Below are 57,671 nucleotides of genomic sequence, written 5' to 3' on the forward strand. Positions count from 1 at the left end.
GTACCAGCCACCTGTACACTAAAGATTACAACGTTCTCTGTTTATCTTTAAGTTGGGTTTTCTTCAATCAATGGCACACAATTGTGTGCCATTGGTTTTTAGCAGAACCGTCTCACGGGGATACCAGTGTTTTGAGTGCCTGCTCGATATCGGCCTGCAAATCCTCCAGCGCTTCAAACCCTAGTGAAAATCTGACCAGAGTACCCTGCCATGCCGGTTTTGCACGCATCTCTTTTAAATCGTATGGCACCACCAGGCTGACAGGGCCACCCCAACTGTAGCCGATTTTGAATAGCTTTAAAGCATCTACAAAACGGTCGACCTGCTGCGCACTGTAACGCGCATCCACAAGCACGCTGAACAGCCCCGCCCCAGTGCCGTTGCATAATCTCTTCCAGTGCACATGCCCAGGGCTTTTTTCAAGTGTCGGGTAAAGTACAGCAGAAAATTCTGCCCGGTTTTCGCACCACTGCGCCAGCGCCAATGCCTGCTCAAACTGGGTCTGGTACCGCACAGTCATACTGGGAAGGGAGCGCAACAGCAATTCGGCGTCATTCGCAGCAACGCCTATGCCAGTGTACATATGCACACGCTGAATCTGCGCATGCAAATCGGCATCGCGCGTCACAATGCTGCCCATCAGCACATCACCGCCCCCGCTGGGGTACTTGGTCAGTGCCTGCATCACCACATCAACACCCAAGGCGTTGCCATGGCCATCATCACCCAGATCAAATCCGCACAATGCCAGCCCTGCGGCCCAGGTGTTATCAAGTGCAGTAACCACCCCAGCCTCTTTGGCAATCATGACCAGTTCATCCAAAGGAGGAAACTCCATCGTGACCGAGCCCGGGGCCTCCAGCCAGACCAGCCGTGTTTTATCCGTCAAAGCGGCACGCAACGAAGCCGGCTGCATAGGGTCATACGTCGAATAGCTGACACCCAAATCACGCAATAAACCTTTTGCAGTCACCAGACTCGGCCCATACACATTATCCGGCAGCAGCAAATGATCTCCGGCTTTTAAAAAAGCCAGGTCCACCATGACAATTGCCGCCAAACCGCTGGGTGCCAAAGTACAGTATGTACCCCCTTCCAGGTTGGAAATACGCTCTTCCAACGTAAATGTGGTCGGTGTGCCATGCAGCCCATAGGTATAGCCGCTTTTATCCATCCAATTGCGCTCGCGCATGGCCTGCGTGTTAGGAAAAAATACCGTGGAAGCCTTATACACGCCAGGTTGCGGAGCATCAAACCCGGCTGGCGGGGTATACGGATCATGAAGAATACGGGTAGCACGTTTCATACAATACTTTCTCATATTTCTATCTGGTGCGGTCGGCTGTCAACATCACACAAGCCATCTACATGCACTACCCAAAGGAGCACAGGCTGCAAAATAGCATGATAGAAACCGACCCAAGCAAAACCCATTATAGAAAGTAAGCTAATCACTTACCCAAGTACCGACTGTTTGATGCGCTTCTCTATGTGTCTCTCTGCGAACAACCGCTGAAAGCATCCCGCTACTGCACAAGCACTCTGAGATTTTCCGGTAAAGTCGCCCGCCACCAGACCACGGTACCACCCTGCTCGCGCAAATCGGTCAACCCAATCAGCACCCGCCGGTTGGCACTCAGCAGCCTGACCTGTATGGAGGTACTGCTCATCTCTTTTGCCACACCATGATTCCGCAGCCACTCGTCCAGCCAACCAAGCCCTTCTGTGGCAGTCCAGATCCAGGATCGTCCATTTCCCGTTTTAACGTCTGCCGTCGTTCCTACCACCAGGTTACCGTCATCACTGATACCGAGTACATCTGCGCCATGCTCAAAACCACCCAGGCTCAGCATCTGTCCCTGCCTATCCCAGCGGAAAATACCCTGCCCCACATCGCCCGCAAGCCACTGCGCATTGCGGCTGACGATATTCGGCCCCGGATCGGTCTGAATAAAATCAGTCTCTCTGGAAGGCAGCTCAGCCTGTACACGCTGCTGGTTCTGCCCTGGCGCCCACCATGTCAACCAGGCCTGGTCACAATGCGCGTCTTTCAGACACGTTTCCACTGTACTCAGCACCAGCGTACCATTGTCCGAAAACCAGAAACGCTCTTTGGCATGGCCCGCAGTATCCAACTGCAAAAAATCGGCAGCAGGCCATTGCTCAGCCTGAGCGCCGTCAATTGAACGCAAAACAAAGTTACTGCCGGATTCAATCCCTATCAACTGGTGATCATCGCGCACAGCATAAGTCCAAAATTGGCGGCCAAGATCCGTTAGTTGTTGATGTCCTGCCTGCCACACCCAGCGACGGCCAAAAACAACATCGGCAGCGGCATTCACCCCGGCAGGCGTGCTGCTGGCTTCGCCCGCGACAACCCCCAGCCACTGCCAATGGTTCTGGGTCAGATCCCAGCGAAAAGCTTCAAGGCGTTTTGAGGATTGCCCCGACTCACCATCAACAGCACGTTCAGCCTCACCAACCACCACCTGTCCGTCTGCACTGACGGCTTTGATATTCAGCGTGGCAGCATCTGCCTGAACACCTGCAGAAATTTGCAGGTATGCCATATCCACATCCTGCCACGGCAAACGTGTGGAAGCTGTATCCTGCGATACCTCCATCGAATGATCCACAGCATGCCCCGTACACCCTGCCAACAGCACTGTGCCCAGCAGCAAAAGTATCCAACGTTTCAACCCGTTCATCTCACTTTATCGTTGAAAAAACTATTTTATTCACGATGGCCTTCACCTGATGGCCGCCGCACTCCAATTCACATCAAACACCGCCACCCAGTGCCTGATATAACATCACCTGGTTTTGCAGGCGGGACAACTGATTGGCCGCCAGAGAAATCTCTGCACTGCGGCGGCTCTCCTGCGCATCCAGCCAGTCTTTCAGCGGAACCTCACCGGCACGGTAGCGTTCTTCATAAATGGATTCTGTTTTGCGTGCGTCTGTCAGCGACTGCTGCAACAACGCATACTGTATGTTCAGTTGCGCGCGGGCAGACAAGGTATTCTCCACATCCACCAGCGCCTGGTACAGCGTCTGGCGGAAATTGACAACCGCCTCTTCATAGCGCGCCTTTGCCAGCTCGTTGTTAAACCGCATCTCGTTGAACTGTAAAAATGGCAATAAAAGCCCGGCACCCAGCGTTGCCACCGGGTTATTCAGCAAATTGCCCAGTGAACTGCTGGAGGTCCCCAGCGCGCCGGTCAGCGTCAACTGTGGATAGTAGCTGGCCCTGGTCGCGTCCACATTTGCCAGGCTTTCCCGCAAACGCATTTCCGCTGCACGCAGGTCAGGACGCCTGGCCAGAACATCGGCCGGCACCCCCTCTTGAACCGGTGGCAGTTCTTCATACCCCAGGAACGCAGGCTCATCGGGCAATATCGCTTTCAACCCCTCTTCGGTTGGCGGCATGTCAAAAATAATGGCCAGTGCGTTGCGCGTTTCCACCCGCTGCTGCACCAGTTGAGACAGGTTGGACTGCTGTGTCAATAAACTTTGCCGGGCCTGTGTCGGCTCCAAAATAGAAACAGCACCCGCCGCATGCTGGGCCAGCACCAGTTCAAGGGTTTTCTGCGTATAGGCAATACTTTGCTGTGTGCTGGCAATGCGCTGGTTCAGGTAAATCAACTGCCAGTACAAGTCAGCCACCGTTCCGGCCAATGACAGCGCTGTGGCTTCCCGGTCTGCTTCGGTCGCCATAGCCTCCCAGTCAGCGGCATTTTTCAGGCTTGACAAGCTCCCCCATAAATCGGCTTCATAACTGACCGACAGGCTGGTACCACTGCCTTTAGACCACGCCTCTGAAATATCAATGCCGCGCTCACCACTGGCATTCAGGCGTCCGGTAACCGTAGGCAGCAAATCACTGCCGGCCAGTTTGGCCTGCAACTGCGCCTGCCGCACTTTCAGTGCCGCCGCAGCCAGATCGTTGTTACGCTCAAACGCCAGTTCAACCAAAGCATTCAACTGCTCATCGTTAAACAACTGCCACCAGCGGTCATTGCTTTGCAGCATAGATGGTGCCTGCACCCTGTACTGCCACTGTTCCGGCGTTTGGACTGCCGGCGTTTCATAAGGGGTGTGCATCAAAGAGCACCCGGTCATGCTGGCGGCAACAGCCAGTGAAACCAGCTTGACGGCCCAGCCTGCAAACCCGCGTTGGTTATTATTTTTAGCGTACATGCTGTTTTACCCCCTTAATCGCTGGACAGTGCATCAACCGGGTTCAACCTGGCTGCGCTGCGTGCTGGCAGATAACCGAAAATGATGCCAATCATGGTAGAGCAGACAAACGCAACCACCATGGATGTTGCAGAAAATGCAGTGGAAAACCCTGTCTGCGCAAAACTGAACAGCCAGCCAAACAGCAATGCCAGCGAAATCCCCAACGCGCCGCCCAGAATACAGACCAGCACCGCCTCAATCAGAAACTGCTGCTGAATATCGGACTGCCGGGCACCTACAGCCATGCGCACACCAATTTCACGCGTGCGCTCGGTCACGCTCACCAGCATGATGTTCATCACACCAATGCCGCCCACCACCAGCGAGATCACGGCAATGGCCGAAATCAGCAACGTCATGGTCTGGGTGGTGCTTTCCACCGTCTGCCGGATACTGTCCGTGTTGATGATGAAAAAATCCTCCCGGCCATGGCGCAACGTCAGCAGATGGGTAATGCCCTGCTCAGCGGCTGCCATCGGTGCACCGTCATCCACACGCACGGTGATGTTACGCAGGTAAGACTGGCCCAAAATACGCTTCATCACGGTGGTATAGGGAACAAAAACATTCAATGCATCGCTGTTGGTGAACGCGCTGTCTTTTTTCTCCGTTACGCCAATCACCCGCGCCGGGATCGACCCGAGCAGAATGACCTTCCCGATCGGGTCTTCTCCGGCTACAAACAGCTTGTCGCGGGTGTTCTGATCAATCACCACCACCTGTGCCAGTTCCTGCTCGGCCGCCTTGTCAAACGCAATGCCATCTTGAATGGCAATATCTTTCACCCTGAAATACTGGCTGCCCACGCCCTGTATCGTGGCTGAAGCCTCCACATTGCGGTAGCGCAAGGTACTGGATGAAGTGACATTCGGTGTCACACTGTCCACATAGCCCTGGGTCGACAAAGCCTCGGCATCCGCGGGGATCAGGGTACGGATTCGCCCGGAGCGCGTATCCCCGAACCCCTGCCCCGAATAAATCTCAATGGTATTGGTTCCAATGGCACTGATGTTGCTCAGAATATCACGGCGAGACCCCTCCCCCAGCGCCACAACCGACACCACAGAGGCAATCCCGATGATGATCCCGAGCATGGTCAGGAATGTGCGCAATTTGTGAGAGCGCATCGCCAGTGCGGCCATGCGAAACGCTTCGCTCAAGCGGTCCCACAGCGCCAGCAAAGGCCTTTTATTATCTTTCAGGACATGATCGGCACTGCTTGCAGGGCTGATCGTTTCATCACCATTTTTGCGATCCGCCACAATCTCGCCATCGCTGATCTCGATGATCCGCTGCGCGTATTCGGCGTTGTGCATGTCGTGCGTCACAATGATGATGGTATGCCCGGCTTCATGCAGCTCGGTCAGAATCTTCATCACTTCCTTGCCGCTGTGGCTGTCCAGCGCACCGGTAGGTTCATCGGCCAGAATAATGCTGCCGCCATTCATCAATGCTCGGGCAATGGATACCCGCTGCTGCTGACCACCAGAGAGTTGTCCGGGTTTATGGTCCACCCGGTCTTCCAGCCCCAGCCTTTTGAGCAGCTCCAATGACCGCTCATGGCGTTCCTGTGTCGAACGGCCAGCGTAAATGGCGGGCACCTCCACATTGCCCTGTGCCGTCAGGTCTGACAGCAGATGATAACGTTGGAAAATAAATCCAAACCGCTCCCGGCGCAAGGCTGCCAGTTCATCAGGGCCAAGGTCCTTAACCTCTTTACCCCCTAAGCGGTAACTGCCCGAGGTGGCCTGGTCCAGACAACCGATGATATTCATCAGCGTTGACTTGCCCGAACCGGATGCCCCCACAATGGCCACCATTTCACCGGCCTGAATGCTCAGGTCCACATCTTTCAGTACGGCGACGGTCTGCTCGCCAGACTGGAATTCTCGGCGCAGTTTTTGGATTTCAATCAACGGGGTTGTCATCTACATCCCCTTAGAACCGCATCGGACCGCGCATGTTGCTGGATCTTCCGGTGTTCATTGAACTGTCGCCAATCACCAGCTTGTCGCCTTCCTGCACGCCTTCCAGAATCTGTGCCGTCACACGGTTATTGATGCCGACCCGGACCGGGCGGTTTTCTATCTGGTTGTTCGCTCCCAGCACTCGCACATAATAACCGCCGCGATCCTTGTCATTCTGCAACGCAGAGGAAGGCACAATCAATGCGGACTGGGCTTCATCACGCACAATATTCACTTCTGCCGTCATGTCAATGCGGAATTTGCCATCCGGGTTGGCAATATCAAACAGCCCGTTATAGTAAATCGCCGTGCTGCTCGAAGAACTGCTGGAAGAACTGCTGCTCGATGTTTCAGAGGTAATCGATTCCGGCGCTGGTTCAATCTGCCTGAGCGTCGCTTCAAACTGTGTATCAGGCTCACCCAATATGGTGAAATAAACCCGCTGGCCCGGCAGCACCCGGGTTACATCCGCTTCAGAGATTTCAGCCTTTACCGTCATGGTATCCAGATTGGCCACCTTGATGATGGTCGGCGTGGTCTGGTTGGCGTTCACCGTCTGCCCTTCTTTGGTCACAATTGCCACCACGGTACCAGCCATCGGGCTGGTAATGCGCGTATAACCCAGGTTCACTTTGGCGGTATCCACGTCAATTTTGGCCTGCACAATCTGTGCCTGCAATGACTTGATATTGGCCTGAATGGTTTTATAGTTTGCCTGCGCCTGCTCGTAGTCGGCCTGTGCACTGGCATCAGACTGGCGCAGACGCTGCTGGCGTTCAAAAGCCAGTTTGGCCTGCGCCAAGTTGGCCTGCTCAGCCTCCAGCTTGGCCTGAGATACCGCCAAAGCGGCTTCGGCATTTTTTAACGCATTCTGTTGTGTCAGCGAGTCAATTTCGGCCACCAGTTGGTCCATTTCAACCCGGTCACCCAACTCAACATGCAACACCTTGACTTGCCCTGAAGCCTGCGCACCCACACTGACCTGCTGAATGGCCTCAAACGTTCCTGTGGCCAGTACCGTATCTTCAATATGGCCGAGTGTCACCGGTACAGTGATCAATTGGGGGCCATCCTGCTTGCCAAAGAAAAAAACCTTGATCAGCAGCGCCGCCACAATCACAGCACCAGCCAGAAACACCCAGCGAAAATTTGATTTTTTAGACCTTGCCATAGTTTTCCTGTCTAAATAAGCCGTTCGGATCAACCATCGGGCCATTTTGATTATTCTTGTCTGATACCAAGTCTGTCATGCCTCTGTTGCCGGTTTACGTCGCAATTGTTAAGCAATTGTGAAGTTTTCAAATAATCAGCACATGCAAAACCTGAACACCCCTTTCAGGATGAGCTATTCTATGCCCCGCCTTGAGCGCGGGCACAATAGACTTTCAATTTACCCGAAAAAATCTCCCCGGCAGGCCACTGCGCAGCATCCAGCAACTGAACGGACGATAACCCGGTCTGGGAAACCAGTTCACGGTATTGTGCATCGGTGTAGCCCTTCATGGAGCTTTGATATGTACACACACCGGCATGATCAGCTTCAATGATCCAGAAGCATGTTGTAGCAGTGGCCGTTTCAGAATTCCAGAAATGCTCCTGCAGGCAGATATGCGGCGTGCTCAGGAACAATCCCGTTTCATAGGACTGCCACGAAGGTGGTTGCTGCCCCTGGCGCTGAACCTCTTCCAGTGTGTGCGTCTCCAGCAGCAAAATGCCGCCAGGCTTCAATAGTTTGGCAGCGTTATGCAGAATCTGCTCTGCATCTGTTTGCGCAAAAACATTCAACTCGCCAAAAGTCATCATGATCAGGTCAAACTGTCCTGACACCTCTATGTTACGGACATCTGACAGCAGATACTCAATGGCAAGCTGTGCCTGCTGCGCCTGCTGTTTGGCATAAGCAATAGAGGCTGGCGAAAAATCCACCCCAACGCACTGATGCCCCAGTTGCGCCAGCCGGTAGGTATAAAACCCGGGGCCACAGCCCAGGTCAAGTATGCGGGCAGACGCGGGCAACTGGCTGGCAAGCCACTGCACCTGCCGGTCAATCACATCAAAACGGCGGCTGGCCCAGTCATGCTCCTGAGACAGATGGTTTTCCAGCATGCGCTGGCTGAATGCAGGATCATCCCATGGAATTTTCCCGCCATGGTTCCAGGGTTGAGGTGGAATCTGACGCGAAATCATGTCGTATAGCTTCATCGTGTTTATTTTCTTTAATATATCTAAAAATGCGACACAGACTTTATCAGCCTGCGCGCAAAGTCAACCGCTGGGCAATAGCCAGACAGTTGCTAATCTGTCGTATGTATGGAGCTACCCGATATTCACATGCGTCATTCCTCAAAGCCTTTGTGCAGAAAACGTATCACAGGCCTGCACGTTGCCATCTTCCCAGCCGCGCCGGAACCAGCGTACCCGCTGCGCACTGGTTCCATGGGTAAATTTTTCAGGTACCACCTGTCCCTGAGAACGCGTCTGCAGCGCATCATCTCCAATCTGGCTGGCAGCATTCAATGCCGCTTCAATATCACCGTCTTCAATCATCGGCGTCTGCTGATTGGCTGTATGCGCCCAGACACCGGCAAAGCAGTCTGCCTGCAACTCCACCCGCACGCTCAAAGCGTTGTATTGGGTTTCACTCAAGCGCCGGCGCTGCGCATCCACCTGGTCCGTAATGCCCAGCAGTTTCTGCACATGGTGCCCGACCTCATGCGCAATCACATAAGCCTGGGCAAACTCGCCTGGCGCACCCAACTGGTTTTGCAGCGTATCATAAAAACTCAGGTCAATATACACCTTCTGGTCCCCGGGGCAGTAAAACGGCCCCATCGCAGCCTGCCCCATTCCGCACGCAGAAGGGTAGGCGCCCCGGAACAGCACCAGCTTTGGCGGCACATACTGCTGCCCTGCCTGTTTGAAGATCGGGGTCCACACATCCTCAGTGGAAGCCAGCACCGTCGCCACAAACCTGCTCTGTTCGTCATCAGCAGGCGGCGCCTGTGTCGGCCCCTCCTGTACTGTCGCAGGCAAACCACTGTCGCCACCGCTTAACAGCCCCAATACAGTCAGCGGGTTAATGCCAAATATCCAACCGATTCCCAACGCCAGTACCACAGTGCCCAGACTGATACCGCCAACCCGTGCACCCCGGCTGCTGCGTCTGTCTTCTACATTATCGCTTTCACGCTGCCCTTGCCATCGCATGTTGTTACCTTTAGTGCTACTAAAATTAGTGTAATTATGCTATCGTGATGGCATTGAGGTTATTCATCTGCTTTTTGGCCGATCAATGCATCATGAAACCATTGCTTCGCTGTATTTCTGTCCTTGCGTTATCCACCTGTTTTGCATTGCTGGCAGGGTGTACAACAACGTCTGTTTTCAAAGCCCGGGTGACCACGTTTCAGGACTGGCCGGAAAACGCCGATCAGACCGCCATGACCTACACCTTTTACCACCTGCCAGGACAGGATATCTCGCTGGAGCAGGAAACCTATGAAAACCTTGTCCGGCACCCCCTGGACAATGCAGGTTTCATTGAAGCAGCACCCGACAGCCAGCCGCGCTACCTTGTTTACCTTTTTGTATGGTCTGGTGAAAAAGAACGCCAGGTCTCTGTTCCCGTCTACGACAATGCCCCGCCCCCTGTGCTGGTACCCGGTTATCGCAACCCCTATTCCGGCATATGGTACGGATCGCACTGGGTCTACCCTTACGGCATGGGGCCGCGCTACATGGGAGAGCGACTGGTGACCCAGAACTACCTGCATGCACGCCTGACGCTGATCATCCGCGATACCCATGAACCCAGCGAACAAGGCATGCCGCATTCCGTGTATGAAACCACGGCCATCACCAAAAGCGCATCCAGAACACTGCTGCAGCTTATTCCTTTGATGGCACAGGCCGCATTGAGCGACTTCCCTGCGGCCAACGGCAGCGAACGGATCGTGCAGATCGAACTGGAAAAAGGCCGCTGACACCTTATACGCTGAGACGGGCGTATCTGCAAAAATCCGTCTTCAGGCCCTGGGCAGCGTCACGCCGCTTTGGCCCTGGTATTTCCCGCCACGGTCTTTATAGCTGGTCTGGCAGACTTCATCACTTTCAAAAAACAGCACCTGCGCACAGCCCTCACCTGCATAAATCTTCGCAGGCAGTGGCGTGGTGTTAGAAAACTCCAGCGTCACATACCCTTCCCACTCAGGTTCAAACGGTGTCACGTTCACAATGATGCCGCAGCGCGCATAAGTGCTTTTGCCCAGGCAGATCGTCAGCACATTGCGTGGAATACGGAAATACTCCAGCGTACGCGCCAGTGCAAAGCTGTTGGGCGGAATCACACAGACATCGGCGTTGATATCGACAAAACTTTTTTCATCAAAGTTTTTGGGGTCCACCACGGTGCTGTAAATATTGGTAAACACCTTGAATTCAGGCGCGCAGCGGATATCGTAACCATAACTGCTGGTACCGTAACTGATGATTTTCTGCCCGTCTTCCGAACGGCGTACCTGCCCTGGCTCAAACGGCTCAATCATGCCATGTTCTTCGGCCATGCGGCAAATCCATTTATCGCTTTTGATACTCATGATCTTGTTTTATCCAACCGCTGTTGATATCTTAAAAAAACTGTCATTTTGACATGTGCAGGCCCGTTTGACCATGCTTTTGGCACATATCCCGCAAACCGCCCATCGGTTTTTAGTGGAGCAAATTCACCATTCCCGCTATTTGGGCTGCTAGTTGGGCTGATAGGCCAGCCGCACATAAATCGGCGCATAAGCCTGCGCCTGGGTAACCTCAACCAGCATCTCACGCGCCAGTTCCAGCAGCGCAATGAACGTTACCACAACCACCCCGACACCACGCGCAGTATCAAACAGCTCTTCAAATGCCACAAAGCGCCGCCCCTGCAAGGTTCTGAGCACCATGCTCATATGCTCACGCACAGACAATTCTTCGCGCGTAATGGTATGCTTTTGAACCAGCTTGGCCCGTTTAAGCACATCGGCCCAGGCCTGGCGCAGCTCATCCACGCTCACGTCAGGAAAGCGCACTTCCATGCTCTGCTCAACATAGACATGCGCTTTGAGAAAATCACGCCCAAGCTGCGGCAGTTCATCCAGCCGGGCAGCGGCCAGCTTGATCCGCTCATACTCCAGCAGGCGGCGCACCAGTTCCGCCCGGGGATCTTCAGCCTCCTGCCCGTCATCGCTTTGTTTGACCGGCAGCAGCATACGCGACTTGATCTCGATGAGCATTGCCGCCATCAACAAGTATTCAGCAGCGAGCTCCAGATTGGTGTTGCGGATCTGTTCAACATACAGCAGATACTGATTCGTCACATCCGCCATCGGGATATCCAGAATATTGAAATTCTGTTTGCGAATCAGATACAGCAGCAAATCCAGCGGACCTTCAAAAGCCTCCAGAAAAACTTCCAGCGCTTCAGGTGGAATATACAGATCCTGCGGCAGCTTGAACAGCGGTTCGCCGTACAGCCGTGCAACCGCCACAGTGTCTATCACTTCGGGGTGTGACGTAGCTAGCATGGCTTCGTCATTTCGCAATGCCTCATTTTCCAGTTCGGACATGCAGATTCACTGTGGTTTGAATATTAAAGACAACAGAAAACAAACTCCGCCGCCCCGCAAGCGGCAGTGATGCCGTTTTCACGCTAAGGGAAGAAATTTACTCGCCCTTGACCTGATAGACGTAAGCCGTCTGAGGGACATTGGCCTTATCAAACTCGGCTTCTTCCTGATGGTCAATCGGATGATCCCACAAACGCAGACGACCTTCCTGCTGGCGCTGTTCCAGCGTCGGATCCTTTTTTCTGAGCTCGTCAATAAACTCTGTGATATCTGAGGTAATGGGTTTTTGATGAAGGTCGAATTCCATCTTGTGCTTCTCCGTAATTGCAAGCTGTTCGCCTGCCGTCTATTTTAACGTGTATTTTATGCCATCTGGGCATAACAGGCAGCTTACCCGCATTGACCCTGACGAACACACCTTTATCAAACCAGGGTATTACATGTAATTAATTGGTGTATTGTACGGCTTTCCCCTGGCGGCATAACCCGAAAAGGCGCATCCCGGTATGGCCGGCAAGCTGCACGGCCAGCACTGTAGGTGCAGAAATCGCAGCCAGCACCGGAACATTGCGATACGCGCATTTGCGGATCAGCTCGTAACTGGCCCGGCTGGTCATCACCACAAAACCTTCAGCCGCCTCTTTTTCAGGCAACATGGCCCGCCAGCCCAGCAACTTATCCAGTGCATTGTGCCGGCCTACATCCTCCATCACCTGAACCAGCTCTCCATCGGGCAACACCCAGCCGGCCGCATGCATGGAACCTGTCTGCTGGTTCAGTACCTGACGGGCAGGCAGTTGTTCAAACGCGTGCGCCAGCGGTGTCACATTTAATGCATCGCTCCATGATGGCCTGGCAACCCGGGGTGCATCCAGTTCAAAAGAAGCCAGGCTTTCCACACCACACACGCCACACCCGGTACGGCCGGACAGAAAACGGCGACGCTCCTTTAGGGTCGCAAAACGGCGCGAAGCAATTTCCAGCCGCACTTCAAAAGCCGCTGTCAGGCCGTTGGTTGCAGTCTGCGCATCCATCGCAACCACTTCAATGCCATAACACTCATCGGCTGCGCCTAAAATCCCCTCGCTGAGCGAAAAACCAAGTGCCAATGCCGGCAGGTCCTGCGGTGTGGCCATCATCACCGCATGGGAAATGCCATTAAACACCAGAGCCACCGGCACCTCGTTGCTCAGCATATCGCCCTCGTGCACCAGTTGCCCGGCAACCAGGCGCTGCGTGGGCAGTTCCACAACAGGTTGCAGCATGTCTGATGCAGCAGCATCTTCTGGCAATGTGTGCGAATTCAAAAATCTGGCGCGAGATGCGTCCATCAATATGCTTTCCCTAAATGAGTCAGAGCCTGTGTCAATGAAAAAACAGAGTAGCACCAGTCAAAACAACCACAGATCCACATTGTAAATCCGGGAGGCAGATTCATCGCTTCACGATACCCTGATGAAGCTCATATACGCTTCATATAGGCCTCAGGTACGCGGCTTCACCAGCGAAGCCGCCAGTACCGCCTTTTCGCGAGCTTCGGTCACATTGTCTGCATACGCCAGCGCCACGCCCATACGGCGTTTGGTAAAACTTTCCGGTTTGCCGAACAAGCGCAATTCGGTCTGAGGCACAGCCAGCGCTTTTTCAACACCGTCAAACTGAATCCCTTTGGCATCTACCCCGCCATAAATCACAGCACTGGCTCCTGTATTGCGCAATTCCGTATTAACCGGCAACCCTAAAATCGCGCGTGCGTGCAGTTCAAACTCGCTCTGCCACTGGGTAATCATGGTAACCATGCCAGTATCATGCGGCCGTGGGCTCACTTCGCTGAACCAGACCTGATCACCCTTGACAAACAACTCCACACCATAAATACCCAGCCCATCAGGCTGCCCGTCCAGCCCCTGCCCCAGATTATCGGTAATGGCATGGGCAATTTCCTGCGCTTTGCGCAAAGCCGCAGGCGACATCGGATGCGGCTGCCAGCTTTCCACGTAATCGCCGTTTTTCTGCAAATGCCCGATGGGTGCACAAAAAGATGTCTGCACCTGGCCCTGCACATCGCGCCAGCGTACCGTCAGCAGCGTGATTTCGTAGTCAAAATCGACAAATCCTTCCACAATGATGCGCCCACTCTGCACCCGTCCGCCTTCCATCGCGTATTGCCAGGCCCGCTCAATATCGGCTGCGCTGTCAATCCGGCTCTGCCCTTTGCCGGAACTGCTCATCACCGGCTTGACAATGCACGGATACCCCACGCCATGGGACTCAATTGCTGTTTTAAGCTCATCCAAGGAATCACAAAACCGATAAGGGCTTGTTGGCAGACCCAGCGTTTCAGCCGCCAGACGGCGAATGCCTTCGCGGTCCATCGTCAGGCGTGCCGCACGGGCAGTGGGCACCACACGCACAGCACCCTTGGCTTCCAGATCCTGCAACACGGCGGTGGCAATGGCCTCAATTTCAGGTACCACCAGATGCGGCTTTTCCTGTTCGATCAGGCGGCGTAGCTGCTCGGCATCATTCATCGCAATGGTGCGGCTGTGATGCGCCACCTGCTGCCCCGGCGCATGGTCATACCGGTCCACCGCAATCGTTTCCACCCCCAGGCGTTGCAGTGCAATCAGCACTTCTTTTCCCAGCTCACCCGAGCCTAACAACATTACACGCGTCGCACCAGGCGATAAAGGGGTACCCAAGGTTGTCATAATTCCATCTTTATGCAAAAAATCAAGTGTTCCATTTTACCGCGTTCAATCTCATCAGGTTTGCCACAAGCCCATCGCATTTGCTCTGCCTGCCTTTCTTATCTGCCGGGTAAATACCGTACACAGCCAACCAGCCACAACAGCCAGATCAATAAACCAAGAGCAGCCAGCCTTTGTGCAATACCTGCGGGCAAAACACTTCCAACCAGCGCAATGGAAAGCGCCATCCAGACCAGCAAACCCCAGGAAACCAGATAGGCCTGCGTACGTGACCGATATACATAGCGGGGTAAAAAATACATGCAGCTACCACATAAAACAAAAGCAGCCCCCACGCACAGCAAATGTATCCAGATGGATGCCTGCAAGGTCACCAGACCAGCCGCTAAAAAACACCAGGCTGCAACAAAAAGCAGCCAGAATAAACCCGGAGCATAAGACCGCACCATGAATGCGGCAGCAGCAACCGTCATTGCCAGCGCCGTGAACGCCAGCAGCATGTACTGCCCATGAATGCCCAAGGCCAGCTCGCTCATTGGTTGGGCAATGGCATCGTACTCAGGCTGCAATGCCTGGAGTATGAGCACAACCGCGATGAACACAAGCTCTCCTGCAACCGCCAGCATCCGCAAAATCCGTTGTACAGTAACTTCTTTATTCATTCAGATCGCATCATCACTGATATAAAAATGAAAAACCAGCCCGGCATAAACCGGGCTGGCTTTACTTCTGCATCAAAATACCGTTTTTAACCAATTGTCATCAGGCTGGCGTTCCCTCCTGCAGCGGCGGTATTCACGCTGGTGCTGACTTCTTCCAGCAGGCGCTCCAGCGCATACGCTTCACCGGCGGCCAGTGCTTCTGTCGTCAGCCCCTGCACGGTCAGGATCGGGCCGGTACGTTCTGCAATGCGCTGATTCAGTACCATCAGTGCATCAGCTTCGCCTTCAAACAAAACAGAATCAATCTCGGCAGTGCCTATATCAGACGCCTGAATAAACCGGACCGGTGATTTTTGTTCAGGATGCTCAGCCTGCAACCAGGAACGTACGCGTTCATTATCAACAAACACGGCCTGACAGCCGGTTTTATGCACCGCGTCCCACTGGGCCTTGGCTCCTGTTTCGGTCTGCGCCACACACAACACCTTGCCGCGTGGCTTCAGTTTGTAGGTATTGCTCTCACCGGTGGGGCCCGGCAGCGTCATTACCACCGGCCACTGCGGCTGCGGTTGTGCCCATTGGGGCAGATCTTTGGAAAAAGGCTTCACCAGGCGATGCAGGTACAACGGCCCGCCAGCTTTAGGCCCGGTGCCGGACAACCCTTCTCCACCGAAAGGCTGCACACCGACAATTGCGCCAATCACATTGCGGTTCACATAGATATTACCCACATGAACACAAGAGGTCACATGCTGGATGGTTTCATCAATGCGGGTATGCACGCCAAACGTCAGGCCATAGCCTGTCGCGTTGATCTGCTGCAGCACATCATCGAGGTGATCCCGCTCATAGCGCATGACATGCAGTACCGGACCGAACACCTCGCGCTTGAGCGCACCAAGGTGATCAATTTCAATCAGTGTCGGCGGTACAAAAGTGCCGTGTTCGCATTGCGGATCGGCTTCCGTCTGGTACACCTTGTAGCCGGCTTCGCGCATGGCCTCGATATGGTCCAGGATGACTTTCTGCGCCCCTTTGTCGATGACCGGGCCGACATCGGTTGAAAGGCGGTCCGGGTTGTTGACCTTCAATTCCTGCATCGCCCCTTTGAGCAGCTTCAGAATACGGTCGGCCACATCGTCCTGAATGCACAGAATACGCAATGCCGAACAACGCTGGCCAGCAGAGTCAAAAGCGGAACCCAGCACGTCATAAACCACCTGTTCAGCCAAAGCGGACGAATCGACAATCATCGCATTCTGGCCGCCGGTTTCCGCAATCAGCGGAATGGTGCGCCCCTGGTCATCCAGCCGCTGCGCCAGTGTCTGGTTCATACCCTGCGCCACTTCGGTAGAGCCGGTAAACATGATGGCACGGATTTCCGGGCTTGCCACCAGCAGCGCACCAATCACAGAGCCACGCCCCGGCACCAATTGCACCACTTCGCTGGGCACACCGGCTTCACGCAAAATTCTGATCACCTGTGCGGCAATCAGTGTAGTCTGATCGGCCGGTTTGGCAATCACCGGATTGCCCGCAGCCAGTGCCGCAGCGACCTGCCCAGTGAAAATCGCCATCGGGAAGTTCCACGGGCTGATACACAGCACCGGCCCCAGCGGCTGCGCTTTATCGGTATTGAGTTCAAGCTCGGCCTGCTCCGCGTAGTAGCGCAGAAAATCAATCGCCTCGCGCACTTCAGCAATGGCATTGGGCAGGCTCTTGCCGGCCTCGCGCACAATCAGTCCCATCAGCGTCTGCATCTGCTCTTCCATCAGGTTGGCCGCACGGCGCAGGCAACGGCTACGCTCAATCACCGGGGTGGATTGCCAGATCGGCGTTGCACTGATGGCGTACTGCAATGCCTGTTTGACCTCTTCTTCAGTGGCCTTGATTGCCTGCCCCACCCGGTCCCGGCGATCCGCCGGGTTCAGCACATCCACCACCCTCGAGCTATCCCATACAAAACCATCGCCACCCAGCATTGGATGCGACTGCCACTGCTGCGCAGCACTACCCAGCAGTGCTGCAGACAGTGAACTCAGGCGGGTTTCGTTACTCAGATCCAGCCCCATGGAATTGACACGTGCGCCACTGTCTGCCGGCCCATAAAGCTCACGCGGCAACGGTATTTTGGCGTGCGGCGCCCCCAGTGGGCTGATCTGCTCTGCAACATGAACCGGATCCACAATCAAGTCTTCCACCGGCACGGAACGGTCGCCAATCAGGTTCACAAATGATGAATTGGAGCCGTTTTCCAGCAGACGGCGCACCAGGTATGGCAGCAGTGTTTCATAACTGCCCACCGGCGCATACAGGCGGCACGGACGGTTCAGCTTGTCCTGCTCCACCGGGCCCACAACCTGCGCATAAAGCGATTCACCCATGCCATACAGGCCCTGGAACTCATACTGGCCTTTATAGTAATTGGAACCTGCCAGGTGGTAGATAGACGCCAGTGTGCGCGCATTGTGCGTGGCAAACTGCGGATACACATGCTGCGGCACTTCCAGCAGCTTGCGTGCGCACGCGAGGTAACAGATATCGGTGTACACCTTGCGCGTATAGACCGGATAACCCTCCAGCCCATCCACCTGGGCGCGTTTAATTTCGCTGTCCCAATAAGCGCCTTTCACCAGGCGAATCATCAGCCGGTGGTGTGTGCGCTTGGCCAGGTCAATCAGATAATCCAGCACATATGGCGCACGCTTCTGGTAGGCCTGCACCACAAAACCAATGCCGTTCCAGCCTGCAAGCTCCGGCGCATTGCACAGCATTTCCAGCAGGTCCAGCGAAAGATCCAGCCGGTCTGCCTCTTCGGCATCAATGTTGATACCAATGTCGTAACTGCGTGCCAGCAGGGTCAGGTCTTTGACCCGTTGGTAAAGCTCGGTCACCACACGTTCCCGCTGGCCACGGGTATAACGGGGATGCAGTGCAGACAACTTGATTGAAATGCCGGAACCTTCGTAAATGCCTTTACCGGCATTGGCCCGCCCGATGGCATGGATCGACTGCACATACAACGCATGGTAATGCGCGGCATCTTCCGCCGTTGTGGCCGCCTCGCCCAGCATATCGTAAGAATAGGTGAAGCCTTTGGCCTCCATTTTGCGGTTGTTCACAATCGCTTCGGCAATGGTCTGCCCGGTGACAAACTGTTCCCCCATCATGCGCATGGCCATGTTCACGCCCTGGCGAATCAACGGTTCTCCGCCTTTGCTGATGATTTTGGTCAAAGCGCTGGACAGACTCTTCTCACTGTTCACCGCCACCAGTTTGCCGGTGAGCATCAGCCCCCAGGTAGCCGCATTGACAAACACCGATGGAGAACCTTTGGAGTGTGACTTCCAATCCCCCTTGGCAATCTTGTCACGAATCAAGGCATCACGCGTGGCTTTGTCAGGAATGCGCAGCAGCGCTTCAGCCAGACACATCAAAGCCACCCCTTCGTGGGTGGACAAAGAATACTCCTGAATCAGTCCTTCAACCGCACCGGATGATTTTTTGTGACGCAGGGTTTCCGTGAGCTTTTTAGCCAGCGCATGAATCTTTTCTTCCTCAGGCATTTTCGCCTGCTCCAAAAGCGTCATGACACACTCGGACTCATTGCGGCGGTAAGCGGAGGTGATTGCTTCGCGCAATACCGACTGCGACTGCACATCGCAGGCAAACTCAAGAAACGGCTGCGGCGTATCCAGATGGTCTTCATGCGCAGCATCTTTGCTGTAACGGCTCAGGCGGTCAATCTCCTCGGGCGACAAACCGCTTTCAATTTGCTCCACATAAGCCAGCAACGCGCGTTTATGCAGTGCATGGGGAGAACAGTTCATCCGTTGTGCGGCGGTTTTCAAGCGGTCACGCAATGCTTCGTCAACCTTGAGTCCAAGTGTTATATTGCTCATCCTGTTTTCTCAATTTATCATTAGGGGGTTATCAAATACTGTGTTTTCTGCAATAGAAAAGCCTCGCTGCTTTTCACCACTCCTTTGTCTTAAAACCTGTTACTGCGCAAACAGCACACCATCACCGGCCTGAAAGCAGGCATACACCGGCATACCCGGCACCATCGGCTCATCCTGCTGAACCTGCTCCGTATTGACGATCTGCACACAGATGTCTTCTCCCTGGTTCAAGCGTACAAACACATCCAACTGCGAGCCCTGGTATACCACCGACTCCACCTTTCCCGGCAAACAGTTTTCATGCCCTGAAGCCTCCCGCTGCAACACCATCCGCTCCGGCCGCACACCCAGGCTGATTGCATCTTTGACCGGCTGCGTGACCGCAATGCGTGCGCCGCCTTGGCACAAAAACTGGTGCGTACCGTCCATCCTGCCTGCAAAAAAATTCATCTTGCCCAGGAAATCTGCCACAAACAGATTCGCTGGCTGACCATACAAATCCTCCGGGGCTCCTAACTGCTGTACTTTTCCTTCATGCATGATCGCCACCCGGTCCGCAATTGCCAGAGCCTCTGCCTGATCGTGCGTCACAAAAATAGTGGTCAACCCCAAACGCTGCTGCAATTCGCGAATTTCCTCGCGAACCTCAAGCCTGAGCTTGGCATCCAGGTTGGACAACGGCTCGTCCAGCAAAAAGACCTTGGGTTCAATCGCCAGAGCACGGGCAATCGCCACCCGCTGTTGCTGCCCCCCGGACAGTTGCCTTGGATAACGGCTTTTCAGGGAAACCATGCGCATCATGTCCAAAACGCTGTGCACGCGCTTTTCACGCTCGGAAACCGGTACGCCATGCATTTGCAGTCCGAATGCAACGTTTTCCTCCACGGTCATGTGAGGGAACAATGCATAACGCTGAAACACCATCCCGGTTCCGCGCTTTTGCACCGGTACCTTGGTGACATCAACGCCGCCAATGAATATCTGCCCCTGCGTAGGCTCGGTAAAACCGGCAATCAAACGCAAAACGGTGGTTTTGCCGCAGCCACTCGGGCCCAGCAGCGTCAACAACTCGCCTTCCCGCACATCCAGATATAAATCCGAAATGGTGACGGTATCACCGAACTGCTTCTTAATACCTTGAAGTGATACTTTCGCCATCTTGATACTCCGCCGCCCACTATGATTTTGAAGGGACCATATGTACTTCCGGTGATCTGCCTGTCAAACGGCAGGTCAGCCCATCCTGTTCATCGCATATGACAGAGGAAACCTTTGCGCCAAAATCATCCGCAGGATTCCTGTAAAATTTCTACAACATGCACACTTTATGTGAAAGTGCCTACTCTCTCAATAAGGGTAAACCCTTTGGGTTAACCTTATGTTTTATAAAAGAAAAAATGGTTAACCTGATTTTTCAATTGGTTTTTTACCCCTGTGACAGCCCGATAAAGAATGCAAACCTCCCATTCCAAACATGGTTAACCGCATACACAAAATCCACTCAAATAACTCCTGACCTGTTAAACCCACTATTTATGAACAACCCAACCTTGCGCAATTCCCTGGAATTTATCAAGCGCGCAGAAAACCTCAAAAATACATTGCGCTGCGCCTTTACCTCCCAGGGACGAACTGAAAGTGTGGCTGAACACACCTGGCGTCTGTGCCTGATGACCATGCTGTTTGCAGACGAATTCAAAGATGCCGATCTCCTGAAAATGCTCAAAATGTGCGTGATTCATGATCTGGGCGAAGCCATTCACGGTGATATTCCTGCAACCGCACAAGATACTCAGAACAGCAAATCCTTTCAGGAACGCAACGACCTGCAAACATTGATGGACGGGTTGTCTGAACCGCAGCAACAGGAACTGCTGGCGTTGTGGGATGAATATGAACATGCCTCCTCACATGAGGCACGGCTGGTCAAAGGATTGGATAAGCTCGAAACGCTGATTCAGCACAACCAGGGGCAATACTCGCCAAGCATTGATTACAACTTCAACCTATCCTACGGGCAGAAGTACATGGATGCGCACCCTTTGCTGAGCGCCTTGCGCCATCTGGTGAATCAGGAAACCGCCGTCCATGCGCAACAGCAAAAACAAGCAGACCAGCCAAACGACACGACTGCTTGATGACACACGTTTAACGCACGGGCGGCATCTGCTATGGCTTATCGTCCGTATGATTTCCCTGCACGGCAGCGGCATCACCTGCTGGTGCAACGGAATCCGGCTCGGGCCTGCTCCACAGCCAGGTCAGCACACAGGCCATGATGACACAGGGAATCAGGGCGATCCAGATGTTGGAAACAAATATAAAAATAATCACACCGCAGATCAGCATGGTGATGGCGGCAGTCCATTTGGCCTTGCGACTGACTGTGCGGCCATGGTGCCAGTTATAGAGAATCGGCCCGAACAGGCGGTGCCGGTACAGCCAGCGCAGCAATTCGGGTGAGCTGCGCGCAGCCGCCCAGGCAGCCAGCAGCACAAACACCGTTGTCGGCATGCCGGGCAGAATCACGCCGATACCAGCCAGCACCAGAAACAGCACCGCCAGCCCGCGAAACAGCCACCGCACCAGCGGCGGTGTTGCCCGGATTTTGTCCTCCCAGCCTTTTGGTGGCTCCAGAGGAGATGGCTGTTGTTCTTCTGTTGTCATGACAATGTCATTATGCCTTTTTCAAAAAAAATTTTCTTCCGTTCTATTCTTCCCTGCATATCGCATGGGGCAGTCGTATATTCACTGCCCGTGACACCAAAGGCCATTAAAATAAGCGCCTGAGATTACGATCATTGCAACAACCCCGTCCATTTATCTGCCATGGCCTGTTTTGTACGTATGCGTGCCCGCTGGGTAAAATTTAGCCTCTGTTTTATTCTGCTTGCAGGGCTGTGGTTCATTGTCCATACCGGCTACAGCATTTATGTCGGCACCCGCCAGCCCACCCACCCTGCTGATGCCGCAGTGATTTTAGGCAACAAAGTCAATGTCGACGGTACCCTGTCCGAGCGCCTGGAACAACGACTTGCCGCCGGTTACGAGCTGTACCAGCGCGGACTGGTTGAATACCTTGTGGTCAGTGGCGGACTGGGCAAAGAAGGGCATTACGAGGGCGACAAAATGCGCGACTACCTGCTTGCGCAAGGCGTCCCTGCCGACAAAATCATTGTCGACAACCTCGGCAACAACACGCTGGCAACCGCTCAGAATCTTAAGGCACTGCAATCCCAATACCACTTTTCCAGCGTGATTGTCGTGTCACAGTATTTTCATGTTCTGCGCAGCGCCATGCTGGTCAGGCGCGCAGGCTTTGCCGATGTACAGGGCTACAGCCCCAACTATGTCGAATGGCGCGATATCTATTCCGTTCCGCGAGAATTCATTGCGTTTTATGCCGACTGGCTTTTACACTGAACATCCACCGGAAACCGGAGGCTGTCAGGTCGCTGTTTTACGGTAAAACAGCGCATACGCCGCGCTCAGCGTTACGCCGGAAATCAGCACCATCGGCCACAGCAGCGGCCAGACCTGTGCGAAAGTGAAATATTTCAGAAAAATACCTTGAGATGCCTGAATGAAATACGTCAGAGGATTGCACTGGCTGATGGCGTACAAAATCGGCGGCATGTTATCAGTAGGCGCAAAGAAACCGGATAGGGTAATAGATGGCACCATGAAGCAGAACACCCCCAGAAACGCCTGCTGCTGCGTGGCACAAAATGACGAAATAAACAGCCCGACTCCGACCAGTGCCAGCGCATAACAGAACATGGCCAGCACCAGCAACAACCAGTTGCCGCTCATAGGCACCTGGTAAAAAACCACGGCACACAATGCACCGACAAGCCCCTGCCCCATACCCACCAGAATACCGGGGATGATTTTGCCCATCATGATGTAGCCGGTGGTCAACGGTGTGACCAGTAACTGGTCAAACGTGCCCTCTTCCCGCTCACGCGCCAACGACAGCGCCGTCACAATCAACGCCCCCACCGTAGACAGAATCGCCACGAGACTGGAGAGCACAAACCACTGGTATTCCAGGTTCGGGTTGTAGGCGTAACGCACCGCCAGTGTGGCCAGCGGTTTTTGCGGCGAAACCTCCTGCGCATAACTCTGCACAATATCCTGCGCATAGCTGAAAGCAATCTGCGCGCTGTTGGATCGTCTGCCGTCAATCAGCGCCTGTATCTGCGCTGGCTGACCGGTTGCAATCTTGCGCGAAAAATCCTGCGGAAACCTGATCACCAATGCCACCTGCTGGGTGTCAATGGCCTGTTGCAGCGTGGTTTCGTCATAAATCATCAGCACTTTGGGAAAAGCGCTGGCCGCACTCAGCCGCTGAATCAGCTCCACCGATGCGGCCCCACGGTCTTCGTTATAAATGCCCAGTGTGCTGTTTTTCACTTCCAGCGTCATTGCAAACGGAAACACCAGCAACTGCATCAGCACCGGCATGATCAGTAACTGGCGGCTTTGCGGGCTGCGCCACAACTGCTGCAGTTCTTTAATGACCAGAATCCAGATACGTGCCCACATGATTTGTCACCTGTCCAGCCGTCGCCGCATTTTGAGCGCTGTCAGCCCGAGCCAGAAAATGGCCGAAAACACCAGAAACAGCGTATTGAGCCCAATGACAGCCCAGATTTCACCGGCCTGAAATACCGTTTGCAGGATAGATACAAAATACCGCGCCGGAATGACGTAGGTGATCCATTGCACCACCTGCGGCATGCTGGCAATTTCAAACATAAAACCCGAGAGCATCACCGCCGGCAAAAAAGCCGCATTCAGCGCTGCCTGCGCTGCGTTGAACTGTTCACGGGTAATGGCCGATATCAGCAACCCCATGCCCAGTGCGCTGCCCAGAAAAAGGCTGCCCGTCACGCACAATACCAACAAAGAGCCCTGTAGCGGCACATTCATCAGGCCTGTGGCCATGGCAATACAGATCAGCATCGCCAGCATCCCCAGCAGGTAATAGGGAATCACTTTGGAGAGCAGCAGTTCCAGTTTGGTCACCGGTGTGGCCAGCAGCGCTTCCATCGTGCCACGCTCCCATTCGCGGGCAATCACCATCGATGTCAGCAGCGTGCCAATGATGGTCATGATGACCGATATGGCTCCCGGAATCAGGAAATTGTGGCTATCCGTAGTCGGGTTAAACCAGTAACGTACCACCGGGTCAATGCTGATGGCCAGTTTTTCTCCGGCATCCTGTAACGTGGCCTGTTGCCAGGTCAGCCAGGCCCCTTGCGCATAACTGACAACAAAATTCGCCGTATTGGGCTGTGAACCATCAGCCAGCACCTGAATTACCGCCTGCCCCGATCCTTGCTCCACTTTTTCAGAAAAATCGGCAGGCACCACCAGCATCCCGTAAACCTTGCCCTCGTCCATCATCGCCTGCATCTGCATACGCGAGTACCCTACAGTAGCCTCCATATAAGGCGATGCCGCCACCGCAGCCACAAACCGCCGCGCATGCATGCCGTTATCTTCAACCACCACACCCACGCGCAGCCGGTTGGAATCCAGACTGATGCCAAAACCAAAAATCACTATCAGCATAATCGGCAAAACCACCGCAATGGCAATGCTGCTGGGGTCGCGCACAATCTGCAGCATTTCTTTCCAGCACAGAGCCCTGAGTCTGCGCCATGAGAAATGATCATGACGATTCTGCGCTGTGGGCAGCGCCTTTTCATCAGCAGAAGGAGGCATACCGTGATCGCTCATGCCGCCTGCTCCTGCTGGTTTGCTGCATTCTGCTGCTCTTTGCGCATGATCAGATCAACAAACGCATCTTCCATCGTCGGGTCAGGCAAATCCGCTGAGGCAATCTGGCGTTTGAGCTCATCGGTGGGACCAATAGCAATTGCCTGACCCTGGTAAATCAGCGCAATCCGGTCGCAATATTCGGCCTCATCCATGAAGTGCGTGGTCACCAGCACCGTTACGCCCTTGTCCACCAGCCCGTTGATATGGCCCCAGAACTCACGGCGCGTTACCGGGTCGACACCGGAAGTGGGCTCATCCAGAAAAAGCAGTTGCGGTTCATGCATCAAAGCACACGCCAGCGCCAGCCGCTGTTTAAAACCCAATGGCAAGTCACCGGTTTTAGCGTGCAAATAATTTTTCAGCGCAAAACAACTGACCATTTCCGCCATGCGCTCCTGCCGCTCGGCGCCCCGCAGGCCATAAATGCCTGAGAAAAAAGCCAGGTTCTGCTGCACGCTCAGGTTGCTGTACAAAGAGAATTTCTGCGCCATATAACCCAGCCGCTGTCGTGCCTGCGCCGCGCTTTTGCGCAGGTCCACCCCCATTACCCTGGCCTGCCCTTCGCTGATAGGCAGCAGCCCGCAGAGCATTTTGAAGGTGGTTGATTTGCCCGCCCCATTCGGGCCGATCAGCCCAAAAATCTCTCCTTTGCGCACCTTGAATGTGACATGGTCGGTCGCCACAAAACTGCCAAACCGGCGTGTCAGGTTGTTCACTTCAATGACTGCATAAGGGTCGACATTGGCAGGCAGCTCCACCTGCGGCATGTGCTGGGCCAGCACCGAGACTTCATGCGGCCCCCCGCCCAGCATGTCAATGAACGCATCTTCCAGCCGTGGCGTCACTTCCTGAATGACCGCATGCTCACCGGCCTGAATTTCCTGCAGGTCAGGCTGCTGATGCTGTTTTTTCATCACCAGGCGAACACTGGAACCCTGAATCACTCCGTCGACCACATCGGGCAGCAACAATGCACGCTGCAGCACATGGCGACGGTTGCCATCGATTTTCTGCACCTGTATGCAGCGGCCCTGCATGGTCGCCACAACGTCTTTGGGCGGCCCGTTGAACATAACCTTGCCAAGGTTCATCAAGCACAGGTCGTCACACAGTTCCGCCTCATCCAGATAGGCGGTGGCCCACACCACTGCCATGCCCTGGCTCGCCAGGTCGCTCACCATTTTCCACAGCTCGCGCCGGGAAATCGGGTCCACCCCAACGCCAGGCTCATCCAGCAGCAATACCTGCGGCCGCCCCAGCAGTGTGCAGGCCAGCCCGAGCTTTTGCTTCATGCCGCCAGAGAGCTTGCCTGCCATGCGGGTGGTAAAGCGTTTGAGGTCGGTCATTGTCAGCAGCCGCTCAAACTGCTGATCCCGCGCGGCACCTGTGACATTGCGCAAGTCGGCATACAGGCGCAGGTTCTCAATGACGCTCAGGTCTTCATACAAACCGAACTTCTGCGGCATATAACCAACGCGCCAGTGCAGGTCATTCATCTGCTTAACCGGGTCCACCCCAGCCACCTGCAATTTGCCTTCAGTTGCCACCAGCAACCCGGCCATGATGCGCATCAGCGTACTTTTACCGGCACCATCGGGGCCGGCCAGCCCGGTGATCACACCCGCACGTATGCGCAGATTGATATCATGCAGCGCATCTTCCAGCTTGGGGTCAAAGCTGTGCCTGAGCCCCTCAATCACAATGGCATCTGACAGCCCCGGCTGATTGACAGGCTGGGCTGGCTGGGCAGAGGGCTGCATGTTTCCTGCCATTTAAGATGATGCATCTGCCGCCAATTTCACCGTTACCGGCATCCCCTGGCGCAAACCTTGATCAGGGTTGCGCACCACCACACGGATGCGGTACACCAGGCCGGTACGTAAATCCTGCGTCTGCACCTGTTTGGGTGTGAATTCAGCGGTAGGTGAAACAAAGCCGATCACGCCCTCATAGGTTTTACCATCCGGGCTATCGGTATAAATCACCACGGCAGTCCCCGGCGCCACACGCCCCAGGTCAGGTTCTTCCACATAAGCACGCACCCACACCGGGTCATTGAGCGACAGGGTGAACGCCGTGGTGCCTGCCGACACCATCGAACCGACCTCCACCGCACGAGTAATGATCACGCCGGTAGAAGGTGCGGTTAACTGCGCGTCTTCTAGCTGCAACCGGGCTGTTGCCACGGCCGCACGGGCCTGCTCGGCCTGGGCACGGGCCTGCTCCACCTCTTCTATTCTGTAGCCACGGCTCAGCGCCTCATAATTCTGCCGTGCGGCTTCCACCTGCCCTGCCGCCTGATCGCGTGCAGCACGGGCATCATCCAGTGTACTGGCCGGAATCGCCCCGGTACCCGCCAATTGCTGCTGGCGTGCCAGCATTTTCTGCGCGTTCACCAACTGTGCCTGCTGGGTTTGCAGCTGTGCACGGGCTTGGGCAATGTCTTCCTGCCGGTAACCGGCAGTCATCAGCGCCAGATTGGCTTCAGCCGCGGTCAGGTTGGCCTGTGCCTGGTCCAATGCGTTTTGCAGCGGTTCTGCGTCAATCACCGCCAGCAACTGCCCGGGCTGGCCAATCACATCGCCCTCATCCACCAGCACTTCCTTGACACGACCGCCTACCCGGAATGCCAGATTCGCCTGGCGTATATCCACATTACCGCTGAGCACCAGCGTGGCATGGCGCGGCGATATGTCATTGCGGTAAACATACACCAACACCGCCACAACCACCAGTGCGGCAACCAGCCCGATAATCACACCCCGATATTTACGCATCTGATCTCTTCCTGCGTTTTAAATCCCACGGCACTGTCTGTTCATTCTTCTTCAACCAGTGAATGCGCATAATCATAAACCGCTTCCAAAACCTGCATATCGCGCATGGCCTGTTCATCTTCCCGCTCTTCACGCTCCATGCTCAGCGCATCAATCTGATCCTGCACCTGTGCAATGGTACGGCTTGCGCCTGCACCGTTCAGCAGCCGCCCCATACAGTGCTGATGCCAACCCTGTTTTTCCTCCGCTGACAATGTCTCAGGGTAATTGCGGGCGCGGTAACGCCATACCAGTTCCATCAGCCGCTCATCGTCAAACCCCAGGCGTTCAGCCGCCAGTTCCTGCGGCGTCATCTGCCTGACGCGTTGCAGGCGGCGCCGGTCTTCATCGCCCAGAAAGCCGCCATACAAATCACCATCCACATCGGGCTGCGGCATTGAAGCATCGCGTGCATACACTTCAGCCCAGATCGCGCTCATATCAGGCAGTTCTTGTGCTTTGAGCGCATGTGCCATCGCCTGCGCCACATCAATTCCCCAGCGTTCTGCCATTTGCGGGCTGAGCGTTTTCAGGTGGCTGATCACTATGGGTGATTTGTTCAGGTGCACGCCTTTGATCGGCAGGCGTGTCACCCCTTCAGGCAGGTCATCTGTCCGGGTAAACAGCCGGGCACGAATTTCCTCGCTGTTCAGTCCCACCAGTTCAGAAGGGTCGGCACTCAAATCCCACGCCAGCAATTCATTGCGGTTGACCGGGTGCGTGGCCAGCGGCCACATGATCGCCATGCAACCGCGCTCAGGCGAAAACATGCCTGAAATATGCAGAAAAGGCCGGGCGCTGTCCTGCGTTACCGGCAAGCGCAGTTCCTGCGCCACACGGTCTTTACGCCGCAAGGCCAGGCAGAAATCAAACAGCTTAGGTTGCTTTTCACGCACCAGCCGTGCCAGCGCAATGGTGGCCCGCACATCCGACAAGGCATCATGCGCACTTTCATGCGACAAGCCATTGGCAGCGCTTAAATGCTCCAGCTTGAAGCTGGTCATGCCATCGGCATTGACCGGCCATTCAATGCCATCAGGCCGCAAGGCATAGGCGGTGCGAACCACATCCAGCAGATCCCAACGCCCGCAACCGTTCTGCCATTCCCGTGCATAAGGGTCGATCAGGTTGCGCCAGAACATGAAACGCGTCACCTCGTCATCAAACCGGATGGTGTTATAGCCCACCCCGATGGTGCCGGATGCCGCCAGTTCTTTTTCAATGCGTGCGGCAAACTGGTATTCAGGCAGGCCGTGTTCCAGACAATGCTGCGGCGTAATGCCGGTGATCAGGCACGACACCGGGTCCGGCAGATAATCCGGCGCAGGCCGGCAGTACAGCATGAGCGGCTCGCCAATTTCGTTGAGCTGTTCATCGGTACGGATGGCGGCAAACTGTGCCGGCCTATCCTGCCTGGGATTGATACCGAAGGTTTCATAATCGTGCCATAAAAAAGTCATTATCTATTTGCCTTGTCAATCAGATATTTGAATTCTCAAAGAGCTTCTATCCAAAACCGCCATTCAAGCTCGCCCCGTCACTATATGGATTATCCGTCACTCAGGTGTTGCCCCTGTTTAAATGCCTCTGTCAGCCATAACGCCCAAGGTTATTCGGCCAGAAATATCTCCAATGGATACCCTGAGTATATTAATCAGATACTTTTCAGAAATAGGCTTCCAGAATTCCCACCCAAAATGACAATGCATTCACCAGGGCGTGTTAACCCCTCTCAGAAAGGAAATGCTTGATGTACACCACTGAACATGCCAGATTCACAATGCCTGCGAAACCAGGTTACAAAAAAGCAACCCTTGTTGCAGAAAAATCGCATCCGTAAAACCCCTATACCGTATCGGTTCTTTTTCACCCCACTTTTTCATAGAATAACTTCATTATCAAGGTAAAACAGGTCATGTCATTTCAAGATACTTTCCCCTCTGCGCTAACACACCCCCTGCGTATCGGTGTTGATATTGGTTCAACCACGGTCAAAGTGGTTGTGATCGATTCGGGCTGCCATATCCTTTACAAGACCTATACCCGCCACCTCTCCGAAGTAAGGGCAACCGTTCTGCGCTGTATTCAGGAACTGCACCATGCCCAGATCATCTCGGCACTGGAGCCTGTGGCGCTGGTCATCACAGGTTCCGGGGGGATGGATATTGCCCAGATGGTCGGCTGCCAATTCACCCAGGAAGTCATTGCCTGCGCCAAAGCGGTAGAAACATTGATTCCCCAGACCGATGTCTGCATTGAGCTTGGCGGTGAGGATGCCAAAATCACCTTTTTCACCAACGGCATTGAACAACGCATGAACGGCTCGTGCGCCGGCGGTACAGGCGCCTTCATTGACCAGATGGCCAGCCTTCTGCAGACAGACGCCACCGGCCTGAATGAACTGGCCCAAAAAGCCAAAAACCTCTATCCGATTGCCGCGCGCTGTGGCGTTTTTGCCAAAACCGACGTGCAACCCCTGCTTAATGAGGGCGTTGCCAAAGAAGACATTGCCCTGTCCATTTTCCAGGCGGTGGCACACCAGAGCATCAGCGGCCTGGCCTGCGGACGCAAGATCAGAGGCAAAGTGGCATTCCTCGGCGGCCCGCTGAACTTTTTGCCGGAACTGCAAAAACGTTTTGTGCAAACCCTGCAACTACAACCTGAAGATATTGTCAAACCGGACAACAGCGAACTGTTTGTCGCCTTAGGCGCTGCGCTGCACGGCAAACCGGAAGCCGCCGTTTCATTCCAGGAAATGCTGGCCGGCTTTGAGAAAATGCGGGCACAGCAGCAAAACGACCTGCGCACACTGCGCCCCCTGTTTCTCGATGAACAGGAACGCCAGGACTTCACGGCACGTCATAGCGATGCATGTGCCAAACGCGCTGATCTGTCCACTTACAGCGGCAATGCCTTTTTGGGTATCGACTGCGGCTCCACCACCACCAAAGCTGCACTGATCGGCGAGAACCACGAGCTGCTTTACAGCTACTACGGCAGCAATGAAGGCGAACCGCTTAAAGTGGTTGCAGCCATTCTGGAAAAAATATATGCTTCGCTGCCCCCCACCGCCACCATTGCGGCCTCATCCGTCACAGGCTACGGCGAGGCGCTGATCAAAGAGGCCTATAAGCTCGATTTTTCCGAGGTGGAAACCATTGCCCACTACAAAGCGGCCAACCACTTTTTGCCTGGCGTGGACTTTATTCTGGATATCGGCGGGCAGGACATGAAGTGCCTGCGGGTGAAGGATGGTGTCATTGACAACATTCTGCTCAATGAGGCCTGCTCCTCGGGCTGCGGTTCGTTTCTGGAAACCTTTGCCAAATCGGCGCAGATGCCGATTATCGACTTTGCGCAGGCAGCACTGACCTCGCAGGCTCCTGCCGATCTGGGCTCACGCTGTACCGTGTTCATGAATTCCAGCGTGAAGCAGGCCCAGAAAGAAGGCGCCAGCGTGGCCGATATTTCGGCCGGCCTGTCTTATGCCGTGATCAAAAATGCACTGATCAAAGTCATCAAAATCAAAGGCCCGCAAGACCTGGGGCAAAAAGTCATCGTCCAAGGCGGCACTTTTTATAACGATGCGGTGCTGCGTGCTTTTGAACTGGTTTCGGAACGCCACGCTGTGCGCCCCGATATTGCCGGGCTGATGGGGGCCTTTGGATCGGCCATCATTGCCAAAGAACGCTGGCAAGGCGCCGAAGAAAGCACCATGCTGAGCCTGCAGGCCATCAACGAACTTTCGGTCAAGCATGCCATGGTGCGCTGTAAAGTATGCGAAAACACCTGTGCCATGACCGTCAACCGTTTTTCCGACGGGCGCAAGTTCATCACCGGCAACCGGTGTGAACGCGGCCTGGGCAGCAAGCATGCCAGCAGCGGCAATCTGCCGGATTTGTATGCGTACAAGTATGAGCGGGTGTTCAATTACACACCGCTGGAACAACCCACACGCGGCACCATCGGCATTCCGCGCGTACTCAATATGTACGAGAACTATCCGCTGTGGTTCACATTCCTGACCGAGCTCGGATTCCGGGTTGTGCTGTCATCTCCCTCTTCCAAATCACTGATGGAACAGGGGCTCGACACCCTGCCATCAGACTCCATGTGTTATCCGGCCAAGCTCGCCAACGGGCATATTGTGGACCTGGTCAACCAGGGAGTTCCAACCATTTTCTATCCGTGTGTCCCTTACGAATTCAAAGAGTTTACCGACAGCCACAATAACTTTAACTGCCCGATTGTGACGTCCTACCCGGAGCTGATCCGCAACAACATCGACCTGCTGAAAGAAAAGAACATTCATTTTATCCAGCCGTTCCTGTCGCTGGAAAACAAGGACAAACTCGCCAAACGCCTGGTGGATATTTTCAAACCCATGGGCATTACCGGCAAAGAAATCAAGCAGGCTTTGTCTGCTGCCTGGGCTGAACAGGAAAACTACCGCCAAGACGTGCAGCAAAAAGGGGAAGAGGCCCTGGCCTATCTGGAACAAAACGGCATCCATGGCATTGTGCTCTCGGGCCGCCCCTACCATATGGACCCGGAAATTCACCACGGCATTCCGCAGGTCATCACAGGCCTGGGCATGGCGGTGCTCTCGGATGACTCCATTGCCCACCTGTCCAAAGAAATGGACACCCCGTTACGGGTGATCGACCAATGGACTTACCATGGCCGCGTCTACCGGGCTGCCAGTCAGGTTGCCAAAGCGAAAAACCTGGATTTCATCCAACTGAACTCGTTTGGCTGCGGGCTGGATTCGGTCGTGACCGAGCAGGCCCAGGAGATGCTGGAGCCGGCAGGCAAAATCTACACGGCCATTAAAATTGACGAGGTCAATAACCTGGGGGCAGCGCGTATCCGCATCCGCTCGCTGAAAGCTGCACTGAATGAGCGCCAGGTCAAAGACCTGCCGGAACAGCCCATCCGCTTCTTCCCGTCCAAATACAAGCGCAACACCTTCACTAAAGAGATGAAAGAAGGCTACACCATCATTGCCCCGCAGATGTCGCCGATACACTTCCAGTTCTTTGACAACGCGGCCAAAGCCTGTGGTTACAACCTGAAAATTCTGCAGGATGTTCCGGCAACCGCCATTGATACCGGGCTGCGCTTTGTCAATAACGACGCCTGTTACCCCGCCATCATTGTGATTGGGCAGCTCCTTGAAGCACTCAATTCAGGCGAATTTGACACGTCCAAAACAGCAGTCATGATCTCGCAGACCGGCGGCGGCTGCCGGGCCACCAACTACATCAGCTTTCTGCGCAAAGCGCTGTATGATGCAGGATACCCCGATATTCCAGTGCTTTCGCTCAATGCGTTGGGCATGGAAAAGCACGAGGGGTTTAAACTCTCGCTGCCCATGCTCAACCGCATGATGATGTCTGCCGCCTATGGCGATACGCTGATACAGGTCCTGTTCAGAACCCGCCCTTACGAAAAAATACCCGGCTCGGCCAATGCCCTGTATTACAAATGGGTTGAGCGGTGCAAAGAAGCCATTTTCAAAGCCGATTTCAAGACATTCAAGCAAAACATCCATGGCATTGTGCAGGATTTTGACAAGCTGGAACTGCTGGAACACGTCCGTAAGCCCCGCATCGGACTGGTGGGTGAAATTCTGGTGAAATTTCACCCCACGGCCAATAACGACCTGGTCAACATCATTGAACAGGAAGGCTGCGAAGCCGTCATGCCGGGCATCATGGACTTTTTGCTGTACTGCGCTTACGACTACGACTATAAGCACCAGTACCTCTCCAAGAGCAGGCTCGCGGCACTGGCCGGGAACCTGGCTGTCAAGGCCATGGAGTTTTACCGCAAGGATATGCGCAAGGCACTGGCGCAAAGTAAACGCTTTACCCCGCCCCACACCATTGATGAGCTGGCATTTGGCGCCGCACCCATACTTTCACGCGGCAACCAGACCGGCGAAGGCTGGTTTCTGACTGCCGAAATGGTCAGCCTGATTGAAGAAGGTGTGGATGACATCATCTGCATGCAGCCTTTTGCCTGCATGCCCAACCATGTCACCGGCAAGGGGGTGCTTAAAGCGTTGAAAGAACGTTACCCACAGGCCAACCTGACGCCAGTGGACTACGACCCCGGCGCTTCGGAAGTCAATCAGCTCAACCGTATCAAACTGATGCTGTCTGTTGCTTTCCAGAAAATGGAGAAAGACCAAACAAAACATGCATTCCATGAATGCGAGGAAATCTCCTGATTGATCTATGTCATTACTACCCCATTAAACACATGTACACCAATTGCCATATCGCTATGAAGCATATATATTTAAAGAATATATTGGGTTTAAAAAATGCCGATACTGGGGGGAAAACCACCCCCCGGATTAATGAGCTGTTGTTTTGTGGGAAAATACTTGTGATATGTGGTGAAAGCTTGACATCACTACATTCCAGCTATTTATCTTCTCGTTAAAATGGTTTAACTTATATTTGTCTATCGTCTCACGATGGAGGCCAACAATGGTTATGCACCCTCACGACGCTAAAAAACCGAGATCCTCGCAGGATCCACTGTGGAATGTGTTCGACATCATTCAGCACTATTTTTACCGCGAAGATGGATCAGTCAACCACGATGACCAGCAAGCCACCAAGCTGGTTATCAACTGCATGTTTGACCTGCTTGCCCGTCTTCAGCCAGATGAATTGACGGCACATGAAAAAGTAGGCATTTTTGCTGCGCAGCAATACTGGCTGCAAGGCGCCAATGAGCTGGCGCCATTGATGATCAGCATCAGCAACGCGATTGAAAGCAAAATCACCTATCGCCGCCCGGCTGTCGATAACCGGTTGTCATGCGTCATGCAGATTCTGTCTGTGGACAGCGACCACTTTAATGACTTCCCTGAATTCCTGGAAAACATCCGCTACGCAGGCCTGACCGATAATGAAATCGTTGCAGTGGTCGGCAAGCACTTCAGCTTTATTCCCCAGGTCAAGGCGTTCAAAGTCTGAACCAGACGGCCTGAAGTTAACCTGACATCATCAAAAAGGAGAACCCGCAGGTTCTCCTTTTTTTCAGCCGCTTTGCAAAAATAAAATCCTGTTTGCCTGCCCTGGCAACCGCTTTTGTCCGGTTTAAAAACGCCGTGTCACCTGAAAAGCAAACCCGTGTGCGCTGTTTTTATAGCGGGCATGATAAGAGGGAACAAACGCACTCTTGACCGGCTGGTTGATGGTGGCCGTATTTTCCCACAGGTAGGTATAGGCAAAATCAAATGTCCAGTCCGGCGTAGGCGTCCAGCCTGCGCCCAAAGCAAAAATATGCCGATCTCCTACCGGGATACGCACATTCCGGTATTCGCTGTTGGTCGGCGAAGGATCATAAGTCAGACCGGCACGCAAAACCAGCTCCGGACGGATCTGGTAAGACGCACCAAGGGCAAATGACCATGTATTTTCCCAGTTGAACTTCTCGTTCAGATGCCTTAAAGATGCAACCGGCATACCGGTGTTGTAGATATCCAGCGCCTGAAAGCGGCTCCAGCGAGTCCAGGTTGCGCCACCGTAAACAGTCCACTTGTCGGAAAGCCGCTGGGTAATCGCCATGTCCACCGACTCGGGCAATGTGACATCCAGGTTGGCATCATAGCGCCCATTCACCGCCGCCAGCGACCCGCCCAAACCAGAAAAACGGGTCCTGCCGGTCAGCTTGTAATCAACCCGGGAGTGGTAAGTCAGCCCGAGCGTTGTGGAATCTGTGGGGTCAAACATGACTCCAAAATTAAACCCCATGACGCCCGAGTCGGAACCTTTGATATCCACCATCCCTTCGCCACCACCAAGCATCCGCGCATCCATGTTATTCTTCAAGCGGCCTGAAATGCGGTTAATGGTCGGCCCGAATCCGATTGACAGGCGGTCATTCACCTTGAAGCTGACCGTCGGCTGTATCGTCACCACCGATACTTTGCTGTGAACCCCGTGATAGCGCCCCATGAATGTAGGCTCATAATCATTGATCAGTCCAAAAGGCACATAAATGCCAATACCGACAGCCCAGCGGTCATTGATAGGCGTTGAGGCAAAAGCAAACGGCACATACACATCAGGAACCGAATCTCCCTGGTTGGTTCCCACCACCGGCGACCCGGTTGCCGTCATACCCCAGGTATCTGAGATGCCCACATCCGCCTTGACAAAACCGAACCCCGAAACCAGTTGTGGACGGTCAAGCCTGACCAGGCCCGCCGGATTGCCATAGATCACCGTCGCATCCAGTGCGGTTGATGCGCGCCCGGCCTCTCCAGTACCGACACCACTGGCACTTTGCACATTGATGGCAAAACCATTTGCCATGGCTGCTGCTGAACAAACACTTAAGATAAAACCCAGGAAAAAACGCCCGGCGCTGAAGCTCATAAATACCGCCATCACAAAATAAAAATGCAACTCTCAACTTTGCTACGCCAGTACCGGAAACTCATCTGCCTGATAACTGCCAAAATACGTAGCTGAACTGCATCAGATGGGGCATTATTCCACGTGCATATACCCATCGCTGGCTACTCTGCCTTGTCTGCATCAAAGAGTATGAATTGGCCGCTCGCCCCACCCCTGTTTGCCATTTGCGTGTATGCATCGGCCTATACCATTGTGCCAATGGCAATCGGTTGCACCGTACCTGTTAAAAACAAGGCACGACGCAAAACAACTCGCATACCGCTTAGTCATCAAACACCCCTGTTTATGTGGGGAAATAGATAAAATTAATAAGAGTGATAATAATTCTCATTTATAATTGGCGTTATATTGTTACAGGAACAACCTCATCATGATCGTTTGCGTCTGCCGCCGTATCTCGGATCGCGAAATTACCGACTGTGCCCAGCAGGGCATGGGGTTTGATGAAGTCCAGTTTGAACTGGGTGTTGCTACCCAATGCGGACGCTGTGCCGACTGCGCCAAAAGCGTGATCGGGCAATGCCACTCTTCTCATGAGCACGCTGCTGCATCCAGCATGGCAGCATCTGCAGTTCCGGCACCCTGATTTTCGTTACTGCCCATCTGCCATCTGCTCTTTGCAGCATCTATGGCGCATAACGTCTCCAAATCGCCGCCTGCGCTATGCGCCACGTCCTCACAAAAAGTACCTCTTCCGGCATTCTGCTGGCTTCCGCACCAGCAGCAACAACTCAGTTCATACATATGTTCTGCTTTTTGCAGGATTGTGGACATCAGAACACTGTGCTTGTTGCATACGGTATACCCGTATAACCACATAGGTCAAAGGTTATTCTTGCTTTTTAAATGAAAATGATTATCATTACGTTAACGAATGAAATTTATTTATTCCTCAAAAATCATGAAAACCTTAACACTGCGTCGAGATTCATCACTGGCAAACGCTGCTACGCAAACAAAGGCAGCACAGAATGTAGAGCACATTGTTCATAGCCATTTTCTGCTGCAGGGTGCAAAAGCGGTTTCAATTGCTCACAATGGCGCCGTTTACCAGTTAAGAGCTACCAAATTTGGAAAACTGATATTGACCAAATAAATATCAGTTAAGGAAAGATCATCGTGGGGACGACTCTCTGTATTTCTCCATTAGCCTGACACAACAGGGGGTCGTTTTTTTGCTCAGCCACAAGATTGATGAAAAGGTTTTACCTGATGATCAATTGAGCCAGCCAAGCGCTTTTTTACGATGATCATATTTTCTCTGAATATATTCTCTGAACACGCCAACGCTGCTTAACCAAGCTGGCGGTTGCAAACAGAAATCACATGTGATAAAACGCAGGCAAATCCGCGTAAATAACTGATATAATCAGAGCATTGGCGCTGGTTACAACCGTTTTGTACAGCCTGTACAGGGTGTGATTTACAAAAATTCCCTTGTAAAATCAAGAAAAATACCCATATACGCTGTCAATGCATTATAGTTATAACCGTTCCAGTTTTCTGGTTATCAAACACCCCAAAACAGAGCAGTTAAGGAGCCCTGATTTATGAATAATAATCTGCAGACTGCAGACTATGGTTATGCCGTTTCAGCCGAGGAGCGTAACCGTGTGCTGCGCAACACATATTGGCTGTTGGCTTTATCAATGGTACCAACCGTTTTAGGCGCAGTCGTTGGCCACTATTTCGGACTGCTCCGTATGAGCCCGACCGTGTCGCTGATCGTGTTCTTTGTGGGTGCGTACGGTCTGATGTTCGCCATTGAAAAAACCAAAGAATCCGTTGTTGGTGTGGTGTTGCTGCTGGTATTCACCTTCTTTATGGGATTGATGCTCTCGCGCCTGATCTCGTTTGTGCTCTGGCGCTACAGCAATGGCGCAGAACTGATCGCTTTGGCGTTCGGTGGCACAGGTCTGATTTTCTTTGTCATGGCATCACTGGCAACCGTCATTAAGCGTGATCTGTCATCCTGGGGCAAATTTCTGTCCGTAGGTCTGATCATGGCGATTGTCATTGGGATCGGCAATTTCTTCTTCTTCCAATCCAGCCCGTTGATGATTGCCCTGTTGTTCCTGGTGATGGGTATTTCCACCGCTTTCCTGCTGTATAGCGTGAAAAGTGTTATTGATGGTGGCGAAACCAATTACGTCAGTGCAACATTGTCCATCTATGTGAGCCTGTATAACATTTTCCAGTCATTGCTGTCTTTGCTTGGCATCTTTGGCGGAGACGACTGATTTCCTTCCTCGTGCTAGTGAGAAAACGGGCTGTCATGGCCCGTTTTTTTATGCCTTCATCACGTGTTTTATCCCAGATAATCGAACACCGCCATACTTTCCACATGCGCTGTGTGCGGAAACATATTGATCACCCCGGCTGCTGAACAACAGTACCCAGCCTGGTGCACCAACAATCCTGCATCACGCGCCAATGTTGCCGGATTGCAGCTCACATAAACAATTCGCTGCGGCAACATAAAGTCGCTGTGCTTCCCCTCCTGTTTTTCCTGATGAAGCTGTGCCAAGGCTTTAGCCAAAGCCAACGCTCCTTCGCGCGGGGGATCAACCAGCCATTTTTCTACCACACCGTATTGAAGCAGGTTCTGCACTTCCACCTCAAACAGATTGCAGGCCGCAAAGCGGGTATTTTCACGCTGGTTGAACAAAGCATTTTCCTGCGCACGGGCAACCAGTATTTCGCTGCCTTCAATGCCCAGAACTTCTCTGGCTTGTGTTGCCATGGGAAGCGTAAAGTTCCCCAGCCCGCAAAACCAGTCAATCACCCGCTCATGCGGCTGAATATCCAGTGCACGTACAGCCCGGCTCACCAGCACCTGGTTGATGAATGGATTGACCTGCGTGAAATCTGTCGGCTTGAATGGCATGGTGACACGAAATTCAGGCAAGGCATAAGAAAGCTGTTCACTTGCCGTGTCGGGCTGATCCAGCAGATGCACCGTATCGGGTCCCTTGGGCTGCAACCACCACTGGATTTTTCTGCCATGCGAATGCCCATCAGCAAACTGCCTGAGCCGCTGGGCATCTTCCGCGGTCAATGGCTCCAGATGCCGAACCACCAGCGCAATCACCGAAGTGCCCACTGCCAGCTCAATCTGCGGAATGCGGTCACAGCCATCCATGGAAATAATCAGATCGCGTAAAGGCATGAGCAATGCACTGACATCCGGCGGCAGGATTTCACACGTCTGCATGTCTGCCACATAGGTCGACCGCTTTTCCCGAAAACCGATCAGCACCGTATTTTTTTTATACACATGACGTACGGACAAACGTGCGCGCCAGCGGTAGCCCCAGGCAGGCCCCTCAATCGGGCGCAAAACCATATCCGGTTTGACCTTGCCCAGGTGCCACAGGTTATCTTCCAGAACCCGCTGCTTCACAGCAATCTGCCCCACCGGGTGGAAGTGTTGCATTGCACACCCGCCACATACCCCATAATAGGGGCAACGTGGTTTCACACGCAGTGCACTTTCCCGCCGGATCACTCTGGCAGTGGCTGCCTCCCACTGGTTTTTACGGCGCCGCACATCCACTTGTACCGATTCTCCGGGCAAAGCGCCTTCAATAAACAGCACTTTCCCTGCATGGTTGTGCGCAATGCCCTGTGCCTCCAGATCCAGAGACTCCACCTGCAGCCATTCATCTGACAATGTTCTAGCATCTGTACTCACCGGTGCCGGGGCATCAGTGGTATTGCCGGGTAAGGAGGTCTTCTCATCGTGATTCTGTACGGTCATGGTCATGATTTTCAAACATTCGTCAACAGCGCATTTTAACGGCAGTTATCAAATCTTTCGGATACACAAAATCAAAAGGCTGCCTTAATTAAGTAAGACAGCCTTTGCAACACAACGGATGTGCTGTTCGAACCGCTATCGGGCCGGCAGGAATTTCAGGGGATCAACCGGGCTGCTGCCCTCCTGGTTTTGCTGTCGCACCTCAAAGTGCAACATTACCCGGCTGGCATCTGTATTGCCCATTTCAGCAATCTGGTCGCCTTTACGCACCACCTGGTTTTCCTGTACCAGGATTTTCTGGTTATGGGCATATGCGGTCACAAATACATCATTGTGCTTGATGATCACCAGGTTGCCATAGCCTCTTAACCCGCCACCGACATACGCTACACGGCCATCAGCAGCAGCATAAACCGGGTCCCCGGCATTGCCGGCAATATCAATCCCCTTGTTGCTGCCGCCATCAAAGTTGGCAACCACCTGCCCTTTGGCCGGCCAGGCCCAGTCCATGCGGTTGGACACTGTACTGGTGGCGGCCTCAATCTGCCCGCTGCCCGTAGCCTGCGGCTGATTCTGGGCTGCTGCGGTATTGGTAGGTGGTGTACTCTCTGGTGCGACGCCACCAGCGGGAACCACCAGCAGGCGCTGCCCTACCTTCAATACATTGGGGTCTGCCATGTTGTTCCAGGCCGCAATATTTTGCCAGCTTTGCCCGAACTGAATCGCAATCTTACGCAAAGAATCTCCCGGCTGAACTGTGTAATAAACAGCTTCTGCAGAACCACTGCCCGTCATACCCCCGGTAGAAGTGCCTGCATCTACAATCGGTGCCCTATCAGTGCCAGTCAATGTACATGCTGACAAAACAGCGCTCATAGCAATCAGCAAAAAAAGATAACCGCCGCGCGATCTGGCCATATGTGATACCTCTGAAATAAATAAATTAGATACTATTTTATGATGTCCCTGATTTTAAGGGCACAAACTGCACAGCTTCAAGCACATATTTTTGCCACCCCTGTTCAGTCCGCTCCACTTTGACCAGTGCCTGCATACCGGCCCCGGATGCAATCGGGGCCACCAGACAGCCGCCTACTGCCAACTGCTCGAGCCACGAAGCCGGAAGATCCTCCCCGCCAGCGGCCGCAATGATGGCATCATAAGGCGCACCGGAAGCAAATCCAAGCATACCATCAGCGTAAATCAAATGCACATTGCCAAGCCGCAATGGCCTTAAGTTCACTCTGGCACGTTCATGCAGCCCTTTCAGCCGTTCAACACTATACACTTCTTTGGCCAACAAGGATAATACCGCAGCCTGATAGCCTCCGCCGGTCCCAATTTCGAGCACCCTTTGCAGCGATGCGCCGGTTTTGGGCATGATCAGCTCCAGCATACGCGCAACCACAGAGGGTTTAGAAATGGTTTGACCAAGCCCGATCGGCAGGCTGGTATCTTCGTACGCCTGGCTGACCAGAGCCGTATCCACAAAATAATGGCGCGGCACCTGAGCCATGGCCTGTAAAACGCGCTCATCACGGATACCGTTTTGAGACAGGCGCTGAACCATGCGTATACGCAGAGAATCCTCATTGCCTGCAATGCCGGCCCTTGCAGAAGCCCCCGCCACGTTTCCCGCCGGACCGGAAGGACGCACAGCACTGCCTGCTTTGGCACCAACCTTAACGCCAGGCGGGCGTGCCGGCTGAACCGGCGCCTGCAAATCCAGCGTGACCGGAAAGCGCTTTTTTTTGGGCGTACCGGGCGTGTCCGCAGCACTCATAAAACGGACTCCCACCGGCGCATGCCCTGGTAATCTGTCAAATCCGAGCGCAAAGGCGTTACCGACACCCGGCTGCTGGTCACCGCATGAAAATCGGTACCTTGCGCATCGTCCTTGGCAGCCCCGGATTTGCCTATCCAGTAAATCGGCTCACCATACGGGTTATGCGTCTGGATGGCAGGCTCACTGGCATGCCGCTTGCCCAAGCGGGTAATCTCTGTTCCCTGGAGCTGCTCATACGGCACATTGGGCACATTCACATTGAGCAGCCATGGCGGCTCAATGGCACTGGGCCCGATCAGTTTGGAAGCAGCCAGGCTGCTCACCAGATCTTTGGCGACCTGTGCCGCTGTATCCAAATGCTCCCAGCCCCGTTTAACCAGTGAAAACGCAATCGCCGGAATACCAAACAAATACCCTTCCAGTGCCGCGGCAACGGTCCCGGAATAAATCGTATCGTCCCCCATATTGGCACCATTATTGATACCTGCCACCACCAGGTCAGGGCGGTACCCCAATAACCCTGTCAGGGCAATATGCACACTGTCAGAGGGTGTTCCGTTAACAAACCGAACCCCCTCCCGGGCCTGAAACACCTGTAGTGGCCTGTTCAGGGTCAAACTGCTGGACATTCCGCTTGAATTCTGCTCCGGCCCCACCACCTCGACTTTAGCCAAAGAACTCAATGCCTGAGCCAGTGCATGAATGCCTGGCGCCAGATAGCCATCGTCATTGGTAACCAGAATTTTCAGTGCAGACATAACAACATAGCAACATAAGATGTGAAATCTTTGACATTTTCGCCCTTCAAAACAATAAGTGCTGACATGACAAAGCCAATTCCCTATATTATTACATCAGTAGACAACTTCATTGGCCCAATGTGACAAGTATGCAACCCTCTCCCTTAATTTCTGTCGCTGAACTTCAGCAGGCGCAGCAAACTCCAGCAGGTGATATTCTGCTCATTGACTGCCGTTTTGACTTGTCAAACCCGCAGGCCGGGCAGCAACAGTATGCGCAAAACCACCTGCCAGGGGCTGTTTTTCTGAACCTGGACAAGGACTTATGCGGCATTAAAACCGGAACCAATGGCCGTCACCCGCTGCCCGAGCGCGAAACGCTGGCCCAGAAATTACGCACGCTGGGGGTTAACCAAAACACATCAATCATTGTCTATGACCAGCAGGACAGCATGTTTGCAGCACATTTGTGGTGGTTATTACAGTGGTTAGGGCACGCTCATGTACGTGTTCTGGACGGGGGGCTGGTCGCCTGGGAAAACAAGGGCGGCCCCCTGAGTACCGAATTGCCCCCGGCACGGCCCGAAGGCAATTTTCAAGCACAACAGCCTTTAACCCCAACGGTCAATGCCGACCAGATTCTTCGAAATCTGGGCTCGTCACAACTCTATATCATTGATGCACGTGCGCCAGAACGTTTCCGGGGCGAGGTTGAACCACTGGATCCTGCCGCAGGGCACATTCCAGGGGCAATTAACCGGTTTTTTAAGCAGAATCTGCAAGCTGACGGCACTTTCAAAGCCCCGGAGCAGTTGCACCAGGAGTGGGTACAAATTTTAAATAACCACCCTCTAGATACCGTAGTGCATCAATGCGGCTCAGGCGTTTCTGCATGCCATAACCTGTTGTCTATGGTACACGCCGGCTTTAACATGGCTGCACTATACCCGGGCTCATGGAGCGAGTGGAGTGCCAGCCCTGAACGTCCGGTTGCACAAGAATAGAAGCGAAACACAAAATGAGGAGGGTCATTTAATGACGGCATTTTTTAAAACACGGCTCTTTAAATTTTGAATTTAAGCCCACACGTGTATACCATGCCGGTGCCTGAAACAGCCAGACAGTTAAGCCAAATAGCCTGTTTATATTTCACGCCTGACTGCGGAAAGCTGATTTCCAACAAGCACTGCACCCGTTTTCTGTTTATTGGTATACGTTAAGTTCTGGTATAACACAAATTATATGATTGACAGCCACCATGTATACGCATACACAATACTTCAGCGTTAATAAGCATGGACGCGACTTTGCCGTCGGGGATATCCATGGCTGCTTTACCAGGCTGGAAAACGCACTCGATACCGTCAACTTCAATCCCAAAACCGACCGACTGTTCTGTGTGGGAGACCTGATTGACCGTGGGCCTGAATCGGTTCTGGCTCTGGAATGGCTGGAAAAACCCTGGTTCCATGCCATTCAGGGAAACCATGAGTCGATGGTGATCTGGGCCATCCGGGGCAAACCCAACTATTTTGCCGATCATGCAGCGCACGGCGGCAAATGGCTTTACGATTTATCAGAAAAAGAACAGCTTCAGCTCCAAAAAGCGTTTGAACAACTCCCCATCATCATTGAAGTGGAAACCCGGGAAGGTCCGGTAGGACTGGCTCATGCAGATTTTCCTTACGATGACTGGCTGCAGATGGAGCACCGCAACATCGACTCCCGTGAAGCCATGTTTTGCCAATGGTCGCGTGAGCGCCTGTCTCGGCATTACACCGAGCCCATCCGCAATATCCGTGCAGCCATCCATGGGCACACGCCTGTACCTACCATGTGCGTCTTAGGCAACACCTATTTCATCGACACAGGTGGCTGGCTGCCAGATAACGGCTACTTTACCTTGCTGGAGCTTGGTACCCTGAAAGCCTACACAGGCCCGTCCAACCTCAAAGAATACAACCCCTCGCACTCAGCGCTCTGGTTTTAAAGCAACAGCATATAAAGCAGCTATCGAAAGACAACCGCCCTTCTCAGTCTGCTGTTGCTGCTATCTCCATCATCCGTTCAGAATATGGCCCTTCCGGCTTTTCCAACGATCCAAAACCAGGCCCACCATGATGGCCGCCTGCAACAACGGTGAAAGCAGGTAGAGCACAGATACGTCGGAATACAACCCTTCAAAAATGGGGAGAAACAGGAAACTGGCCTTAGGACTTGTCATGCTGATCAAAAGCCACGGCAGCAACATGTACAGTACAACCAGATACATCACTGCAGCCGCATCAGCCCGCCGGTTCTTTTCTGCCAGGTTCAACCACAACACCAGTGCAATATCACGCAGAACAAAAAGCAATGTAGACACCACAAGCAACACCGTACCCAGCGTCAGGTTTGCTGCAGAATAATAACCAGAGCCTGCAAACGGCATGACCATGGTCCATACCAACAAAATCACCCCGACAACCATCGCGACCAGATAACTGGTTCCCCAGGCTGGGAACAGATTAGACAATTTACCCCAATCTCTATGCTTGAAAGCTGTTGAAAACCGCAACCAGGTCATGGCATCCTTGCGTGCAAAAAACAGTTGTATATAAACCGTCAACACAATACATAAAAAACAGCCAAGCAAATAGCTTAACCAGGGACTGCCCAGCCTCCCCTTAAAACCCCAGTCTTCATTGACAAAACCCGCCAGATAAAACATCCAGAACAGCAGGAATCCCAGCCACCACCAGGGACGGTTACGAAACTGCAGTTCAGAACGCATCAGTTGCCACACACTGATCAGCATCCAGACCATCATACAGACTGCGGTCACCAGCAAAATGCTGGAAAGCGATATTTCCAACCCGAACCATGCTATGACCGGCTCTTCTCCCCTGCTGGCACGATAGAACCCCATGCCGGTAAAAGGCATCACTGCAGACCCAAACCATACTGCAATCAAGGCAAGTCCAATAGTTGTGCCTCGCATGTTTTTTGACAGTTGCCGATCCCGTTTGCGCCATAAAGCCAACAACGATGACATACATATCGCATGCATTGTCACGGCAAATATCACCATGCACAAAGTCAGTTTGATAACCAGCCCTGGGTTCAAAGACTCGTTTGCCGAAAACGCGCCCCAGATAAACAGGCACAGCAGCATCAACCCGGCATACCAGGCCATGACCGTGCTACCCAGCAGCTTGCCCCAGACCATCTGCATCGGCAGCAGGCCTGACATGCGCTGTGAATCCCAGGTGCCTTCGGAATACTCCTGAATTAAAGAATCAGAAGCCAGCTTCATGCCCCAGAAAACAGCAACAAACAAAAACCCCGTTGAGCCAACCCCCATCAAGATCTGCCCTGGATTTGAACGTACAGATGCATTGATCAGCATCACGATCAGGCCAAGAATAATGGGAATAGCAATCAGCCGATGCGGCGTCAGCTCCTGCCAGAAGTTACGCGTTAATTCCGGATTTCCCAGATGCAAACTGTAGTTTTCTAAATGTTTCATCATTTACCCCCCATCTGCCGACGGCTTGCTACAGTCTGCATATAAACGTCTTGCAATGATTGTGTCTGCGGTGCATATTCAATGATTTCCCAGCCCTCTGCCAGCAAATCACGCAGCAATTGCGTTTGTGCCGCTTCATCCGCAAAATGCGTACTGACCAGAACAGCCTTGCCTTCATGAACCTGTGCCCTCATCCCCTTAACTGCCAGCCACTGACAAAGAGTATCCAGACGTGTTTGCTGCGCCTGATTGACGCTGATACGCAGCACTTTTTCCTTTTGCACCGCAGATGCAGAAGCGTCTGCAACCCTGCCTGTGGCACCCGCCGAAACAGAAGTACCGCCATCGCCAATTTTCTGATAAGCCAGAATACGCCCCTGTTCCAGCACCAGCATGGCTGTACAGTAAGTTTCCAGCTCCGCCAGAATATGAGATGAGATCAACAGCGTCATCCCCTGCGCAGCCAGATTTTTCATCAATGACGACAAAGCGGCTCTGGCCTCCGGATCCAGCCCTGAGGCAGGCTCATCCATGAACAGCACCTTGGGCCGATGCACAATCGCCTGAGCCAATGCCAAACGCTGGCGCTGACCTCGCGACAATGTACTGGCCAATTTGGGTAGCTGCTCCTTCAGCCCCACCTGCTGAATAGCCCATTGCACGGCCTGCCTCATCTGCTCACCACGCAACCCGTGCGTCCAGGCCGCATAGGTCAGGCACTGATACGCTGTAAGCTCCTGATACAGACCAAAATGGTCCGGCAGATACCCCATGCGCAAATGTGCCTCACGGGGATGCTCCCATACATTGACACCATCAATATGAATCTCGCCTGATGTCGGCTCATCCAGCGCCACCATGCTGCGCAGCAAGGTAGTTTTTCCTGCGCCGTTCGGCCCGACAAGTGCGGTAATGGATTGACTCGGCAGCTCAAAACTGACATCGTCCAGCGCACGCAGCCCCGGATAATCATAAAAAAGATGGGAAACTTTAATCATCAATAACAGCCCAGACAGCAGGTTAACAGAATAGCCTGTGCATCAGATATAACAAACAGACGTTGCACGCAAATGCTCCGATGCCGATTATGGCAGAGAACACCCGATTATCAACCTAATTCCGGTATAAAAAGCGCTGATGCTTTGCACTCAGGCGTTCAGCAAGCGGGAACCACGCGGCAAACGGGAGCACAGAAACGCCATCTGGTCAGCCAGAATCCGCCGGTTCCGCAAAATGAAATCCTCCCACAAAGAAGGCACATAAGGCGCGAACAGAAGCTTCATATGCGCTTGTTCCGGCGTGCGGTTGGCCTTGCGATGGTTACAGGAACGGCAGGCTGTCACCACATTCATCCAGTGATCTGCGCCGCCTTTGGATGTGGGAATGATATGCTCACGCGTCAGCACCTCTTTGGAAAGCTGGCTGCCGCAGTACGCACACATGTTGTGGTCGCGGATAAACAGCTTTTCATTGGTCAGTGCGGGTTTGAGGTCAAACGGATTGATCAGGGGCGTGCCAAACGTGCCAATGATGGAATTGACCGTAATCACCGATTGCCTGCCGCTCACAGCGTTGATCCCGCCGCGAAACAGCGCAATTCGCTCCCCTGCCTCCCAGCAGACGCGATCAGCTGCATAACACAACACGGCTTCCTCCAGCGTCAGCCAGGATTGGGGAACACCTTGAGCATCCAGTTTCAGAACCTTCATGCGACCCCCAGCCTTCAAAAACCGTCCCTTAGCCTGCTCTGACAGCAAAACGCCCTTCGGGTTATGGATGATGGGCCACATGCTGTTCCCCTCACGCCCGCCAAGGCATCTGCCCAGGTCCGGTTCATTTGACAATATGCCAGATGTAACCCCATTATTCAAGTAGAAACTGCCATCCGCGTCAACAAAAATGCTGCAAAAGCTGCATAATTGCACGCATGCAAGTTTTTCGTGGCATTCATCATCAGGCCCTCGCGCCAACATGTGCTCTCACCATAGGCAATTTTGACGGTGTTCACCGGGGACACCAGGCCATGCTTGCGCTTTTGGCCAGCGAAGCCAAGCACCGCCAGGTTGCAGCTACGGTACTGACGTTTGAACCCCATCCGCTGGAATTTCTGGCCCCGCAAAGAGCGCCTGCACGCATTACCAAACTGCGCGACAAGCTCACAGAGCTTGAGCTGTGCGGTATCGATCAGGTGGTTGTGCTGCGTTTTGACCAGCAACTGGCCTCACTCACGCCACAGGACTTTGCCCAAAAAATCATCCGTGACGGACTGCATGCCCAACATGTCCTGGTGGGAGATGATTTTCGTTTTGGCGCCAAACGCGCCGGCGATTACGCTTTGCTGGACAGCATTTCACATTCGCATGGATTTGAAGTTGCGCGCATGAACAGTTTTGAAGTCGCCGGGCAGCGGGTATCGAGCTCGCTGGTCAGAGAAGCGCTGTCGCGCGGCGACATGTTGCAGGCACGCCAGCAACTGGGGCGCCCCTACGCCATCAGCGGACATGTGGTGCATGGCCGCAAACTCGGGCGTGAACTGGGATACCGCACCCTCAACATCCGTTTTGGTCACCCAAAACCGGCTGCATCCGGCATCTTTGTTGCCAATGTCATTGGGCTGGAGGCAAAACCACTTGCAGGCGTAGCCAGCATTGGTAGCCGCCCTACCGTTGACAACAGCGGCGAAGTTTTGCTGGAAACCCATGTATTTGACTGGTGGGGCGACGCTTACGGCAGGGTTGTCACCATTGAACTGCTGCACAAGCTGCGTGATGAGGTCAAGTTCCCCAACCTGCAGGCCCTGAAAGACGGCATTGCGAAAGACTGCGAACAGGCCCGCAATTACTGGCAGCAGTTTCATCAGGAACTCAGCCAGCGCATTGTCACACCCTGAGAAATTCCCCGTAAAACGACATTCTCCCCTTCTGTGCAATTTGGCGCTAAAATAGCAGGCCTTATGGCTCAAATCTGTCATTCCTCTCATTCATGTGGCTGCTGCCCTGCCAGTATCCGCCGTCAAACCACTCGCGATCGAATTACGCGAATATGACTATGGGCATCTGTGCTGCACGTTTTAACGCTGCCGGCAACCATTGTCCTTGCAACTTTGCTGATATTCAAATAACTGCCCGCCTGCTTCAATACCATATCCGTTTCCAGGCCGGTTTATCTGAAAAACCTCTGTTGCTTTCGTTCAGAACCTCCCTGTTATAGCCACGTGTCTGAACATCCAATTTTAAAAAGTGAGTATGGTCGTTATGAGTTCAACTGAAAAAAACAATTACCGAACAACCCTGAATCTGCCTGATACCAAATTTCCCATGCGCGGAGATTTGCCCAAGCGTGAACCGGGCTGGGTCAAAGGCTGGGAAGATAAAGGCATCTACAAAAAACTGCGCGCCGCCCGCTGCGATCACCCTAAATTTATCCTGCACGACGGCCCGCCTTATGCCAACGGCAAACTGCACATTGGTCACGCGGCCAACAAAATTCTCAAAGACATGATCATCAAGGCCCGCCAGTTGGCCGGGTTCGATGCACAGTATGTGCCCGGCTGGGACTGCCATGGCCTGCCGATCGAAAACCAGATTGAGAAACAATTTGGCCGCAACCTCTCCCGTGCTGAGGTACAGGCGAAAAGCCGTGTCTACGCTGCCGAGCAGATCGAGCAGCAGATGGTCGACTTCAAGCGCCTGGGGGTTCTGGGAAACTGGGACAACCCCTACAAAACCATGAATTTTGGCAATGAAGCAGGTGAAATCCGCGCGCTGAAAAAAGTCATCGAACGTGGTTTTGTCTATCGCGGTTCCAAACCCGTGTACTGGTGCTTTGACTGCATGTCGTCGCTGGCTGAGTTTGAAATTGAATACGAAGACAAAAAATCGCAATCACTGGACGTGGCATTTGCCAGCGATGATCCGCAGGCGCTGGCAGCAGCATTTGGATTGACTGCCTTGCCAGATTCCAGCAAACCCGCCTACATTGTGATCTGGACCACCACGGCATGGACAATTCCGGCCAACCAGGCGCTTAACGCAGGGCCACAGATTGAATATGCCCTGGTCGATACCGATAAAGGCTATCTGGTACTTGCCAGCAAACTGGTCAACGACTGCATGGAACGCTATGGCCTGCAAGGCAAAGTCATTTCTACAACCGTAGGCAGCAAGCTGGAAAACCTGCAGTTCCGCCACCCGCTTTATGATGTGGATGCCGGGTACAAGCGCCTGTCTCCAGTTTACCTGGCTGACTACGCCACCGATGAAGACGGTACCGGTATTGTGCACTCGGCCCCTGCATACGGGCTGGATGACTTTTACTCCTGCACATCGCACGGGCTGAAAAATGAAGACATCCTCAACCCGGTACAAACCAATGGTGTTTATGCCGACAGCCTGCCGCTGTTTGGCGGCCTGTTGATCTGGGATGCCGTACCAAAAATTCTGGAAGTGCTGCAACAGGCCGGCAGGCTGCTTTCCACCAAAACCATCTCTCACAGCTACCCGCACTGCTGGCGCCATAAATCGCCAGTGATCTACCGTGCTGCGGCGCAATGGTTTATCCGCATGGATCAGGGGGAAGGTGTTTGCACCACAGACAAGGCCCCTTACAGTCTGCGTGAAAAATCCCTGGAAGTCATTGAACATACCACCTTTTATCCGGAAAACGGACGCACACGGCTGTATGACATGATTGCCCACCGCCCTGACTGGTGCATCAGCCGCCAGCGCAACTGGGGCGTACCGCTGCCATTTTTCCTGCATAAAGACACCGAAGAACTGCACCCCGATACATTGGCCCTGATTGACAAAGCCGCTGAGCTCGTTGAACAGGGTGGCGTAGAGGCCTGGTCTAACCTGGACCCGAAAGAATGGCTGGGTGCAGACGCTGAAAACTACGTCAAGAGCAACGATATTCTGGACGTCTGGTTTGACTCCGGCACCACGCATTACCATGTGCTGCATGGCAGCCACCCGGAATCCGGACACGACCAGGGCCCCGAAGCCGACCTGTACCTGGAAGGCCACGACCAGCACCGCGGCTGGTTCCATTCATCGCTGCTGACTTCGGTCGCCATGAATGCGCGCGCACCTTACAAAGGCCTGCTGACACACGGATTTACCGTGGATGGACAGGGCCGCAAAATGAGCAAGTCGCTTGGCAACATTGTGGCTCCGCAGGAAATCAGCGACAAACTGGGCGCTGAAATCATTCGCCTTTGGGTTGCCTCTACCGACTACTCCGGCGACCTGGGCATTGACGACAAAATCCTTGCGCGTGTTGTCGACTCCTACCGGCGCATCCGCAATACCCTGCGCTTCATGCTGGCCAATACCAGCGACTTTGATCCGATTACCGACAAAGTTCAACTCCATGAACTGTTTGAAATCGATCAGTACATGCTGGCACGCATGGCAGAGTTTCAGGCGGATGTTCTCAAGCATTATGATGTATATGAATTTCATCCGGTGGTTGCCAAACTGCAAGTGTTCTGCTCGGAAGATTTAGGTGCCTTCTACCTGGATGTGCTCAAAGACCGGCTTTACACCACGGCGCCCAAATCGCTCGCACGCCGCAGCGCGCAAACCACGCTCTGGCACCTGACGCAAGCGATGCTGCGTCTGATGGCGCCGTTCCTGAGCTTCACGGCAGAAGAGGCCTGGGCCATTTTTGCCCCGGGCCAGTCTGAATCCGTTTTCATGGAACAGTACTGGGACCTGCCGCTGCCCAGCAACAAGGAAGCCCTGAGTGTCAAATGGAAACGTCTGCAGGAAATCCGCGAACTGGCCAATAAAGAAATTGAGCTGCTGCGCGAAACCGGGCAGGTCGGCTCCTCATTGCAGGCCAACATCGAGATTACTGCCGGAGCAGACGACTATGGCCTGATGCACAGCCTGGGTGATGATCTGAAGTTTGTCTTCATCACTTCGCACGCCACACTGGCTAAAGGTGAAGCATTGAGCATCAAAGTCAGCACCAGTACAGATGCCAAATGCGAACGCTGCTGGCACTACCGTGAAGAAGTCGGCCACAATGCCGACCATCCGACTTTGTGTAACCGCTGCATCAGCAACCTGTTTGGTACCGGCGAAGAGCGTACCTATGTTTAACCCAGGCGTTTTAGGGCGTGCTGACTAACCAACCAAGAATCTGTGGAAAAACAACCTTCTGAAAAAAAACCTCTCAGCAGACAGCGCCTGTTTTATCTGTGGTGTGCACTGGCAGCAGCCCTGGTGGCTGCTGACCAGTGGATCAAACTGCTGATCGTTGAGCATTTCCGGTATGGTGAGGGCATCCCCATCACCTCATTTTTTAATCTGGTACGTGTTCACAATACAGGAGCGGCTTTTTCCATGCTGGCCGATGCCGGGGGCTGGCAGCACTGGCTGTTTGCAAGCATTGCCATCGTGGTGGCGGTGATCATTCTGTTCATGCTGCATAAGCACAGTCAGGAGCGCATATTTTCTCTGGCCCTCAGTTGCATACTGGGTGGCGCCATCGGCAACCTGATTGACCGCCTGATGCATGGCTATGTGGTTGACTACCTGGATTTTTACTGGAAGATGTACCATTTTCCGGCGTTTAATCTGGCAGATACGGCCATCACGGTCGGCGTGGGCCTGATCATTCTGAATGAGCTGCTCAACATCGGCAAAAAGAAAAAAGCCAACGCCAGCCACTAAGCCTGCGGACTTTCCTTCAATGCTTCTTTCGAAGGCTTGCGGGCAAACTGGAGCAACCGCTCGCAGGCGGTCAGCGCATCCACGGCTTCATAAAGCACATCCGATGCCGGATCATCGGCATTTTCTTTGGCCAGATTCCACACGGCCCGAATCGCCCCATGCGTATCGTCGGCAAAGTAAGTCAGCGCCTGCAAACCTTGTTGTGCCACAGGCGTTCTCAGGCGTTGCAGCCTGACAATGACTGAGCCCAGATTCAATACGCCCAAAATACCCAGCGGTGCTTTGTTGCGCAATGCTTTGGCCGCACCCAGATGCAACATCATTCTGAGCACTTCACGCTCTGAACGGGCCTGCCAGTCCTTTTCGGCATCGGTGTATTTGCTGAAATAATCACCGCTTCGCTCCAGCATGCGCTGAAGGTCGCGAATCAGCTTGGTCACCGTCATATAGGCCTGGTCATCGGCCCGCCGGGGCAACAGCCACAAGCTGGCCAGGCATGCACCAGCCACACCCAGCACTACCGCCACCGAATCCACCACAATCTGACCGGTCGTGGCGGCAACAGCCGGAAACATGATCTGCCCCACCAGGAAAAAATTCATATTGGCATCCAGCGCCGGCCCTGCGGTTTTGCTGCTGGTGCGCGCCAGGCCACCGACAAGCAGGAAAGGAATCAGTGACAGCATCAACTGCGGCAATGTGCTGACATAAGGCTGAATCAAAAGCCGGTATGCCAGTGCGACAACAGACCCGACCACAACGCCGGTAAACAGGATCTTCATCATGATGCGCGGGTAAGGGAACGATGCCAGTATCAGACAAAACATGCATGTCCCCAGCGCCATCAGATCCGCCGCATGGCTGCCGGAAACCCAGGCCAGCAAAGACACCGCCAATGTGGTCACCCCGGCCGACAGCGCGCTTTGTTTGGCCCAGTCAATTTCCGCTGCAGTCGCCAGCTTGGGCGGGCTGACCCTCAGCCTTCCGCCGGCCTCCAGCTTGTCAACGCCATGGTAAAGCGCTTTTTCTGCTGCCACCAGTTGTTCCAGCGAGTGATTCAAACGCTGCGCCATGTCAGAAGTGACCGGGGGGTGATTCAACAGCACTTCCGGATGTTGCAGCAACGCCTTAAACGCCTCATCATCCTGGCGCAACTGTGTTGTCAGCTGGCTCATGTAATCGACCAGAATCTGAACCTCTTCATCCTGCACCGTGCGGCCCTCTTCATGCTGGCGCTGCCGGTAAATCGCCGCCGCAGAAGCCATCACTTCCATTGAGGATGCAATCAGCGCTTCGACATGACGCAACTGCCTGTGCCCTGTCACCGAGCCCGCCGCCACGGTGTGCGCACTGCTTTCCAGTTGCGACATGCGCAGCAAAACATCCTGCTCATGTTCATAGGCCGCATCCAGTGGTGCGCCCTGCAGCAGCCGCACAGCAAATTCAACGGCGTCGGCCACCAGCAGCCTGGCCTGGGTGTAATACTCACGCCGTGATGCCTTGGGCGTATAAAAACTCATCACAATGGTCACCACCAGCACCCCGATCAAGGTGCACAGCACACGCGACCAGGCCAGATCGGGCTGATAGCTGTTGGTTAAAGCCGAAGGCAGCACCACCACACCTGCGGTAATACCTGCCAGCATCACACCATAAGGATAAATGCCTTTGATCAAATGCATGGCTCCGGCACATACCGTGGCCCATAAGGAAAGCAGCACAATCTGCAACAGCGCATGGGGGGCACACCACAAAATGACAAACCCAACCGCAGCGCCCAAAGCGGTCCCCAGTACACGCATGAGCGCCCGCTCGAACAGCATGCCGCGCAGCGGCTGAACCACCACCCATACTGCCATGGCCGCCCAGTACGCATTGGCCATATGCCAGATAGAGGCAATGGCAAATGCCAGCCAGGCAGCCAACGCCATCAACAGCCCCCGCTTGACGGCGGCCGCATCCAACCCCAGAGACTGGCCCCAAAACTCTTTCACACTGTTCAACCTTCAAATACCGTGTTATTCAACACCCGCTTTTTTCTGCAGCCCACAACACTGTGGTGAAACAGGCTGGCGCATCATTTTCGCGCTTTTCACCGCCATATTCACCACCGCGTTTGTTCATCAAAGCATGGTTCGACATCCAGGGTCAGGGCTTATTAAATAGGGCGTTACGCAAGTGTGAAAGGAAGATGCAGCACAAGGCGCTGGAGCGCGCCGCGTAACAGGTTACGCAAGCACGAGACAACGCAGTGATGCGCTTGATAGCACATTTACCCTTCGGGTTTGTTGGAATGAAGCTATTGACCGCGTTTCTCAGCTCAGCAAAGGCTCTACCATTGCCTTCGCTTCACGCCTTGTCCTACCCCCATTCCAGCAAACGTAACCTCTCTATTTAATAAGCCCTGACCCTAATCAACTGAAATGACTTTTGCATCATGATTCAAGCGTGCAACACATTGCGTCATTGCGAGAAAGCCTTTGCCCAAATACAAAAAAACACACGCCATTCCCATACCGTGGCATCTGCCATGGCATACCAGCTTGCTGTACATACAGGTTGCTCAGGATGTTCTGTCAATGCAAAACGCGTGTTTTTCGCACCACCTATTGCAGCAACGCATCCTGCCATACCGCATACTGCAGGCCATTCTTCGTATATTCAGGCCTGCGGGTATCAGCATGAAGAGGAATCCATTCCCTGTACTGCTCGCATCATGAATACAGAGAAGGCATGACAATCAAATTATTCAGTTTTATCTTTTCATTTTAAAACGCAGCGCATCTTTTTTCAGCGCACAATCACAATCCGCACCATCACCACTAGGGTTAACACCGACGTACAATACAGGCTGTATATTTTTCACATTGTGACAGGTTGCACCCATGACAGATTCTTTTGCGCCCTATTTTGCGCACATCCATCCTGCGGGTTATCGCAAAACGGCCCCGGCGTCCAACGATACATTCAATCATCGCTACCTCATTAAACTCTCTGATGCCAGTTGGCTTGAAATACCGCTCTGTGCCCTGCCCGGCGACCAGCAGGCCATTGCGCTGCTCATGTCCAACCAGTGCCCTTTGAGCGTCACAGAACACCTGAGCGGCCTGATCGCGGAAAAAGCCGCCATGTTCCAGCCGGAAAGCATCGTCGCCATCCCCACCATGGGGCTGGAATATGGCAGCCGGGTTGCCGCCAAACTGCGTATGGAACATTATGTTGCCATGGGGTTCTCGCATAAATTCTGGTATGACGAACACCTGAAAGAAGCGGTCGTATCGTCCACCAGCCCCGACCAGCGCAAATTCCTGTATCTGGATCCGGCACTGCTCAACCGTGTTCAGGGCAAGCGGGTCGTGATTGTTGATGATGTCATCAATACCGGGGCCAGCATGCTGGCGGCAACACGCCTGCTGCGACGTGCCGGTGCCGAAGTGGCGGGCATTGTGGTTGCACTGACGGAGGGGTATGCCTGGCGGGAAACCCTGTCAGATATCTCCATCATGATGCCTGACAAAGTCAGCGCTGCCGGGCACATTCCGCTGTTCATGAAAAAAGGCAGTGCCTGGGTTGCACAACCCGATACATGAGCCTATGCACTGTGACACCTCTTTTTAACGGCCATATCCACATCAAAAGTCTCTAAGCAATTATGGAAATCATCGTTGTTGTTGCGTTAGGGGCAATCATTGCCGGCTTTGTCCAAGGCGTCTCAGGCTTTGCCTTCGGCATGGTCTCCATGTCCATCTGGGTTTGGGTTCTGGACCCTCATGTTGCAGCAGCACTGGTGGTTTTTGGTGCACTGACCGGCCAGATCATGGCGGCGTTCACCGTCAAGCGCGGCTTTCACTTTCGCATGCTCTGGCCCTATTTGGTGGGCGGACTGCTGGGCGTGCCCATCGGGGTAACGCTGCTGCCCATGATGGATGTCAACTGGTTCAAATTTTTCCTGGGCGTGTTTCTGGTGATCTGGTGCCCAACCATGCTGTTTTTAAAAAACCTGCCCCGGCTCAGCCCGAACCATCGGGTGCTCAACGGCATTGTCGGTATTCTGGGGGGGGCAATGGGTGGCATCGGCGGGTTTGCTGGTGTTTTGCCTTCCTTATGGTGTACCTTGTGCACCTATGACAAGGATGTACAGCGCAGCATCATCCAGAATTTCAGCCTGACCATGCTCTCGGTCACCATGATCACCTACATCGCCACAAATCTGGTTGCTCCTGAGACATTGCCTTTGTTTGCTGTCGTACTACCCGCCATGCTGGTCCCGACATGGCTGGGGATGCGTGTCTACACGCGCATCAACCCGGTGGCTTTTCGGCGGCTGATTCTGGCATTATTGACCCTGTCCGGCATCTCCATGCTGATTTCATCCATCCCCAAGCTGCTTTGAGTACACAGGACGCCAGTTTTCCTTCACAGCATTCTGTTTCTGCCGGCAAGCCTCTTTGCGTTTCAACTGTGAAGAACGCGGCAGGTTTCGATAGATTGTTGTATTTTGTGCACAGCAAAATTAACTTCCCATTTTATGCAAAACTTTTCGGCATATTGTGAATTAAATCCCTTTGTTTTAATTGATATATAGCGGTAAATATGGTACCCTGTGCAGTGCACCAGATGCATTTTTTTGCATTGCACTAATTTGCATCCATGTACCAACGGATCTGCCTACCCAAACAGCGACGTGGTTCTTGGTGACAGCTATAAAGATCACACTTCTTTTTCCTCTCACAGAGGTAACGCCAAATGACAAAAAATCACTATCAAGAACTTCTACAGCTTTGTAAAAACATCCCACCGGTACCGACAGCCGTTGTACACCCCTGCGAATCCAGTGCGCTGCAAGGAGCACTTGAAGCAGCAGAACTCGGCCTGATTGATCCGATTCTGGTTGGCCCGGAACAAAAAATCAAATCCGTGGCGCAGGAAGCCGGACTGGATCTGGGCAACTACCGGATTGAATCTGTCGAACACAGCCATGCAGCAGCCAAACGCGGTGTTGAACTGGTTCGTGAAGGACGCGCCGCCATGATGATGAAAGGCAGCCTGCACAGCGATGAACT

At 53.6% G+C, this 57,671-nt stretch carries 47 protein-coding genes (2 of these 47 cut by a window edge); 17 read left to right on the forward strand and 30 right to left on the reverse strand.

Annotated features, from left to right (window positions below; all coding sequences use genetic code 11):
- On the forward strand, positions 1-22 hold the 3' end of the coding sequence (locus CUZ56_RS07360) for a hemerythrin domain-containing protein (RefSeq protein ID WP_126979744.1). 455 nt of this gene lie to the left of the window's left edge; the window shows 22 of its 477 coding nt (coding positions 456-477); the start codon falls outside the window, past its left edge; the stop codon is at positions 20-22.
- 90 nt (positions 23-112) lie between these two features.
- Here CUZ56_RS07360 and CUZ56_RS07365 read toward each other — a convergent pair whose 3' ends face one another.
- From CUZ56_RS07365 to ypfJ, 7 genes are all read right to left on the reverse strand, one after another.
- Positions 113-1,306 carry a PLP-dependent transferase gene (locus tag CUZ56_RS07365; protein ID WP_239442223.1) on the reverse strand — a complete coding sequence of 398 codons (1,194 nt, stop codon included), beginning with the start codon at positions 1,304-1,306 and terminating at the stop codon, positions 113-115.
- Positions 1,307-1,526: 220 nt separating this feature from the next.
- Positions 1,527-2,708 (reverse strand): hypothetical protein, encoded by a 1,182-nt coding sequence (locus tag CUZ56_RS07370; protein WP_126979746.1) that lies wholly within the window; start codon positions 2,706-2,708, stop codon positions 1,527-1,529.
- A gap of 73 nt (positions 2,709-2,781) precedes the next feature.
- Positions 2,782-4,200, reverse strand: coding sequence for an efflux transporter outer membrane subunit (locus CUZ56_RS07375; RefSeq protein WP_204250858.1), 1,419 nt, complete (start codon positions 4,198-4,200; stop codon positions 2,782-2,784).
- A 14-nt stretch (positions 4,201-4,214) separates the two neighbouring features.
- A complete protein-coding gene (locus tag CUZ56_RS07380; protein ID WP_126979747.1) occupies positions 4,215-6,170 on the reverse strand; it encodes a MacB family efflux pump subunit in 1,956 nt (651 codons plus the stop codon).
- Positions 6,171-6,180: 10 nt separating this feature from the next.
- On the reverse strand, positions 6,181-7,380 hold the full coding sequence (locus CUZ56_RS07385) for an efflux RND transporter periplasmic adaptor subunit (RefSeq protein ID WP_126979748.1): 1,200 nt from the start codon (positions 7,378-7,380) through the stop codon (positions 6,181-6,183).
- A gap of 179 nt (positions 7,381-7,559) precedes the next feature.
- A complete protein-coding gene (locus tag CUZ56_RS07390; RefSeq protein ID WP_126979749.1) occupies positions 7,560-8,411 on the reverse strand; it encodes a class I SAM-dependent methyltransferase in 852 nt (283 codons plus the stop codon).
- Between the two features lie 141 nt (positions 8,412-8,552).
- Positions 8,553-9,416 carry a KPN_02809 family neutral zinc metallopeptidase gene (gene ypfJ, locus CUZ56_RS07395; RefSeq protein ID WP_126979750.1) on the reverse strand — a complete coding sequence of 288 codons (864 nt, stop codon included), beginning with the start codon at positions 9,414-9,416 and terminating at the stop codon, positions 8,553-8,555.
- 92 nt (positions 9,417-9,508) lie between these two features.
- Between ypfJ and CUZ56_RS07400 the strand changes: the two genes are divergently transcribed.
- On the forward strand, positions 9,509-10,192 hold the full coding sequence (locus CUZ56_RS07400) for a DUF4136 domain-containing protein (RefSeq protein ID WP_162615284.1): 684 nt from the start codon (positions 9,509-9,511) through the stop codon (positions 10,190-10,192).
- 42 nt (positions 10,193-10,234) lie between these two features.
- On the opposite strand, the gene dcd is transcribed toward CUZ56_RS07400, so the two are convergent.
- The 8 genes from dcd to CUZ56_RS07440 all read right to left on the reverse strand — a co-directional run bounded on the left by dcd (position 10,235) and on the right by CUZ56_RS07440 (position 20,242).
- On the reverse strand, positions 10,235-10,804 hold the full coding sequence (dcd, locus tag CUZ56_RS07405) for a dCTP deaminase (protein ID WP_126979752.1): 570 nt from the start codon (positions 10,802-10,804) through the stop codon (positions 10,235-10,237).
- Positions 10,805-10,954: 150 nt separating this feature from the next.
- Positions 10,955-11,809 (reverse strand): segregation and condensation protein A, encoded by an 855-nt coding sequence (locus tag CUZ56_RS07410; protein WP_126979753.1) that lies wholly within the window; start codon positions 11,807-11,809, stop codon positions 10,955-10,957.
- A 97-nt stretch (positions 11,810-11,906) separates the two neighbouring features.
- Positions 11,907-12,116 (reverse strand): DUF3460 family protein, encoded by a 210-nt coding sequence (locus CUZ56_RS07415; RefSeq protein WP_126979754.1) that lies wholly within the window; start codon positions 12,114-12,116, stop codon positions 11,907-11,909.
- 139 nt (positions 12,117-12,255) lie between these two features.
- The gene (fdhD, locus tag CUZ56_RS07420; RefSeq protein WP_126979755.1) at positions 12,256-13,140 is read right to left on the reverse strand and encodes a formate dehydrogenase accessory sulfurtransferase FdhD; all 885 of its coding nucleotides are present in this window, start codon (positions 13,138-13,140) and stop codon (positions 12,256-12,258) included.
- Between the two features lie 153 nt (positions 13,141-13,293).
- A complete protein-coding gene (purT, locus tag CUZ56_RS07425) occupies positions 13,294-14,520 on the reverse strand; it encodes a formate-dependent phosphoribosylglycinamide formyltransferase (RefSeq protein ID WP_126979756.1) in 1,227 nt (408 codons plus the stop codon).
- A gap of 98 nt (positions 14,521-14,618) precedes the next feature.
- Positions 14,619-15,182, reverse strand: coding sequence for a DUF998 domain-containing protein (locus CUZ56_RS07430; RefSeq protein ID WP_126979757.1), 564 nt, complete (start codon positions 15,180-15,182; stop codon positions 14,619-14,621).
- A gap of 86 nt (positions 15,183-15,268) precedes the next feature.
- A complete protein-coding gene (gene putA, locus CUZ56_RS07435; RefSeq protein ID WP_126979758.1) occupies positions 15,269-19,084 on the reverse strand; it encodes a trifunctional transcriptional regulator/proline dehydrogenase/L-glutamate gamma-semialdehyde dehydrogenase in 3,816 nt (1,271 codons plus the stop codon).
- 99 nt (positions 19,085-19,183) lie between these two features.
- Positions 19,184-20,242 carry an ABC transporter ATP-binding protein gene (locus tag CUZ56_RS07440; protein WP_126979759.1) on the reverse strand — a complete coding sequence of 353 codons (1,059 nt, stop codon included), beginning with the start codon at positions 20,240-20,242 and terminating at the stop codon, positions 19,184-19,186.
- A gap of 377 nt (positions 20,243-20,619) precedes the next feature.
- Here CUZ56_RS07440 and CUZ56_RS07445 point away from each other — a divergent pair, with 377 nt between their 5' ends.
- A complete protein-coding gene (locus CUZ56_RS07445; RefSeq protein ID WP_126979760.1) occupies positions 20,620-21,222 on the forward strand; it encodes an HD domain-containing protein in 603 nt (200 codons plus the stop codon).
- A 31-nt stretch (positions 21,223-21,253) separates the two neighbouring features.
- Here CUZ56_RS07445 and CUZ56_RS07450 read toward each other — a convergent pair whose 3' ends face one another.
- The gene (locus CUZ56_RS07450) at positions 21,254-21,751 is read right to left on the reverse strand and encodes a YbaN family protein (protein ID WP_126979761.1); all 498 of its coding nucleotides are present in this window, start codon (positions 21,749-21,751) and stop codon (positions 21,254-21,256) included.
- A 162-nt stretch (positions 21,752-21,913) separates the two neighbouring features.
- Between CUZ56_RS07450 and CUZ56_RS07455 the strand changes: the two genes are divergently transcribed.
- On the forward strand, positions 21,914-22,507 hold the full coding sequence (locus CUZ56_RS07455) for a YdcF family protein (RefSeq protein WP_126979762.1): 594 nt from the start codon (positions 21,914-21,916) through the stop codon (positions 22,505-22,507).
- Between the two features lie 24 nt (positions 22,508-22,531).
- On the opposite strand, the gene CUZ56_RS07460 is transcribed toward CUZ56_RS07455, so the two are convergent.
- From CUZ56_RS07460 to sbcB, 5 genes are read right to left on the reverse strand one after another with little or no spacing between them, the layout of a single operon-like run.
- Positions 22,532-23,632, reverse strand: a complete 1,101-nt coding sequence (locus CUZ56_RS07460) for an ABC transporter permease (protein WP_126979763.1) — start codon at positions 23,630-23,632, stop codon at positions 22,532-22,534.
- A gap of 6 nt (positions 23,633-23,638) precedes the next feature.
- Positions 23,639-24,832 (reverse strand): ABC transporter permease, encoded by a 1,194-nt coding sequence (locus CUZ56_RS07465; protein WP_239442234.1) that lies wholly within the window; start codon positions 24,830-24,832, stop codon positions 23,639-23,641.
- Positions 24,829-26,634: an ATP-binding cassette domain-containing protein gene (locus CUZ56_RS07470; RefSeq protein ID WP_126979764.1), complete on the reverse strand. Its 1,806-nt coding sequence runs from the start codon at positions 26,632-26,634 to the stop codon at positions 24,829-24,831. Before CUZ56_RS07470 ends, CUZ56_RS07465 begins: the two co-directional genes overlap by 4 nt.
- 12 nt (positions 26,635-26,646) lie before the next feature.
- Positions 26,647-27,651 carry a secretion protein HlyD gene (gene hlyD / locus CUZ56_RS07475; RefSeq protein ID WP_126979765.1) on the reverse strand — a complete coding sequence of 335 codons (1,005 nt, stop codon included), beginning with the start codon at positions 27,649-27,651 and terminating at the stop codon, positions 26,647-26,649.
- 41 nt (positions 27,652-27,692) lie between these two features.
- Positions 27,693-29,150: an exodeoxyribonuclease I gene (sbcB, locus tag CUZ56_RS07480; RefSeq protein ID WP_204250859.1), complete on the reverse strand. Its 1,458-nt coding sequence runs from the start codon at positions 29,148-29,150 to the stop codon at positions 27,693-27,695.
- Positions 29,151-29,605: 455 nt separating this feature from the next.
- On the opposite strand from sbcB, the gene CUZ56_RS07485 reads away from it, so the two are divergent.
- Positions 29,606-33,925: a 2-hydroxyacyl-CoA dehydratase gene (locus CUZ56_RS07485; RefSeq protein WP_126979767.1), complete on the forward strand. Its 4,320-nt coding sequence runs from the start codon at positions 29,606-29,608 to the stop codon at positions 33,923-33,925.
- 265 nt (positions 33,926-34,190) lie between these two features.
- Entirely contained in the window at positions 34,191-34,685 is a 495-nt protein-coding gene (locus CUZ56_RS07490) for a hypothetical protein (protein ID WP_126979768.1), read from the forward strand.
- Positions 34,686-34,808: 123 nt separating this feature from the next.
- Here CUZ56_RS07490 and CUZ56_RS07495 read toward each other — a convergent pair whose 3' ends face one another.
- Complete coding sequence (locus CUZ56_RS07495) at positions 34,809-36,104, reverse strand: OmpP1/FadL family transporter (protein ID WP_338056659.1); 1,296 nt, start codon at positions 36,102-36,104, stop codon at positions 34,809-34,811.
- Between the two features lie 400 nt (positions 36,105-36,504).
- On the opposite strand from CUZ56_RS07495, the gene CUZ56_RS07500 reads away from it, so the two are divergent.
- From CUZ56_RS07500 to CUZ56_RS07510, 3 genes are all read left to right on the forward strand, one after another.
- On the forward strand, positions 36,505-36,720 hold the full coding sequence (locus CUZ56_RS07500; RefSeq protein ID WP_126979770.1) for a (2Fe-2S)-binding protein: 216 nt from the start codon (positions 36,505-36,507) through the stop codon (positions 36,718-36,720).
- Between the two features lie 288 nt (positions 36,721-37,008).
- On the forward strand, positions 37,009-37,230 hold the full coding sequence (hemP, locus tag CUZ56_RS07505) for a hemin uptake protein HemP (protein ID WP_239442236.1): 222 nt from the start codon (positions 37,009-37,011) through the stop codon (positions 37,228-37,230).
- Between the two features lie 454 nt (positions 37,231-37,684).
- Entirely contained in the window at positions 37,685-38,374 is a 690-nt protein-coding gene (locus tag CUZ56_RS07510) for a Bax inhibitor-1 family protein (RefSeq protein WP_126979771.1), read from the forward strand.
- Positions 38,375-38,442: 68 nt separating this feature from the next.
- On the opposite strand, the gene rlmD is transcribed toward CUZ56_RS07510, so the two are convergent.
- The 4 genes from rlmD to surE all read right to left on the reverse strand — a co-directional run bounded on the left by rlmD (position 38,443) and on the right by surE (position 42,429).
- On the reverse strand, positions 38,443-39,900 hold the full coding sequence (gene rlmD / locus CUZ56_RS07515; protein WP_239442249.1) for a 23S rRNA (uracil(1939)-C(5))-methyltransferase RlmD: 1,458 nt from the start codon (positions 39,898-39,900) through the stop codon (positions 38,443-38,445).
- Positions 39,901-40,029: 129 nt separating this feature from the next.
- On the reverse strand, positions 40,030-40,812 hold the full coding sequence (locus CUZ56_RS07520) for a peptidoglycan DD-metalloendopeptidase family protein (protein ID WP_126979772.1): 783 nt from the start codon (positions 40,810-40,812) through the stop codon (positions 40,030-40,032).
- A gap of 37 nt (positions 40,813-40,849) precedes the next feature.
- Positions 40,850-41,677, reverse strand: a complete 828-nt coding sequence (locus tag CUZ56_RS07525) for a protein-L-isoaspartate(D-aspartate) O-methyltransferase (protein ID WP_126979773.1) — start codon at positions 41,675-41,677, stop codon at positions 40,850-40,852.
- Entirely contained in the window at positions 41,674-42,429 is a 756-nt protein-coding gene (gene surE, locus CUZ56_RS07530) for a 5'/3'-nucleotidase SurE (RefSeq protein WP_126979919.1), read from the reverse strand. The genes CUZ56_RS07525 and surE overlap by 4 nt, the downstream gene beginning before the upstream one ends.
- A gap of 140 nt (positions 42,430-42,569) precedes the next feature.
- Between surE and CUZ56_RS07535 the strand changes: the two genes are divergently transcribed.
- Positions 42,570-43,424, forward strand: a complete 855-nt coding sequence (locus CUZ56_RS07535) for a sulfurtransferase (RefSeq protein WP_126979774.1) — start codon at positions 42,570-42,572, stop codon at positions 43,422-43,424.
- 254 nt (positions 43,425-43,678) lie between these two features.
- Positions 43,679-44,410 carry a metallophosphoesterase gene (locus CUZ56_RS07540; RefSeq protein ID WP_126979775.1) on the forward strand — a complete coding sequence of 244 codons (732 nt, stop codon included), beginning with the start codon at positions 43,679-43,681 and terminating at the stop codon, positions 44,408-44,410.
- Positions 44,411-44,479: 69 nt separating this feature from the next.
- On the opposite strand, the gene CUZ56_RS07545 is transcribed toward CUZ56_RS07540, so the two are convergent.
- The 3 genes from CUZ56_RS07545 to CUZ56_RS07555 all read right to left on the reverse strand — a co-directional run bounded on the left by CUZ56_RS07545 (position 44,480) and on the right by CUZ56_RS07555 (position 47,637).
- On the reverse strand, positions 44,480-45,931 hold the full coding sequence (locus CUZ56_RS07545; RefSeq protein ID WP_126979776.1) for a hypothetical protein: 1,452 nt from the start codon (positions 45,929-45,931) through the stop codon (positions 44,480-44,482).
- Complete coding sequence (locus CUZ56_RS07550; protein ID WP_126979777.1) at positions 45,928-46,926, reverse strand: ABC transporter ATP-binding protein; 999 nt, start codon at positions 46,924-46,926, stop codon at positions 45,928-45,930. Before CUZ56_RS07550 ends, CUZ56_RS07545 begins: the two co-directional genes overlap by 4 nt.
- A 150-nt stretch (positions 46,927-47,076) precedes the next feature.
- Complete coding sequence (locus CUZ56_RS07555) at positions 47,077-47,637, reverse strand: HNH endonuclease (RefSeq protein ID WP_126979778.1); 561 nt, start codon at positions 47,635-47,637, stop codon at positions 47,077-47,079.
- A 218-nt stretch (positions 47,638-47,855) separates the two neighbouring features.
- Between CUZ56_RS07555 and CUZ56_RS07560 the strand changes: the two genes are divergently transcribed.
- From CUZ56_RS07560 to lspA, 3 genes are all read left to right on the forward strand, one after another.
- Positions 47,856-48,818: a bifunctional riboflavin kinase/FAD synthetase gene (locus CUZ56_RS07560; protein ID WP_126979779.1), complete on the forward strand. Its 963-nt coding sequence runs from the start codon at positions 47,856-47,858 to the stop codon at positions 48,816-48,818.
- Positions 48,819-49,182: 364 nt separating this feature from the next.
- The gene (gene ileS, locus CUZ56_RS07565) at positions 49,183-52,035 is read left to right on the forward strand and encodes an isoleucine--tRNA ligase (RefSeq protein WP_126979780.1); all 2,853 of its coding nucleotides are present in this window, start codon (positions 49,183-49,185) and stop codon (positions 52,033-52,035) included.
- A gap of 42 nt (positions 52,036-52,077) precedes the next feature.
- Positions 52,078-52,608 carry a signal peptidase II gene (gene lspA, locus CUZ56_RS07570; RefSeq protein ID WP_126979781.1) on the forward strand — a complete coding sequence of 177 codons (531 nt, stop codon included), beginning with the start codon at positions 52,078-52,080 and terminating at the stop codon, positions 52,606-52,608.
- Here the strand turns inward: lspA and CUZ56_RS07575 are convergent.
- Positions 52,605-54,602 (reverse strand): FUSC family protein, encoded by a 1,998-nt coding sequence (locus CUZ56_RS07575; RefSeq protein WP_126979782.1) that lies wholly within the window; start codon positions 54,600-54,602, stop codon positions 52,605-52,607. The two genes, lspA and CUZ56_RS07575, sit on opposite strands and share 4 nt — an antisense overlap.
- Before the next feature lie 891 nt (positions 54,603-55,493).
- Here CUZ56_RS07575 and CUZ56_RS07580 point away from each other — a divergent pair.
- The 3 genes from CUZ56_RS07580 to CUZ56_RS07590 all read left to right on the forward strand — a co-directional run.
- On the forward strand, positions 55,494-56,198 hold the full coding sequence (locus tag CUZ56_RS07580) for a phosphoribosyltransferase (protein WP_126979783.1): 705 nt from the start codon (positions 55,494-55,496) through the stop codon (positions 56,196-56,198).
- A gap of 62 nt (positions 56,199-56,260) precedes the next feature.
- Positions 56,261-57,001, forward strand: a complete 741-nt coding sequence (locus tag CUZ56_RS07585) for a sulfite exporter TauE/SafE family protein (RefSeq protein ID WP_204250861.1) — start codon at positions 56,261-56,263, stop codon at positions 56,999-57,001.
- Between the two features lie 353 nt (positions 57,002-57,354).
- On the forward strand, positions 57,355-57,671 hold the 5' portion of the coding sequence (locus CUZ56_RS07590) for a bifunctional enoyl-CoA hydratase/phosphate acetyltransferase (RefSeq protein ID WP_126979785.1). The gene runs 625 nt beyond the window's last position; the window shows 317 of its 942 coding nt (coding positions 1-317); it begins with the start codon at positions 57,355-57,357; the stop codon falls past the right edge of the window.

The organism is Saezia sanguinis, assembly GCF_003991585.1.
Lineage (GTDB): Bacteria > Pseudomonadota > Gammaproteobacteria > Burkholderiales > Burkholderiaceae_C > Saezia > Saezia sanguinis.

Excerpts from the sequence above, each read along its gene's own strand:
- CUZ56_RS07540 (WP_126979775.1), top strand. The coding sequence starts at position 43,679 with ATGTATACGCATACACAATACTTCAGCGTTAATAAGCATGGACGCGAC.
- CUZ56_RS07545 (WP_126979776.1), bottom strand. The coding sequence starts at position 45,931 with ATGATGAAACATTTAGAAAACTACAGTTTGCATCTGGGAAATCCGGAA.
- CUZ56_RS07415 (WP_126979754.1), bottom strand. The coding sequence starts at position 12,116 with ATGGAATTCGACCTTCATCAAAAACCCATTACCTCAGATATCACAGAG.
- CUZ56_RS07525 (WP_126979773.1), bottom strand. The coding sequence starts at position 41,677 with ATGAGTGCTGCGGACACGCCCGGTACGCCCAAAAAAAAGCGCTTTCCG.
- CUZ56_RS07495 (WP_338056659.1), bottom strand. The coding sequence starts at position 36,104 with ATGGCGGTATTTATGAGCTTCAGCGCCGGGCGTTTTTTCCTGGGTTTT.
- CUZ56_RS07520 (WP_126979772.1), bottom strand. The coding sequence starts at position 40,812 with ATGGCCAGATCGCGCGGCGGTTATCTTTTTTTGCTGATTGCTATGAGC.
- CUZ56_RS07455 (WP_126979762.1), top strand. The coding sequence starts at position 21,914 with ATGGCCTGTTTTGTACGTATGCGTGCCCGCTGGGTAAAATTTAGCCTC.
- CUZ56_RS07560 (WP_126979779.1), top strand. The coding sequence starts at position 47,856 with ATGCAAGTTTTTCGTGGCATTCATCATCAGGCCCTCGCGCCAACATGT.
- CUZ56_RS07470 (WP_126979764.1), bottom strand. The coding sequence starts at position 26,634 with ATGCAGCCCTCTGCCCAGCCAGCCCAGCCTGTCAATCAGCCGGGGCTG.
- CUZ56_RS07400 (WP_162615284.1), top strand. The coding sequence starts at position 9,509 with ATGAAACCATTGCTTCGCTGTATTTCTGTCCTTGCGTTATCCACCTGT.
- CUZ56_RS07440 (WP_126979759.1), bottom strand. The coding sequence starts at position 20,242 with ATGGCGAAAGTATCACTTCAAGGTATTAAGAAGCAGTTCGGTGATACC.
- CUZ56_RS07550 (WP_126979777.1), bottom strand. The coding sequence starts at position 46,926 with ATGATTAAAGTTTCCCATCTTTTTTATGATTATCCGGGGCTGCGTGCG.
- CUZ56_RS07380 (WP_126979747.1), bottom strand. The coding sequence starts at position 6,170 with ATGACAACCCCGTTGATTGAAATCCAAAAACTGCGCCGAGAATTCCAG.
- CUZ56_RS07375 (WP_204250858.1), bottom strand. The coding sequence starts at position 4,200 with ATGTACGCTAAAAATAATAACCAACGCGGGTTTGCAGGCTGGGCCGTC.
- putA (WP_126979758.1), bottom strand. The coding sequence starts at position 19,084 with ATGAGCAATATAACACTTGGACTCAAGGTTGACGAAGCATTGCGTGAC.
- sbcB (WP_204250859.1), bottom strand. The coding sequence starts at position 29,150 with ATGACTTTTTTATGGCACGATTATGAAACCTTCGGTATCAATCCCAGG.
- hemP (WP_239442236.1), top strand. The coding sequence starts at position 37,009 with ATGAAATTTATTTATTCCTCAAAAATCATGAAAACCTTAACACTGCGT.
- CUZ56_RS07500 (WP_126979770.1), top strand. The coding sequence starts at position 36,505 with ATGATCGTTTGCGTCTGCCGCCGTATCTCGGATCGCGAAATTACCGAC.
- CUZ56_RS07410 (WP_126979753.1), bottom strand. The coding sequence starts at position 11,809 with ATGTCCGAACTGGAAAATGAGGCATTGCGAAATGACGAAGCCATGCTA.
- ypfJ (WP_126979750.1), bottom strand. The coding sequence starts at position 9,416 with ATGCGATGGCAAGGGCAGCGTGAAAGCGATAATGTAGAAGACAGACGC.
- CUZ56_RS07460 (WP_126979763.1), bottom strand. The coding sequence starts at position 23,632 with ATGTGGGCACGTATCTGGATTCTGGTCATTAAAGAACTGCAGCAGTTG.
- purT (WP_126979756.1), bottom strand. The coding sequence starts at position 14,520 with ATGACAACCTTGGGTACCCCTTTATCGCCTGGTGCGACGCGTGTAATG.
- CUZ56_RS07385 (WP_126979748.1), bottom strand. The coding sequence starts at position 7,380 with ATGGCAAGGTCTAAAAAATCAAATTTTCGCTGGGTGTTTCTGGCTGGT.
- CUZ56_RS07580 (WP_126979783.1), top strand. The coding sequence starts at position 55,494 with ATGACAGATTCTTTTGCGCCCTATTTTGCGCACATCCATCCTGCGGGT.
- CUZ56_RS07555 (WP_126979778.1), bottom strand. The coding sequence starts at position 47,637 with ATGAAGGTTCTGAAACTGGATGCTCAAGGTGTTCCCCAATCCTGGCTG.
- CUZ56_RS07450 (WP_126979761.1), bottom strand. The coding sequence starts at position 21,751 with ATGACAACAGAAGAACAACAGCCATCTCCTCTGGAGCCACCAAAAGGC.
- CUZ56_RS07485 (WP_126979767.1), top strand. The coding sequence starts at position 29,606 with ATGTCATTTCAAGATACTTTCCCCTCTGCGCTAACACACCCCCTGCGT.
- CUZ56_RS07445 (WP_126979760.1), top strand. The coding sequence starts at position 20,620 with ATGAACAACCCAACCTTGCGCAATTCCCTGGAATTTATCAAGCGCGCA.
- CUZ56_RS07490 (WP_126979768.1), top strand. The coding sequence starts at position 34,191 with ATGGTTATGCACCCTCACGACGCTAAAAAACCGAGATCCTCGCAGGAT.
- CUZ56_RS07365 (WP_239442223.1), bottom strand. The coding sequence starts at position 1,306 with ATGAAACGTGCTACCCGTATTCTTCATGATCCGTATACCCCGCCAGCC.
- CUZ56_RS07535 (WP_126979774.1), top strand. The coding sequence starts at position 42,570 with ATGCAACCCTCTCCCTTAATTTCTGTCGCTGAACTTCAGCAGGCGCAG.
- dcd (WP_126979752.1), bottom strand. The coding sequence starts at position 10,804 with ATGAGTATCAAAAGCGATAAATGGATTTGCCGCATGGCCGAAGAACAT.
- fdhD (WP_126979755.1), bottom strand. The coding sequence starts at position 13,140 with ATGGACGCATCTCGCGCCAGATTTTTGAATTCGCACACATTGCCAGAA.
- CUZ56_RS07370 (WP_126979746.1), bottom strand. The coding sequence starts at position 2,708 with ATGAACGGGTTGAAACGTTGGATACTTTTGCTGCTGGGCACAGTGCTG.
- CUZ56_RS07510 (WP_126979771.1), top strand. The coding sequence starts at position 37,685 with ATGAATAATAATCTGCAGACTGCAGACTATGGTTATGCCGTTTCAGCC.
- ileS (WP_126979780.1), top strand. The coding sequence starts at position 49,183 with ATGAGTTCAACTGAAAAAAACAATTACCGAACAACCCTGAATCTGCCT.
- CUZ56_RS07585 (WP_204250861.1), top strand. The coding sequence starts at position 56,261 with ATGGAAATCATCGTTGTTGTTGCGTTAGGGGCAATCATTGCCGGCTTT.
- CUZ56_RS07390 (WP_126979749.1), bottom strand. The coding sequence starts at position 8,411 with ATGAAGCTATACGACATGATTTCGCGTCAGATTCCACCTCAACCCTGG.
- rlmD (WP_239442249.1), bottom strand. The coding sequence starts at position 39,900 with ATGACCATGACCGTACAGAATCACGATGAGAAGACCTCCTTACCCGGC.
- CUZ56_RS07430 (WP_126979757.1), bottom strand. The coding sequence starts at position 15,182 with ATGAATAAAGAAGTTACTGTACAACGGATTTTGCGGATGCTGGCGGTT.
- hlyD (WP_126979765.1), bottom strand. The coding sequence starts at position 27,651 with ATGCGTAAATATCGGGGTGTGATTATCGGGCTGGTTGCCGCACTGGTG.
- CUZ56_RS07465 (WP_239442234.1), bottom strand. The coding sequence starts at position 24,832 with ATGAGCGATCACGGTATGCCTCCTTCTGCTGATGAAAAGGCGCTGCCC.